Below are 57,402 nucleotides of genomic sequence, written 5' to 3'. Positions count from 1 at the left end.
TTTTCGCCAGGCCGCGTCAAACCCAACGATGTGCGGACCAACGGTCCGCACCCACCTGGTAGCGCCGGGCCATGCCCGGCGGATCGCATCAGGCCCGCTGCGCGCGCTTGAGCAGCCTGGCCTCGCGTCGGCGTGCGCGACGCGCGCGCCAGCGGTCGGCCAGGCAGGAGAAGATCACGTACAACGCCGGGGTGCTGAGCAGGGTCAGGCTCTGCGAGAACAGCAGGCCGCCGATCATCGCGATGCCCAGCGGCCTGCGCAGTTCCGAACCTTCGCCCAGGCCGATCGCCAGCGGCACCGCGGCCAGGATCGCCACCATCGTGGTCATCATGATCGGACGGAAGCGCACGATGCTGGCTTCGCGTGCGGCCTCGCGCGGGGCCAGGCCATGCTCGCGCTGCGCCACCAGCGCGAAGTCGATCATCATGATCGCGTTCTTCTTGACGATGCCGATCAGCAGCACCAGCGCGATCATCGAGATCACCGACAGCTCGGTGCCGGTGCCGAACAGGGCCAGCAACGCGCCCACGCCCGCCGCCGGCAGCGTCGACAGGATGGTCACCGGGTGGATCAGGCTCTCGTACAGCATGCCCAGCACCAGATACACGGTCAGGATCGCCGCGAATACCAGGATCAGCATGTCGCTGGGGTCGGAGTTGAACCCGAAGCCGGCATCATCGGCCAGGCGGATGTCGCCGGGCATGCGCATGCCGGCCACGGTGCTGTCGATGATGGCCTTGGCCTCGCCCATGCTGACCCCGGGGGCGAGGTTGTAGCTCAGGTCCATGGTCGTGTACTGGTTCTCATGAGTGATCTGCGAGGGCGCCAAGCCCGGGACCTGACGCGCCACCGCAGTGATCGGCACCATGTCGCCGTTGCCCGCACGCACGTACACCTCGTCCAGCGCCGCCGGAGTCGCGGTCTGCGATGGCAGGGCGTTGACCACCACGCTGTACTGGTTGATGTCCGAGTAGATGGTGGAGATCTGGCGCTGGCCGAAGGCACCGTACAGCGCGCCGTCGATGGCACCCACCGAGATGCCCAGGCGTGCCGCCTTGGCACGGTCGATCTCGATGTTCTGGCGCAGCCCGGCGTTGTCGACATCGGTGCCGACGTCGCGCAGCTTCGGGTTCTTCTTCAGCGCCGCCTGCAGCTTGGGCAGCCATTCCTGCAGCGCAGCCAGGTCATTGCCCTGCAGCGAGACGCGGTACTGCGCGCCCTGGCTGCTGCCACCGCCATCATTGCTGGGCAGGTCCTGGATCGCGCGCAAGCGCAGCTGCAGATCGGGGTAGCGGTCGGCCTTGGCGCTCAACCGTGCCAGTGCCTGCGCGGTGGTTTCGCGCCGGCCTTCCTTGCGCGACTTCAATTCGACGTTGAACTGCGCGCTGGAGCCCTGGCGGCCGCTGCCCAGGCGCACGCCCACGGTCTTCACCGCCGGATCGGCCATCAGCATGTCGGTGATGCGGCGCTGGCGGCTGACCATGTCCTCGAAGGACACCGTGGCGCTGGAATTGGCGCGGCCCCAGATCAGGCCGGTGTCCTGTGGCGGGAACGCGCCCTTCTTCACCGCACCGAACAGGAAGATGGTGACGCCGATCAGGATCAGCGGGGTGAGCGACAGCAGCAGCGCGTGGCGCAGCGAGAAGTCGAGGAACACGGTGTAGACACGCAGCATGCGCTCGTGCCCGGCATCGAGCCAGCGGCCGAAGCGCGACGGTGCAGCCGCGTGATCATGTGCGCTCAGGAAGCGGCTGCACAGCGCCGGTGTCAGCGTCAGCGAGACGATCATCGAGACCACGATCGCCGCCACCAGGGTGACGGTGAACTCGCGGAAGAACGCACCCATCATGCCGCTGGCGAACAGCAGCGGGATGAACACCGCCACCAGCGAGGCGGTGATCGAGACGATGGTGAAGCCGATCTCGCGCGCGCCGGTGAAGGCCGCCTGCAGGCGGGGCATGCCCTCATCGAGATGGCGCATGATGTTCTCGATGACCACGATCGCATCGTCGACCACGAAGCCGATCGCGATCACCAGTGCCAGCAGGCTCAGGTTGTTCAGGGTGAAGCCCATCACGTACATCACCAGCGCGGCACCGGCCAGCGACAGCGGCACGGTGACCGCGGCGATCAGCGTCGGCGCCAGGCGGCGCAGGAACAGCGCCATGGTCAGCACCACCATCGCCAGGCTGATCAGCAGGGTGATCTGCACTTCGTGCAGCGACGAGCGGATGGTCGGCGTACGGTCGAAGTACGGCGTCATCGTGGTGCCCGGCTGCAGGTAATCGCGCAGCGCCGGAATCTGTGCCTTGACCCGGTCCACCGTCTCCACGATGTTGGCGCCGGCGCGGGTGAACACGTACATCACCACCGCCGGCTTGTGGTCGAACCACGCGGCCTGGTAGGCGTCCTGCTGGCCATCGTAGACGTTGGCGATGTCCTTCAGGCGGATCACCCGGCCATCGCCCTGGGTCTTGACCACCAGGTCGGCGAAGTCGGCCGCGCGGGCCACCGAATCGTTGGCGATGATCGCGGTGGTGGTGTTGCCGTCGCTGAGGAAGCCGGTGGGTGAGGTCACGTTGGCCGCGCGCACGGCGTTGCGCAGGTCGTCGGCGGTCAGCCCGAGTGCGTTCATCAGGCGCAGGTTGACGTCCACGCGTACCGCCGGCGTCGAGGCGCCGGCGATGTCCACCGAGGCGACGCCGCCGATCTGGCGGATACGCTGGGCCAGCAGCGAGTCGGCCACGTTGTACAGCTCGTCGGCGGACTGGGTCTGCGAGGTCAGTGCGATCGCGATCACCGGATCGTCGTTCGGATTGGCCTTCTGGTACATCGGCGACCCCATGCCCGAGGGCAGGTCGGCCTGCGCCGAATTGATCGCGGTCTGCACATCCAGCGCCGCCGAATCGATATCGCGGTCGGTCTGGAAGATCATGAACACCAGCGAGCTGCCTTCCGAGCTCGATGAGCGCATGCGGTCGATGCCCGGCAGCTGGCCGAGGTGGCGCTCCAGCGGCGCGGTCACCGTGGACGCCATGGTGGCGGCATCCGCACCGGACTGGCTGGCGTGGACGAAGATCACCGGGATCTCGATGTTCGGCAGCGCCGATACGCCCAGCCGCAGGTAGCAGATCACCCCGACCATGAACAGTCCGATGGCGAGCAGGGCGGTGCCGATCGGGCGGCGGATGAAGGGGCCGGACAGGTTCATCGTGCGGCCGCCTGCAGCGGGGCAGGGGTCATGCCTGCGGCTCCTGCAATGCGCCGTCGGGCAGCGCCCGCTGCTCGCGGCGGCGAGCCAGCCACTCCGAGAACCGCTCCATGTACAGGTAGATCACCGGCGTGGTGTACAGGGTGACCAGCTGCGACAGCAGCAGGCCGCCGACGATGGCGATGCCCAGCGGGCGGCGCAGTTCCGAGCCGATGCCGGTGCCCAGCGCCAGCGGCAGGGCGCCGAGCATGGCCGCGGCGGTGGTCATCATGATCGGGCGGAAGCGCAGCAGGCAGGCGCGGCGGATCGCTTCGTGCGCATTGGCACCAGCACGACGCGCCTCGATCGCGAAGTCGACCATCATGATGCCGTTCTTCTTGACGATGCCGATCAGCAGCACGATGCCGACGATGCCGTCCACCGACAGGCTCAACCCGCACAGCATCAGCGCCAGCAGCGCGCCGACACCGGCCGGCGGCAGCGTGGAGATGATCGTGATCGGGTGGATGTAGCTCTCGTAGAGCACGCCCAGCACGATGTAGATCACCACCAGCGAGGCCAGCAGCAGCCACACCACGTCGGTCTGGCTGCCGGTGAACTCGGCGGCCTTGCCGATGAACTGCGCATGCACGTGGGCCGGCATGTCCAGGCTGGCCCGGGTCTGCTCGATCGCCTCGACCGCGTCGGACAACGAATAGCCGGCGGCGACGTTGAAGGACACGGTGACCGCCGGCAGCTGCTGCTGGTGGCTGACCAGCAGCGGCGCGCTGGTGACCGTGCCTTCGGCCAGCGCCGACAGCGGGATGATGCTGCCCGCGCCGACGGTGATGCCGGTGTTCTGTGCGCCGATGCCGGTGGCGGTGGACGAGTTGGAGGAGGTCACCTGGCCGAAGCTGGTGGCGTTGGTGCCGGTCAGCGCGCCGGCACCGTTGGAGGCGACCGCCAGCTGCTCCATCAATGCGGTGCTGGTGCGGAACTCGGGCGCCACTTCCAGCACGACCCGGTACTGGTTGAGTTCGGTGAAGATGGTCGAGATCTGGCGCTGGCCGAAGGCATCGTAGAGCGTGTCGTCGATGGTCTGCATCGGCACGCCCAGTACGCTGGCCTTGTCGCGGTCGATGTCCAGCTGCAGCGCCCGGCCCTGGTTGGACAGGTTGTTGTCGACGTCGGCCAGTTCCGGGCGCTGGCGCAGCGCTTCGGTCAGGCGCGTGGCCTGCAGCGCGACTTCCGCGCTGTCCACGTCCGACAGCGAGTACTGGTACTCGGTGGCGGCCACGCGGGTGTCCAGGGTCACGTCCTGCACCGGTTTCAGGTACAGCGCCACACCCGGAATGCCGGCGACGGATTTCTGCAGGCGCGGCAGGATCTCATCAAGCCCATCGCGGTCGCTGCGTTCCTTCAGCACGATGGACAGCTGGCCCTGGTTGAGCGTCGGGTTCATGCTGCCGGCACCGATGAAGGCCGACACGCCGGTCACGTCCGGGTCCTGGCGCAGGGCTTCGGCCACCTGCTGGGTGCGCTGTTCCATCTGCGGGAAGGCGATGTTCTGGTCGGCCTGGACCACGGCGGTGATCAGGCCGGTGTCCTGTTCGGGCAGCAGGCCCTTGGGGATCAGCACGTACAGCAGCACCGTCAGCACGAGGGCCGCGGCCGCCACGGCCAGGGTGATCGGCTGGTGTCGCAGCACCCAGTCCAGGCTGCGCTCGTACAGGCCGACGGTGCGGGTCCACAGGTTCTGCCTGCCGGCCGCCGCCGCGCGCTCGTGCGCGTCCTCGCCCTCGGGCAGCGCGTCGGGCTTGAGCAGGTAGGCGCACATCATCGGCGTCAGCGTCAGCGAGATCAGCATCGACAGCACCACCGCGATGCTCAGCACCCACGCGAACTCGTGGAACAGGCGACCGGTGACACCAGGCATCAGCAGCAGCGGCAGGAACACCGCGACCAGCGAAACGGTCAGCGACAGCACGGTGAAGCCGATCTGGCGCGCACCGATCTCGGCCGCTTCCTTGCCGCTCTTGCCCTGTTCGATGTAGCGCACGATGTTCTCGATCATCACGATCGCATCGTCGACCACGAAACCGGTGGCCACCACCAGCGCCATCAGCGAGAGGTTGTCCAGCGACATGCCGGCAAAGGCCATCACCGCGAAGGTGCCGGCCAGTGACAGCGGTACCGCCACCGAGGGAATGATCGTGGCCCAGAAGCGGCGCAGGAACACGAAGATCACCGCCACCACCAGGCCGATGGTCAGGATCAGGGTGAACTGCACTTCATGCACCGAGGCACGGATGGTCTCGGTGCGATCGGAGAAGATCTCCAGGTGCACATCGGCCGGCAGCACGCCCTGCAGCTGCGGCAGCAGCGCGCGGATGCGCTCGACCGTCTGCACGATGTTGGCGCCGGGCTGGCGGCGGACTTCCAGCAGCACCGCCGGCTTGCCGTCGGCCCAGGCGGCAAGCTGATCGTTCTCCACCCCGTCCACCACCTCGGCCACGTCCGACAGGCGCACCGGGCGGCCGTTCCTGTAGCTGATGATGGTGTCGCGGTACTCGGCGGCGCTGGCCAGCTGGTCGTTGGTGCCGATGCTGTAGGACTGGGTCTTGCCGTTCAGCGAGCCCTTGGGTGCATTGACGTTGGCCTGGGTGAGCGCACTGCGCAGCTCTTCCAGGGTCAGCCCGATGTTCGACAGCTGCGCCGGGTTGACCTGGATGCGCACGGCCGGGCGCACGTTGCCGGCGATCGAGACCAGGCCCACGCCCTGCACCTGCGACAGGCGCTGGGCCAGGATCGAGTCGGCGTAGTTGTTGACGTCGCGCAGCGGGCGCGTGTCCGAGGTCAGCTTCAGGGTGACGATGGCCGCATCGGCCGGGTTCACCCGGTTGTAGACCGGCTGGTACGGCAGCGACGAGGGCAGGGTGGCCTGGCGGATGGCGGCCTGCACGTCCTGCGCGGCGATGTCGATGTCGCGGTCCATCGAGAACTGCAGGATGATCGTCGACAACCCGGCCGAGGAATCGGAGGTCATCAGCTCCAGCCCGGAGATCTGTCCGAACTGGCGCTCCAGCGGGGTGGTCACCAGCGAGGCCATGGTGGTGGCATTGGCGCCCGGGTACTGGGTGGTCACCACCAGGCTGGGCGCATCGATTTCCGGCAGCGCCGACACCGGCAGCTTGCGGTAACCGAGGATGCCCAGCAGCAACAGGCCCGCCATCAGCAGCGAGGTGGCGATGGGGCGGCGGATGAAGATCGTCGAAAAGCCCACGGACTGATCCTTGCTGGCACTTCAATGGCAGCGCCGGCAGGATCGCCGGCGCGGGGAGAGGGGCTGGCCTGCGCTCAGCGCGGGCCACCGCCACGGCGACCACTGCCGCCACTCTTCTGTTCGGCGGCCTTCAGTTCGGCCTCGGTCGGGGCCGCCGGGGTCTCGCCCGGCTTCAACGCGGTCACCTTGCTGCCCGGCTTCAGCCGGAACTGGCCTTCGCTGACCACGCGCTCGCCGCCCTTCAGGCCCTCGGCGATCTGCACCTGGCTGTCGCCCACTTCCACCCCGCTGCGCACGGTCTGCATCTTCACCGTGTTGTCGCCCTGCACGAGGTAGACGTATTCGCCGTCCGGACCGCGCAGCACCGCCTGGGTCGGAATCACAACGCCACCGGCAATCGTGCGCAGCTGCATGCGGACATTGACGAACTGGCCCGGCCACAGCCCGTTGTCGGTGTTGTCGAAGATCGCACGTGCCTTGAAGGTGCCGCTGTCGGCGCTGATCAGGTTGTCGATCACGTCCAGCCTGCCGTCGCCGGACAGCACATGCGAATCGGCGCGGTCCAGCGCGGCCACCGGCACGCTGCCCGCAGCCTGTGCCTGGCGGACATCGCCGAGCTGGCGCTCGGGCAGGTTGAACAGCACGTGGATCGGGTGGATCTGGGTCAGGGTGACCAGCGCGGTGCCGGCGTTGACCACGTTGCCGGCGTCGACCGCGCGGATGCCGGCGATGCCGGAGATCGGCGCGGTGACCTTGGTGTACTGCAGCTGCACCTGTGCCGAGCGCATGCTGGCTTCGTTGGCCGCCACGGCGCTTTCGTACTGTGCCACCTGGTTTCGTTGTGTATCCAGATCGGTTTTGGCGACGAACTGGCGGTACTCCGGTGCATTGGAGCGCTGGTAGTTGGAGCGCGCGGTGGCCAGCAGGGCCTCGTTCTGGCGCTTGGACGCCACCGCCTGGTCGTAGCTGGCCTGGGCGGTACGCGGGTCGATCACCGCCAGCACATCGCCCTGCTTCACTTCCTGGCCTTCGCGGAAATTGAGGCTCATCAGCTGGCCGCCGACCTGCGGGCTGACCGTGACCGTGTTCATCGCCGTCACCGTGCCCAGCGCGCTGGCATAGACCGGAACGTCCTGGCGGACCGCGTCGACCACGGTCACCGGCACCGGCCCGGCAGCGGGATCCTCACCGTCGCGGCCTGCCGCCGCGCCCGCGCCAGCGGCCTTGTCCTTGCCACCCCCGAGTACCCGCAGGCCGACCACGGCCAGCACCAGCACCGCCACGACCAGCAGCACGATCTTCCAAACACGTGACATTCAAGGACTCCAAGAGGGCTGGACGGGGCAGCGCCCCGGGTGGCAATGCGCAAAGCATACCTGTGGCCCACCGGGTTTCCTGCATGACGGATGGGACGGGCGCTAAGACCGGGCGCGCGCCTGGAGGTTCCCGTAACGGCGGCGTTGCCCTACATTCAGGTGCAGGCCCCCCTTGCGTGGAGATCGAGATGCGTCCTTCGTTGCTGCTGTCCGCCCTGCTGCTGGCCCTGCCGGCCCTTGCCCACGCCCAGGACGCGCAGCGCCCGGAGGTCGCCTTCGCCGCGCAGCGCATGCAGGCCAAGGTGGTGGAATGGCGGCGCGATTTCCATCAGCACCCGGAGCTGTCCAACCGCGAGGAGCGCACCGCCGCCGAGGTCGCCAAGCGCCTGCGCGCGATGGGCCTGAAGCCGCGGACCGGCATCGCCCACCATGGCGTGGTGGCGATCATCGAAGGCGGCAGGCCCGGCCCGAAGATCGCCCTGCGCGCCGACATGGACGCGCTGCCGGTGACCGAACAGACCGGCCTGCCGTTCGCCTCCAAGGCCACCGCGCAGTACCGCGGCCAGACCGTAGGCGTCATGCATGCCTGCGGCCATGACGCGCACACCGCCACCCTGCTTGGGGTCGCCGAAGCGCTGGTGTCGATGAAGAAGGACCTGCCGGGCCAGGTGATGCTGATCTTCCAGCCTTCGGAGGAGGGCGCGCCGCCGCCGGAGGAGGGCGGTGCCGCGCTGATGCTGAAGGAAGGCCTGTTCGCCGACTTCAAGCCTGAAGCGGTGTTCGGCCTGCACGTGTTCTCCAGCGTGCAGGCGGGCCAGATCGCGGTGCGCGGTGGCCCGCTGATGGCCGCGTCCGACCGCTTTGGCATCAAGGTGATCGGCCGCCAGACGCACGGATCGGCGCCGTGGAACGGGGTGGACCCGATCGTGGCCACCGCCGACCTGATCGGCACGGCGCAGACCATCGTCAGCCGCCGCGCCAACCTGTCCAAGCAGCCGGCGGTGCTGACTTTCGGCGCCATCAACGGCGGCATCCGCTACAACATCATTCCCGATGAAGTGGAAATGGTCGGCACCATCCGCACCTTCGACGAAGGCATGCGCCAGCAGATCTTTGCCGATCTGCGCAATGTCGCCGAGCACACTGCAGCGGCACATGGCGCCAAGGCGGTGACCGACATCTACGAATCGGAAGGCAATCCGGCCACGGTGAACGATCCGGCCCTGACCGCACGCATGCTGCCGAGCCTGCAGGCGGTGGTGGGCAAGGACAACGTGTACGAGCCGCCGCTGCAGATGGGGGCGGAGGACTTCTCGCTGTACGCGAAGGAAGTGCCGGGCATGTTCTTCTTCGTCGGTTCGACCAGTGTCGGCATCGATCCGGCGACAGCGCCGGCCAACCATTCGCCGAAGTTCCTGCTGGATGAGAAGGCGTTGGATGTCGGCTTCCGTGCGCTGCTGCAGGTGAGCCTGGATTACTTGAACGGTGCTGGTGCTCCTGCGGGGTGAGGGTTTCCGGCAGGGCTTGCAGCCCTGCACCCGCTTGAATCAACGTCAACGTCAACGTCAAAAGCGGTGCTGGATTTCTACTGGTTGGGCGGGGCGGTGTGGGCCTGCAGGACACGCCGTAAACCCATCCATGGGGGCTCGATGGCGCCATCCATGGCGCCAACGGTCCTGCAGGCCCACACCGCCCCACCCCCGACAGGTTCACGCGGCTGTTGGTAGGTGTCGACCTTGGTCGACACGGCGGACGTCATGAACGTCTGAAGGATCGGCTTTTGATTTTGATTCTCCTGATCTTTCCCGTGGTGGCGGCCGCGCGCAGGAAACTGTCAGGGGCCGGGTGGGCAGGCGGGGCGGGGGTGTCCGCGGCATGGATGCCGCGGCCAAGCCCCCAGGGATGGGTTTACGGCGTCCCCCGACCCGCCTGCCCACCCGGCCACGCCGATAGACCGCCTTCTGCGACCAGCCAACCCATCCACCACGGAGGGGCTCCGCCGTTGGCCGCGCAGGCCGAAGGCCCGCCTTCCGCGCGATACAATGAGCAGCATGAACACCCCACAGGATTCCAGCCTCGGTCGCGAGGTCAGTTACCCGTCGCAGTACGATCCCGGCCTGCTGTTTCCCATCCCCCGCAGCGGCGCCCGCGCCGAGATCGGCCTCGATGATGCCGCGCTGCCGTTCGTCGGTCATGACCGCTGGCATGCCTTCGAGCTGAGCTGGCTCGACCCGCGTGGCAAGCCGCAGGTCGCTGTCGCCACCGTGCAGGTGCCGTGCACCTCGCCGCGGCTGATCGAATCGAAGTCGTTCAAGCTGTACCTCAATTCCCTCAACAGCACCCGCATCGACAGCGCCGAGGCCCTGCGTGCGCGCCTCGTCGCCGATCTGTCGGGCTGCGCCGGTGCGCCGGTCCAGGTCGAGTTCGGCCTGCCGGGCCTGCGTGAGTCGCCGCTCGGCGAGTCCATCGACGGCCTGGACCTGGAGATCGACTGCTACGGCCCGCCGCAGGCGGACTTCCTGGTGGCCGATGCGGGCGAGGTGGTGGAGGAGACCCTGGTCTCGGCCCTGCTGAAGTCCAACTGCCCGGTCACCGGCCAGCCGGACTGGGCCACGGTCAGCCTGCGTTACCGCGGCCCGAAGATCGACCGCGCCGGCCTGCTGCGCTATCTGGTCAGCTACCGCGAGCACGCCGAGTTCCACGAGCAGTGCGTTGAGCGGATCTTCAGCGAGGTGTCCGCGCGCTGCCACCCGCAGTGGCTGGAAGTGGAGGCCCGCTATACCCGTCGCGGCGGCCTGGACATCAATCCCTGGCGTGCCAGCCCCGGTATCGCCGCCCCGGCCGCGACCTACCGCGAGCTGCGCCAATAACCGCCGCAGGCGGTTACCGGTAGCGCCGGGCCATGCCCGGCGAGCGCAGCGGCGGCGTTCCGCCCCGATTGTTCAGCCGGCCCCGGTGGCGGCTTCACATCGGCACCATCCCCATTTAACAACCTCTATGACACCGTGCCAGCCATGTAGTCATACAGACGGGAGTGTGTGGATGAGTACCGAGAAGAAGGCCGATTTCTCCGGCGTGAGTGGCAGCGTCGACAGTACCGCCCAGCAGGTCCCCAAGGCGGACTTCTCCGGCGTCAGTGCCTCGGTGGACAGTACCGCCGACGTGGTGGGTGGCGAGACCTACACCGTGCAGAAGGGTGATTCGCTGTCGAAGATCGCCAAGCAGCATCTGGGCGATGCCAACGCCTGGAAGAAGATCTTCGAAGCCAACCGCGATGTACTGGATGACCCGGACAAGATCTTCCCGGGCCAGACCCTGAAGCTGCCGCCGAAGTAATGCCGGCGATCGATTCGCCGTCCGACAATCCCTGGGAGGAACCCCGCATGATCAAGACCACCCCGCTCCAGAATGCCCTGATGGCCGCGCTGCTGGGCAGCGTCGCCCTGGTGGGCTGCAAGAAGAAGGAAGAGTCGACCGACACCAACGCCATGCCGGCCGCCACGGCGCCCGCCGAGCCGGCGCCGGCACCGATGACCGGCGCACCGCCGCCGATGGCTGCCGCCACCGTCGCCGTGTCCGCCGTCACCGTCGGCAAGACCGCCGCCGCAGACAAGTCGGTCGCGCCGACGGCACTGTTCGCGCCGAAGGACGATGTCGTCGTCTCGGTGAAGACCGACGGCGCCGCCAGCAACGTCAATGTCGGCGCCAAGCTGACCTTCCAGGATGGCCAGGTGGCCGGTGAACAGAACGCGACCCTGAACACCAGCGGCGCAGAGACCACCAACATCACCTTCAAGAATGCCAATGGCTGGCCGGCCGGCAAGTACCGCGCCGAAGTCATGGTCGATGGTAAGGCGGCCGGATCGCCGCAGGAGTTCGAGGTCAAGTAAGTCCCGCCGACTCTCTCCCGGTTGGGCTCACGATGGACGCAGCCGCGAGGCTGCGTCTTTTTTATTGGGCGATGCTCGGGTTCCACCCACGCGCGCCGATGTTTCCGCAGATCCACGTGCTCCGCGCATGGATCACAGCGTTGCCGGCGTGCAGTACCGCCGCGTATGGCACGGCTTTGCCCCGCGCGGCTGAAAACGCGACAATGCAGGGGTTTCCCCGCCGCGCGCCCACCCTGACGGCGACGGGGGAAAGCGACACGGTTGCACGTGGCCCGGCGCTGGCGCCGGCCTTCCCCTGAGCACTGCTACAGAGTCCAAGTCCCCCATGTCCAAGATCCTCTATACGCTGACCGACGAAGCCCCGTTCCTGGCCACCCAGTCGCTGCTGCCGATCGTCGATGCCTACACCGCCACCGCTGGCATCGTGGTGGAAACCCGCGACATCTCGCTGTCCGGCCGCATCCTGTCGCAGTTCCCCGAACTGCTGGGCGATGCGCAGAAGGTCAGCGACGACCTAGCCGAGCTGGGCCAGCTGGCGACCACCCCGGACGCCAACATCATCAAGCTGCCGAACATCTCCGCCTCGGTGCCGCAGCTGAAGGCGGCCATCAAGGAACTGCAGGAGCAGGGCTACGCGCTGCCGGATTACCCGGAAACCCCGGCCGACGACCAGCAGCGCGACTACAAGGCGCGCTACGACAAGGTCAAGGGCAGCGCGGTGAACCCGGTGCTGCGCGAAGGCAATTCCGACCGCCGTGCTCCGCTGTCGGTGAAGAACTATGCGCGCAAGCACCCGCACCGCATGGGCGCCTGGGCGGCCGATTCGAAGTCGCACGTCGCGCACATGGCGGCCGGTGATTTCTACGGCAGCGAGAAGTCGGCCACTCTGGCCAACGCCGGTTCGCTGAAGATCACCTTCCACGGCAAGGACGGCAGCGCCGTCGTGCTGAAGGAAAAGACCGCGGTGAAGGCTGGCGAGATCGTCGATGCCGCGGTGATGAGCCGCAAGGCACTGGCTGCGTTCATCGGCGAGCAGATCGCCGACGCCAAGGCCCAGGGCGTGCTGTTCTCGCTGCATCTGAAGGCGACCATGATGAAGGTCTCCGACCCGATCATGTTCGGCGTGGCCGTCAACGAGTTCTACAAGGACGTGCTGGCCAAGCACGCCGACGTGCTGAAGCAGGCCGGTTTCGATGCCAACAACGGCATCGGTGACCTGACCGCGCGCCTGCCGTCGCTGCCCGAAGCCACCCGCGCCGCGATCGAAGCCGACCTGGCTGCCGAGTACGCACAGCGCCCGGGCGTGGCCATGGTCAACTCGGACAAGGGCATCACCAACCTGCACGTGCCGAGCGATGTGATCGTCGATGCTTCGATGCCGGCGATGATCCGCGATTCCGGCAAGATGTGGAACGCCGAGGGCAAGCTGCAGGACACCAAGGCCGTCATTCCGGACCGCTGCTACGCCGGGGTGTACCAGGCCGTCATCGACGACTGCAAGGCGCACGGTGCCTTCGACCCGGCCAGCATGGGTTCGGTGCCGAACGTCGGCCTGATGGCGCAGAAGGCCGAAGAGTACGGCTCGCACGACAAGACCTTCCAGATTGCCGCCGATGGCGTGGTCAAGGTCACCGACGACGCCGGCAACGTGGTGTTCGAGCATGCGGTGGAAGCTGGTGACATCTGGCGCATGTGCCAGACCAAGGACGCGCCGATCCAGGACTGGGTGAAGCTGGCCGTCGAACGCGCGCGCCTGAGCAGCACCCCGGCCGTGTTCTGGCTGGACGCCGCGCGCGCCCACGACGCGCAGGTCATCGCCAAGGTCGAGCAGTACCTGAAGGACCACGACACCACCGGCCTGGACATCCGCATCCTGCCGCCGGTCGAGGCCACCGCGTTCTCGCTGGCCCGCATCCGCAAGGGCGAGGACACCATCTCGGTGACCGGCAACGTGCTGCGCGACTACCTGACCGACCTGTTCCCGATCATGGAGCTGGGCACCAGCGCCAAGATGCTGTCGATCGTGCCGTTGATGGCCGGTGGCGGCCTGTTCGAGACCGGCGCCGGCGGTTCGGCCCCGAAGCACGTGCAGCAGTTCGTGGAAGAGGACTACCTGCGCTGGGATTCGCTGGGTGAGTTCCTGGCCCTGGCCGCGTCGCTGGAACACCTCGGCAACCGCTACGACAACGCCGCGGCCCGCGTGCTGGCCAAGGCGCTGGACGAAGCCAACGGCCAGTTCCTGGACAACGACAAGTCGCCGTCGCGCAAGCTGGGTGGCATCGACAACCGCGGCAGCCACTTCTACATCGCCCTGTACTGGGCGCAGGCGCTGGCGGCGCAGAACGACGATGCCGCCCTGAAGGCGCGCTTTGCACCGCTGGCCAAGGCGCTGACCGACAACGAGCAGAAGATCGTCGAGGAGCTCATCGCAGTGCAGGGCAAGGCCGTGGACATCGGCGGCTATTACCGCCCGGACGTGGCCAAGGCTGCCGCCGCGATGCGTCCGAGCGCGACCTTCAATGCCGCACTGGCGCAACTGCGCGGCTGATCCAACGCGACCCGGTCGCATCAGAAGAACCCGCGCTTCGGCGCGGGTTTTTCTTTGTGCGGGCGCGGGCCCCGGTGCGTCGCAGGCGGGGCCCGCGCCCGACCCGGAAAACGTGAAATCGGTCGGGCCTGGCAACCCCGTCAATGCGGCATGAAACTTGCCCGCGATGGCCGTCTCAGAACCGATCAGCGGGGGTCGGTGGTCGCCCTCAATCTGAGCAGTCGATCACGGCGACGGCTGTCGACGTTGCCCTAGCCTTGGCGCTGCGAGACCGCCGGGGAGGTGGTCGCACGGGGAACACCGATGGCACGCGTGCTGGTAGTGGGAACCGACATCCAGGGCGAGCAGGCCCTGTTGCAGCGGCTGCGCGTGGCCTCGGCACTGCCTGACGGCCAGGTCCGGCGCAGCCAGGACCTGGACGACTGCGACCTGCTGGTGATCCGCGATACGCCGGCGCTGCGCAACGCCGCGGTGCGCATGCGCCAGCAGCGTCCGCGCCTGCAGTGCTGGATCGAAGACATCGGCGGCCAGCTGCGTGAGGGGGATGGTCGCCACGACGTGCTCGACGACGGTGCGATCGGCCGCGCGCTGCGAGGCATGCAGCAGGAGGCCCGCCCTGCGCCCATCCGCCTGGCCGACGGTGCCCATGCCATCACCCGCCTGCTGCGCGAGCGCCTGCCACTGCGGCAGGGGCAGGCGCTGCTGGGCGAAGGCGAGCACCCCCTGCTGCTGCTGGATCTGGAGCAGGACCAGGCGGTGCTGTTGCAGGAGCCGGCCGCTGCGCTGGTGGAGCGCCTGGCGCTGGGCTTCGAACACCTCTATCTGGATGCGCTGCTGCCTGCGCAGCTGCAGGCGCTGGCCGCTGATCGTCCACGCCAGCCGTTGCGTCCGCTGCTGTGGCAGTGGGCGCAGCGCAGCCGCCACTGGCAGGCCCTGGACGAGCGCCTGCGCGGGACCGCGGTGAAGCTGCTGCGCTGGCCGGACTTCCGCGTGCTCGGCCACGATCATGATGGTTTCCGCCTGTGCTCGCTGCTGCTCAAGCGCGCCTGCACCGTGGACGAATGCGCGATGCTGCTGGATCTGCCTGCCGCCGCCGTGCGTGATTTCATCCATGCCGCCTACCTGTGCGGCTATGCGCAGCTGCAGGCCGGCGGCACGCCGCTGGCGAGCGCCCACGTACCGCGCTCGGACAGCGGCCTGCTGGCACGCCTGTGGCGCTCGCTGCGGGGGAGCGATCGCAATGCGTGAGCACAAGGTGGTGGTGCTGGGGGGCATGGGCAGTGGCAAATCGACGCTGGTGCGCAGCATCGCCGCCGGCGCTGTGATCGACACCGACGTGGCCAACAGCGACCGGGTCGGCGCGGACAAGGCGTCGACCACCGTGGCGCTGGATTACGCCGACATCGATCTGCCCAACGGCGAACGCCTGCGCCTGTACGGGACGCCAGGCCAGCAGCGCTTCGACTTCCTGTGGCCGATCCTGCTGCAGGGCGCGCGCGGCGCGGTGCTGCTGCTGGATGCACGTCGTGCCGGCGTGGCCACCGAACTGGAGACCTACCTGCAGGTGCTGCAGCCATTTGCTGCGGAGCTGGCGCTGGTGGTGGCCGTGACCCATCTGGACCAGGCGCCCGCGGCGGCGCTGGAAGACTGGGCGCGGCATGCACAGCTGCAGGGACAGCCGCTGCCGGTGCTGGCGGTGGACGCACGCGACCGCCAACAGGGACTGCTGCTGATGGATGTACTGATGAGCGAAATGGAAGCGCACGCACTGGTGGCCGCGCATGGCTGATGGACAGGCGGCGCCGTTGCCCGACGCACGCCAGCGCGAACGCCTGCAGCCGTTGCTGCAGGACCTCCAGCAACGGGTGGAAGGGGTTCGCACCGTCGTGCTGGCCAGTGTGGATGGGTTCGCCCTGGTCAGCGCCGGTGCCGAGGGGCGCGGCGAACGGCTGGCCGCCATGACCAGCGCGATGCTGGCGCTGGCTGCGGCCGTGGGGCGTGAACTGCTGCTGGGCGATCTTCAGACGCTGATGCTGGAAGCGGCCGGCGGCAAGGTGCTGATGCTGGCCATCCAGGCCGAAGGGCGCGCACCGCTGCTGCTGATGGCGGCCTGCGACCAGCGCAGCGTGATCGGTCAGGTGCTGTGGCAGAGCAGGGAATGTGGCCAGGCGATCCTGGCCGAACTCGGCGGATCGTGAGCCCGGCCGCAGGGGAACGAGGGGCTCGAATCAACTTTGAGAGGGGTGCGACGTGGCTGGACTGACTGATTCGCTGACTGCATTGATGGGGATCGATGGCGCGCAGGCGGTGGCGCTGGTCGACTACGAGAGCGGCATGCTGCTGGGCGAGGCCGGCTCGGGCATGGACATGGAAGTGGCGGCCGCCGGCAACACCGAAGTGATCCGCGCCAAGATGAAGACTGCCGCTTCGCTCAACCTCAATGACAGCATCGAGGACATCCTGATCTCGCTGGGCAAGGCGTACCACATCATGCGACCGGTGGCGAAGAAGAAGGGCCTGTTCTTCTACATCGTGCTGGACCGGACCAAATCCAACCTGGCCCTGGCCCGGCGCAAGGTGCAGGACGTGGAAGCCGACCTGGCGATCTGAGCCGGGCGCCTGCGTAGCGTCGAGCGCTGCTCGGCGCTACCACCAGGCATCGACCGCACCCGGCGATGACTGCCCGGGGCACGCGGTGCGGGCCCTACACAAGCCACCCCACGCCGGCGTATGGTGAAGCCGGTCCTCCCGGGTAAGCCCTGCATGTCCGAGCCTGACATCGCTGCCGAACTGGCGCCGCGTATCGCTGCGGCGATCCGCGATGGCTTCGAGCAGTACCACGCCCGTTTTGCGGCGGTCACTGCCCGTGCGCGGCAGCGCTTCGAGCAGCGCGACTGGGCCGGCGCCCGCCGCGATGCGGTCGAGCGCATCGGGCTGTACGACCTGTGCATCGCCGAGCAGATGGATGCGCTGCGCCGCCTGGCCGGCGAGGCGATCGGCGCGCGCACACTGTGGCTGCAGGTGCATGCGCGATACAGTGAACTGGTACAGGGGCTGATCGACGCCGAGCTGTACAAGACGTACTACAACACCCTGTCGCGGCGCCTGTTCGCCACCCGGGGCGTGGACCCGGCGCTGGAGTTCATCGCCTTCGATGTCGAGCCCTCCGATGCGATCACCCATCCGGTCGCCCGGCATACCTATGCGGTCTCGCCCACGCGACCGGTCGAGGCGTTGCAGCGCGTGCTGGCCGATTACCGGTTCGACGTTCCCTACGCGCACCAGCTGCGCTGCGCGGCGGCGATCGCGGTGCGCCTGCAGGACGATCTGGCGCACTGGGGGGACACGCCGGTACGCAGCATCGAACTGCTGGATACCGTGTTCTACCGCGAGCGCCGCGCCTATCTGGTCGGCCGCGTATTCGGTGAGCACCGGTTCTCGCCCTGCGTGATCGCCCTGGTCAATGACGGGCAGGGCCTGCGTGCCGATGCGGTGCTGACCCGGCGCCGCGATGTCGCCCATCTGTTCGGCGTCTCGCGCAGCTATTTCCAGGCCGACCTCGCTACCGTGGGCGACGCGGTGGTGTTCCTGCGCAGCCTGTTGCCAGGCAAGCCCATCGACGAGATCTACACCGTGCTGGGCCGCGCCAAGCAGGGCAAGACCGAGCGCTACCGCACCTTCTTCCGCCATTTCAACGAGCACCCGCATGAGCGCCTGGTGCATGCCGAAGGCACCCCCGGCATGGTCATGGCGGTGTTCACACTGCCCAGCTATCCGCTGGTGTTCAAGCTGATCCGCGACCGCTTTGCCTGGCCCAAATCGATGTCGCGGCAACAGGTGGAGGAGAAGTACGCACTGGTGTTCAACCTGGACCGTGTCGGTCGCCTGCTCGACGCACAACCCTACCGGCACCTGCGCTTTCCGCGCGAACGCTTCGCCCCGGCACTGCTGGATGAGCTGCTGCAGCACTGCGCGCAGAGCGTGCGGGTGGAGGGCGACGAGGTGGAGATCGCGCTGTGCTACGTACAGCGCCGCTTCCGCCCGCTGAACCTGTACCTGCGCGAGCAGCGTGCCGAAGCGGTGCGATCGGCCGTGCTCGACTACGCGCAGGCCATCACCGACATGGCCCGCAACAACATCTTCCCCGGTGACATGCTGCCGAAGAACTTCGGTGTATCGCGCCACGGCCGTGCCGTGTTCTACGACTACGACGAACTGTGCCTGGTCAGCGACTGCGTGTTCCGGCGCTGGCCGCAGCCGGCCACGCCGGAGGAGGCGATGGCCGACGAACCGTGGTTCCACGTCGGCCCGCGCGATGTGTTTCCCGAGCGCTTCGGTCCGTTCATGGGCCTGCCGGCAGGCGAGCTGGCCGCGGTACGCGAGCACTACCGGCATCTGTTCGACCCGGCGTGGTGGCAGGAACTGCAGGACCGCTTCGCACGCGCGGACTTTCCTGACACGCCGCCGTACGCGGCCGGCCATCGTCTGGCGTGATCGGCTGCACCGGTGCGCCGCGACTGCGGTAGGCTTGGGTTCTCATCACCAAGGATCGGACAATGATGCGTTCCCCCCTGCTTCTCGCCCTGGCACTTGCGGTGGGTACCGCGGCCGGGCTGGCCAGCGCCGGTGCCACGGCACAGACCGCGCGCGCCGTGCGCGCCACGGCGGAGGCCAGCATGGTACTGACCGGCAACATCGACGTTGCCGCCGACGGCACGGTCAGCGGCCTGGTGCTCGACCAGCGCGACGCGATCGCACCTGCCATCGCCACCTTCGTGGACGGCACGATCCGTCGCTGGCAGTTCGAGCCCTTCCTGGTCGACGGCGTGGCGTCGCCAAAGCACGCGCCGATGCGCGTGCGCCTGCTGGGCCGGTCGCGGGACGACGGGGCGCTGGACGTACGCATGGTCAGCGTGGACTTCAGCGAATATGACGGCAACGCCATCGATGCGGTGACGATAGACAGGATGACACCGCCGCGTTATCCGGAGGCGGCGTTCCGCGCCGGCGCCCAGGGCGAGGTGACGCTGCTGGTCAAGGTCGGGCGCACCGGCACGGTTGCCGATGTCGTCGCCGAGCAGGTGAACCTGGGCGTGGTGGCTCGCGAACGGGACATGCAGAAGATGCGCGACCTGCTGGCCAAGGCCAGCACCAGCGAGGCCCGCCGATGGACGTTCAGGCCACCGACCTCGGGTGAGGACAGGGACCGTGCGTTCTGGACCCTGCGCGTCCCGGTCACCTTCGAGTTGAGAGAGCGCCACGACGCGGCACCGGGCCCGTCCTACGGCCGCTGGAAGGCCTACATCCCCGGTCCGCGCCAGACGGCACCCTGGCCCACCGGCGAGGAAGCCGCGCAGGTCGGCAGTGATCTGCTGCCGGCCGGCGGGGTCTACATGGTCGACAGCGCCAACCGTGGCCTGCGCCTGCTGACGCCGCTTTCCAAGGACTGAACGGCCGGCGTTGCCGTTGCGTCTCCAGGGATGCCCGAGTTCATCACCTCGGGTACGCTCAGGTTTCCATGCACAAGGAGTGGCTGTGATGCGTTCTTCCCTTTTCCTCGCCGTGGCACTGGCCGTCGGCAGCGGCGCCCTCCTGGTGGACAGCGCGCAGGCGCAGACCGCGCGGCAGGTGCGCAGACAGGCAGAGGCCAGCATGACGTTGAGTGGCGTCATCGACATCGGACGCGAGGGCCAGGTGGAAGCGTTCCAGCTCGATCATCGCGAGAAGGTGGATGCAGCCCTGGCCGGATTCGTTGACAAGGTCGTGCAGGACTGGCGCTTCGAGCCGGTGCTGGTCGATGGCGCGCCGGTGCAGGCGCGCACCGCCGTGCGCCTGCGGCTGATGGCCGACAACCCGGCCGAGGGCAGCATGCGCGTCCGCCTGGTCGATGCCAACTTCAGCAAGCTCGGCGAAACACGCGACACCGGCACCGACAGGGTGACCAGCAGGGCCCTGCCGGCCCCAGCCTACCCGCCGCAGGCGCTGGCCATGCAGGGCGAGGGTACCGTGCTGCTGCTGGTGAAAGTGGGACGCGACGGCAAGGTGGCCGATGTGGTGGCCGAACAGACCAACCTGACCGTGGTCGGGTCCGAGCGCGAAATGAACCAACTGCGCGAGATCCTGGCCAAGGCCAGCATCAGGAACGCCAAGCGCTGGACCTTCAATACGCCGACCACGGGTGAACGCAGGGACCGCGAATTCTGGACCGTGCGGGTGCCGGTGAACTACTTCTTCCACGACCGCGCGCAGCGTTATGGGCGCTGGGCCGCTTACATTCCGGGCCCGCGCCAGCCCGCGCCCTGGAACACCGGCGAAGATGCCAGCGTCGCGGCATCGGATCTGCTGCCCGAAGGCGGCGTGTACATGGTGGGCAGCACGCAGGAAGGTCCGCGACTGCTGACCCCGCTGGGCTGAAGCCGCGGCGGGTGGCGCCGGTCCGTGCCGGTGCCCCCGTCAGTCCGCGTGCGGGTACACCACCACGCGGTTGCGGCCCTGTTCCTTGGCCAGGTACAGGGCCTTGTCGGCCAGCGGCAGCGCCTGTTCCACATCGGCATGGAAGGTGGGGAAGTGGGCCACGCCCAGTGACACCGTGATCGTGCCCACCGGTGCGAACGGCTGCTCGGCAATGGCCTGGCGCAGCCGCTCGGCGGCCTGCTGTGCCGCGGCGATGCCCACACCCGGCAGCAGCAGCAGGAACTCCTCGCCACCGGCGCGGCACAGCACGTCGGTCTCCCGCGAATGGCGGCGCATCTGTTCGGCGATGTGGACGATGGCACCATCACCCACGTCATGGCCATGGCCATCATTGATGGCCTTGAAGCGGTCGATGTCCAGCGCCACGATCGAGAAGGGCAGGCCCTGCGCCTGCAGCATTTCCAGCGCATTCTGCAGGCCGCGACGGTTCAGCAACCCGGTCATCGGATCGGTGCGGCTGGCCCGGTTGAGGGTGCCGATGCGGTCCTGCAGCGCGTTGAAGCTGTACAGCACCGCCTGCTTCAGCTGCGCCACTTCGAAGTACCACGCGCGGATGCCGTTGACATGGCTGATCGCGTTGCCGGTGTCCTCGCCATCCTGCACGTTGCGCGCCAGCTGCCACAGCGGCAGCGAAATGCGCCGCGCGAACCACCAGGTGATCAGCAGCGACAGTACGCCCAACGGGATCGCGTTCCAGATGACCGAGGTCATCAACCGCGACAGCGGCCGCAGGGTGGATTCGGTGGGGCGCTGGGCGATGATGCCCCAGCCGGTGGCCGGCACCGGCGCATAGCCGGACAGCTGCGCCACGCCATGGTTGTTCACCAGCTGCTGGCTGCCGGACCGCCCGCGCATCACCGCCTTCACCGCCGGGTTGTCCAGCGCGTAGGTGCCCACTTCCTTTGGATTGTTGTGATAGATGATGCGGCCATTGTGGTCCACCACGTACAGGTAGGACCCGTCGCGGTAGTAGTGCTTGCCCAGCAGCGTGTGCAGCGCGCTGCGCTGGCGCAGGTACAGGGTGCCACTCACGTAGCCCAGGTAGGTGCCTTCGCGGTCGAAGACGGGGTGGGACAGCGAGATCAGCAGCTTGCCCGTGGCCGACTGGTAGGGAACGCTGATCAGCGGCTGGCGCCGCGCCAGCGCCTGGTTGTTGCCGAAGCTCTTGAGCACTTCCCCCTGCAGCTGCAGGGTCTGCGGCGAGGTGGCGATCACCCGCCCGTCCACATTCACCACCAGCGAGGAATTGAAGCTGCTGGACTGCAGCTGCAGCCGGCGGGCCTCGTCCTGCGCGTGGTCCCTGTCCAGGCCGCGTTCGCCCAGCCGGGTGGCGGCGTACGCCAACTGCTGCTGGGCCGACAACAGGAAGATCTGCGTCGTCTCGGCCAGCTTGCTGGTGTAGACGCGGTTGGCTTCCAGGGTGTTGCTCACCAGCTGGTCGCGCTGCACGCGGTAGCTGGCCAGCAGGGTGTTGGCCAGCGCCACCAGCGTGGTCAGCAGGGCCAGCGCGAGAATCAGCGTGCCCAGGTTCAGGCGTTTGGAGATGGGAGGCATACGGCAGCAGTGTGCGGCGCAGCGGGAGCGCAGCCGTGCACGGTCGGTGGGGGAAGCGCCATTATGGGCACATTCGCACGCAGCGGGGCAGCCAGGGAGTCAGCGCTGCAGTCGCCGCCGCAGCGTGTCGCGCACGCGTTCTGCAGCTGCCGCGTCCAGCGGTGCCAGCAGGCCACGCGCTGATGCCGGTACATGCGCGGCCGTATGTTCATCGGCATCGAACACGTAGTGGTCAAGCATGGCACGCCAGTGCGCGCGCTGTTCCGCCGGCAGGTCGCGCAGGGCCAGGATGGCCAGCATCAGCGCGTTCATCGGCGAATCCATCCACGCCGGCACCGGCCGCCACCAGCTGTTGACCAGGACATTGAATGCCTCCAGCCCTTCCATGTGGTGCCACCACAGCGAGGGAATGAACACCGCGTCTCCCGGTTCCAGTTCGGCCACCTGTGCGTGCTCCAGCGCCTGCGCGAAGCGCGGGAAGCGCTGCAGGTCGGGCGCATGGAAGTCGACCAGGCTGATCGCCTGCCCGGCGGGAGTGAAGTCCAGTGGCCCGACATACAGATTGGCGATCTGCGCCGGTGGGAACAGGGTGACCCGGCGCCGGCCGGCGGCCACGCAGGCCAGGTTGTCCGGCACGTCCTGGTGGGCGGCGATGCGCGAACGGTTGCCGATCCAGATGCTGGCAAGCGGGTCGGTCACGCCCAGCTGCAGCGGGTTGGCCTGGGCAAAGCCGGGCAGGAAGCTGTCCAGCGTGGTGGAGGCCACGTAGATCGACGGCGGCGTGGGGTCGCTGGCGTACTTCAGCAGGGTGGCCAGCACCACCTTCAAGGGCACCTGTTCGCGGCGGAAATTGAAGCCGCTCATGTCCTCGTTGTAGAACAGCCGGCCGCGTGCTTCGGGCGCGGCGGTGGTCGCGGTCACCGGCATCTGCCCGTGGTCGAACGCGGCCAACTGGGCCACCGCTTCGGCGGCGGAACGGCGCGCAGCCGCTACCAGCGGCCAGTGCGCGACCAGCCCGCGGACCACCTTGGGCGCCGTCCAGGTGGGCAGCTGCGTGTGCAGCAGCGCCGGGTCCAGGCCGTGGATCTCTTCGATGGGGCGGGGCGAAGGCAACATGCGCGGATATCCGGGACAGTGTGTGGAGCCGGGCCTGGGCTCGGCTCCACGGTACCGCAGCAGGTCAGAACTTGTAACGCACGCCGAACATGTAGCGCGGACCGGTCTGGGTGGCGTAGCGCAGCATGTTGGTGTGGCGCGAGTAGGTGCGCATGGTCTCGTCGGTCAGGTTGATCGCTTCCAGGCTCAGCGTCAGCTGCTCGCTCACCGCATAGCTGATGTTCAGATCCAGCTGGCCGTAGGCCGCGGTGTAGTTCGGGTTCGGGCCCTGGCCACCGATGCCGTTGAGGAACTTGTCGCGCCAGTTGTACGCCGCACGGATCTGCCAGGCGTTCCTGTCATAGAAGGCAACCAGGTTGGCCGAATCGCTCAGGCCGATCATCGGGTACTGGTCACCCAGGCTCAGGTTGTTGAAGGTCAGCCCCGACTTCACCTTGGTGTAGTTGGCAGCCACGCCGAAGCCGGACTGGCCGAACAGGTGCTGCACCGCCACTTCCCAGCCATCCAGATGGTCCGAGTGCTGGTTGGCCGGCACCGTCACGTCGAAGCCGGCGATCGGGTCGGTGGGCAGGCCTTCGATGGTGCCGGTCAGCTGGCCGGCCGAGTTGACGCCGGTGAAGTTCACGCCCGGGTCACCGGCATGGTTGGTGAAGATGTAATCGCGGATGCATGGCATGTCGGTGCCGCCACAGGACGCCAGCGCTTCGTTCCAGTACGCGCCCCCCACCGGCGTGTGCAGGTTGCCGGAATTCTCGCGCACCACGGTATCGCTGATGAAGTTCTTGATGTTCTTGCGGAAGAAGCCGACCGAGGCGTAGCTGGCGTCGCCGTAGTACCACTCCAGCGACATGTCGAAGTTGTCCGAGATCAGCGGCTCCAGCCCGGGATTGCCGCGGCTGCCGCTGCCGCCCTGGGTGCGCACGATGTCAGCCAGCGACTGCCCGCTCTGGATCTGCGTCCAGCTGGGACGGCCCAGCGTGCGGCTGTAGCTGCCACGCAGCGCCAGCGCATCGCTCAGGTCCAGCTTCAGGTCCACGTTGGGCAGCACGTAGTCGTACTTGCCGCGCCCGCCCACGAAGCTGCTGTCCGCGGCGTACACGATGTTCAGCTCGTTGGCCGAGCCCCAGCTGATGCCGGTGGGCACGCGCACCATCGCGTTGGATTCCACTTCGGTCTGCTCGTAGCGCACGCCGGCGGCCACGTGCAGCGGCATCGACCAGTCGAAGGTGGTGCGGTACTGCAGGTAGGCGCTGCGGGTCTTCTCGGTGGTGCGGATGTCTTCGGAGTACTCGGTCGGCGCGTAGTAGCAGGTCGGGCAGGCCGGGTCGGAGGCGGTGCCGACCTGCGCGGCGCGGTCGATCAGGCGGTCGAAGTCGAACACCAGGAACTGGCCGGTCAGGCGCGGGTCGCTGTGCCCGGAGAACGACTTGAAGTACCTGGCCATGTTGTCCGCGTACCAGATGTCATCGGCATAGTCGGACGGCGAGCCGAGGCCGCCCCAGCTGTTGCGCTGCATGATGGCCGACGCCGAGCGGTTCTCCACCTGGGTGTGGCCGATGCCGAAGTCCAGGGCCGAGTAGTCGGCGAAGCGGAACGTACCGCGGCCCTGGTACTGCTGCACCTCGGATTTGTTGTAGCTGTTCTGGAACACCGAACCGGTGACCAGCGCGTCGGACGCCTGCACACCACCCGGCGGCAGCGCGATGTTGATGATCGGCAGGTCGCCGCTGTAATCGACCGTGGTCGTGCCACGCACGAAGGCGGCCACGCCCAGCACGCCGGCCGAGCCGTACGGGCTGTCCGGCTGCGATTCGGCGGTGGAACTGTGCGCATCGAACGACAGGTCCAGCGCGTCGTTCACTTCCCAGTCCACGTTGAAGCCCAGCGAGTGCATGTCGGTCTTGGTGGCCAGCCGGGCACCGCCCATCGACACGTCCGAGTTGGTCATGTCTTCGCTGTAGATGATCGGCGCGGACACCGGGCCGTTGGTCCAGATGCTGTCACCCGGGCCGTAGTTGAACCACACCGACAGTTCGCTGCGCTGCTGCTGCACCTTGTTCTCGACATAGGTGTAGTCCAGCGTGGTGGTCACATTGTCGGCCGGCTTCCACTGGAAGGTGGCCTGCGCATTGGTGCGTTGGCGCTGCACGCCGTTGACGTTGTAGGCGGTGTTCTGCGGCCGCGCGTACACGTCGTTCGGGCCCGGGCGGTTGCTGATGCGGTCCGAATAGCCCTGGCCCGGCTGCGGCAGGGCGCGCCAGTCGGTGGTGTTGTTGCCGTAGAAGGTAGCCCAGCCCTCAGCCACGGTGGCCTGGTTGAAGCCGGAGTCGCGCTCCTGGTGGCTGGCACTGAACGCCACGCCGAAGCGGTCATCGGCATAGCGCTGGCTGAAGATGCCCGACAGTTCGCCGGTGACGTTGGAACCCTGCAGCGTGCGTGGCAGGTTGTCATTGGACGAATCGTTGACCGCCTTCAGGCCCAGGCTGATGACCGGTTCCGATTGCAGCGGGCGCAGGGTCTTGATGTTGATGGTGGCGCCGATGCCGCCGGCCGGGTTGTCGGCGCGGCTGGTCTTGTATACCTCCACCGCCGAGATCGATTCGGAGGCGAGGTTGGCGAAGTCGAACGAGCGCGAGCCGTTCAGGCCCGCGCCGCCGTTGCCGAGGTTGGACGCTGGCATCTGCCGCCCGTTCAACAGCACCAGGTTGTAGTCCGGTCCGATGCCACGCACGGTCACCTTGGACCCTTCGCCGCTGGAGGTGCGGTCGATCGAGACGCCGCTGATGCGCTGCAGTGATTCGGCCAGGTTGGTATCCGGGAACTTGCCGATGTCCTCGGCCACGATGCCATCGACCACGCCCTGGCTGTCGCGCTTGAGGTTCATCGATGACTGCAGGCTGCCGCGGATGCCGGTGACCTGCACCGTGTCGAGTGTGGCCGGGTCCGGTGTCCCATCGGCAGGCGCATCCTGCGCCCAGGCCGGTGCAGCGAGCGCTGCCAGCAGCGCGGAAGTGAGCATCGTCTTGCGAGGTACGGCCGTGTACGTCTTCATGGAAGCTCCCTCCCCAGGGAATTCGGTGGCGTCGTTGTGGCGTTGTCTCGATGGCGGGTTACTGCACGTGGCCGGATTGGAGCGACGGTTGACAGCGTTGTCAACAAACTGCCATCAAGCGCGCCTGCTCAACGCCTGCGCAGGCGCTGATGTAACCGTTGCCATGAAAGTGCTCACGCTGATGAATTGCCTTTGCCTGCGGCATCTGCAGCGGTTTTTCAGCGATGACAGCGCTGCCAATCAAGCCATGGAAGGACGTTGTGCGGTGCAGAACAGAACTGCGCGGATGCAGGCGCAGCATGCCGGAGACGGGGAGCTGGAGTGGCTGACAGCGCTGGACAAATGGAATGCCCGGTGGATGTCGTGCATGTCCTTTCGATGGCTTGAATCAATGGCCCGCAGGACAGCTTCTGGACATGGCAACCACGGTGGGCGGACAGGGCATCCAGGTCCGCGTCCGCGCGCGGGCGTGTCATCGCGCGCGGCGAAGCAGCCGTCACCCACGTGCACGCGCATGCGTGGGAACCGGCAACGAACGCGTCGGTCCGTTGCGGCAGGGGGATCAGCGCCGGCGTGGCGCGGCGGTCGATTCGCGATCCAGCACCGCGTGCTCGACGGTGATCATGCGTCCGGCCGTCTCGGCACGAATGTGCTCGATCAGCTGCTCGGTCGCCAGCCGGCCCATGTGCGCGGTGGGCTGCCGCACCGTGGTCAGTGCCGGGTAGATGTGGCCGGCGATGGGCGTGTCATCGAAGCCGCATACCGACAGGTCGCGTGGCACGCGCAGGCCACGTTCGCCCGCTACGCGGTAGATCGCAGCGGCCATGTCGTCGTTGGCGGCGAAGATCGCGGTGGGCGGTTCGTCCAGGTCGAGCAGGACATTGGCCGCGTCCACGCCCGATTCGAAGGAGAACTGGCCGTTGACCACCAGTGCCGGGTCGTAGGCAATGCCGGCATCGCGCAGTGCCTGGCGGTAGCCGGCATGACGCCACTGGCAAGCGCCATGCGCACGCGGGCCCTTGATGTGGGCGATGCGACGGTGGCCCTGCGCGACCAGGTGGCCGATCAGTTCGACCACGGCAGTGGTCTCGTCCATGCGCACGCCGATGCGGCCTTCCGGGTGGCGTGGCGCGATGCACGCAAACGGAATGCCGTGCTCTTCCAGGTAGGACAGCACCACCGCGTCATCGGTCAGCGGCGGGATCAGCACCACGCCATCCGGGCGCGAGTTCTCGAACAGCGCGGCCAGGTCGGGCAGGGTGCGGCGGCCGATGCCGACCGGCCCCAGGATCAGGTTGTAGTGCTGCGCATGGCAGGCGTCCAGCATGCCGCTCTGGATTTCCATCAGGTAGTTGCGTGATGGATTGTTGTAGACCAGCGCCAGCGCATACGAGCGCTGACCGGCCAGGCTGCGCGCCGACGGGTTGGGCTTGTAGCCCAGCCGCGCCACGGCGGCCAACACCCGGTCGCGGGTCTGCTCGCGCACGTTCGGCTCGTGGTTGAGCACGCGGGACACGGTCTTGATCGAAACCCCGGCAACGGCAGCAACATCCTCGATTCGACTGCGCATGGTGCGATGGATCCTCCTGGAAGGCGGCGGGCACGCGGCGATGGTAGTGCGTGGTGGCCCGGTCGGTGTTGCCGAAGCAGGCGGATGTTGCCACGACAGGTGGTGCGCTGGCACGTCCCGATTTCTTGCCGCGATGCAGCACCCGGGCGCCACTGCAACACGCGCGTGATGTGCCCGGGCCCGTGGTTGCGGGACGGCCGCCTCAGCGCGCACGCGCAACGATTGACAGCACGCAGGCCGGCTTATATGACAGCGCTGTCAGGAGCGGTGCGCAAGCGCCCATGCCGGCGTGCGGTCGCAGACGCGCATGCCAGGAACTTCATCCACGGAGGTAGAGCCCAGTGAATCGCCCCACCCAGACCCTTCTCGCCAGCTGCCTGCTGGCTGTCCTGGCCGCGCCCGCCGGTGCCGCACCGGCCAGTGGCGAACCCCTGCAGGACTGGCCGCGCGTGCACAGCGCAATCACTGCCAATGCGGATATCGAACGCCGCGTGCAGCAGATCCTTGCGCAGATGACGCTGGCGCAGAAGATCGGGCAGATGACCCAGGCCGAGATCAAGACCATCACGCCCGCACAGGTGCGGCAGTACTACATCGGCTCGGTCCTCAACGGCGGCGGCTCCTGGCCGGGCATGGACAAGCACGCGAGCGTGCAGGCATGGCTGGCGCTGGCCGATGCCTACCACGCCGCATCGCTGGCTACCGACGCGAAGACGCCGGTGCCGGTGATCTGGGGCACCGATGCGGTGCACGGCCACAACAACGTGCTGGGCGCCACGCTGTTCCCGCACAACATCGGGCTGGGCGCGGCCGGCGACCCCGAACTGATCGAGCGCATCGGCGAGGCGACTGCGCGCTCGGTGCGCGCCACCGGCATCGGCTGGGTGTTCGCGCCGACCCTGGCGGTCGCCCACGATCCACGTTGGGGCCGCACCTATGAAAGCTACTCGTCCGATCCCAAGGTGATCCGTCGCTTCGCCCATGCCTACGTCAAGGGTGCGCAGGGTACATTCAAGGATGACGGCAACGTGGTCACCACCGCCAAGCACTACCTGGGCGACGGTGCCACCGACAGCGGCCGCGACCAGGGCGAAGCGCTGGTCGACAAGGCCACCATGATCAACGTCCACGCGCAGGGCTACTACGGCGCACTGGAAGAAGGCGCGCAGACGGTGATGGCCTCGTTCAACAGCTGGAACGATCGTGCCGCGGGTGTGGACTACGGCAAGATGCACGGCAGCAAGGCGCTGCTGACCGATGCGCTGAAGGACAGGATGGGCTTCGATGGCTTCGTCGTTTCCGACTGGAACGGCATCGCCCAGGTGCCGGGCTGCCGCAACGACAGCTGCGCGCAGGCGATCAACGCCGGCATCGACATGGTGATGGTGCCCGATGACTGGAAAGCCTTCATCGACAACACCACCGCGCAGGTGCAGAAGGGCGAGATCCCGATGGCGCGCATCGATGATGCGGTCACCCGCATCCTGCGGGTGAAGCTGCGTGCCGGCCTGTTCGAACACAAGCCGTCCGACAGCCGCTACGCAGGCGATGCCAGCGCCGTGCAGCACCGCGAGCTGGCCCGCCGTGCGGTACGCGAATCGCTGGTACTGCTGAAGAACGAGGGCCAGGCGCTGCCGCTGCGCCGCGACGCGCGCGTGCTGGTGGTCGGCAAGGGCGCCGACAGCATCGGCGACCAGTCCGGTGGCTGGTCGCTGACCTGGCAGGGCACCGAGAACAGCAACGCCGATTTCCCCAACGCCGATTCGGTGCTGGGCGCGCTGCGCGCCGAACTCGGCGCGGACAAGGTCAGCTTCAGTGCCGATGGCCAGGGCGTCGACCCGAAGGCGTTCGACGTGGTGCTGGCGGTGATCGGCGAGACGCCGTATGCGGAAACCAACGGTGACATCCTCGCTTCGGATACCGTCAGTCACAGCCGTGCCTACCCGCAGGACCTGGCTGCGCTGAAAGCGGCCGCAGCCACCGGCAAGCCGGTGGTGACCGTCTACCTGTCCGGTCGCCCGATGTACACCAACGATCTGCTCAACCTGTCCAGCGCCTTCGTTGCCGCGTGGCTGCCGGGCACCGAAGGCAAGGGCGTGACCGACGTGCTGGTGGCCGGCAAGGGCGGAAAGCCCGCGCACGACTTCCGCGGGCGCCTCAGCTTCCCGTGGCCGGGCGTGCCGTGCCCGGCACCGATCGACCAGCCCGATGCGAAGAAGCCGTCGCTGTTCGCACTTGGCTATGGCCTGAGCTATGCCAAGGGCGGCAAGGTCGCACGGCTGGACGAAGCCACCCCGGACAGCTGCGGCGAAGTGACCGTGCTGCCGATCTTCAACCGTGCCGACACGCCGCCGTTCGCCCTGCACGTGGCCGCGGCCGGTGCCACCCAGCCGCTGGGCAGCGATCTGAATGCCACGCTGCGCTGGCCGACCGCCACGCCGGTGGTGCAGGTACGTACCGTGCAGGTGAACACCCAGCAGGATGCCAAGGAAGTGACTTGGTTGGCCCCCGCGCAGCTGATCGCGCGCAGCACCTCTCGCCGCAACCTGGGCGCGCTGGCGCGCAGCAACGGCGCGCTGCAGTTCGACGTGCAGCTGGTGAAGCGCCCGGTCTCGCCGGTGAAGCTGACCATGCAGTGCGGCAGTGGCTGCGAGGGCGGGGTGGATATCGCCCCGCTGCTGGGCAAGCTCTCGCCGGGGCAGAAGCAGACGGTGACCGTGCCGCTGGCGTGCTTCGCCAGGCAGGGTGTGGCACTGGGTGCGGTGGAGGCTCCGTTCGTGGTGACCGCGGACAAGCCGTTTGCGGCGGCATTCACCCAGGTCAAGTTGACCGCCAACACGGCCAACGCCGAGGGCGCGGTGGCCTGCCCGTAAGCCGCAAGGTAGCGCCGGCCATGACCGGCGAACGAAGCAGATCCACGACATGCGTGGATGGAGCCTTTCCGAAAACAAAAAAAGCCCCGCAGTGCGGGGCTTTTTTCTTATCGCTTCATGGAACCGAAGAACTCGTCGTTGGACTTGGTGTTCTTCATCTTGTCCAGCAGGAATTCCATCGCGGCCATTTCATCCATCGGATGCAGCAGCTTGCGCAGGATCCAGATCTTCTGCAGCAGTTCCGGCTCGATCAGCAGGTCTTCGCGGCGGGTGCCGGAACGGTTGATGTCGATCGCCGGGAACACGCGCTTTTCAGCGATGCGGCGGCTCAGGTGCACTTCGCTGTTGCCGGTGCCCTTGAACTCTTCGTAGATCACCTCGTCCATCTTCGAGCCGGTGTCGACCAGCGCGGTGGCAATGATGGTCAGGCTGCCGCCTTCTTCCACGTTGCGCGCGGCACCGAAGAAACGCTTCGGGCGGTGCAGGGCGTTGGCGTCCACACCACCGGTCAGCACCTTGCCCGAGCTCGGCACCACGTTGTTGTAGGCGCGTGCCAGGCGGGTGATCGAATCCAGCAGGATCACCACGTCCTTTTTGTGTTCGACCAGGCGCTTGGCGCGCTCGATGACCATTTCGGCCACCTGCACGTGGCGTGCGGCCGGTTCGTCGAAGGTCGAGCTGATGACTTCGCCGCGCACGGTGCGCTGCATTTCGGTCACTTCTTCCGGGCGCTCGTCGATCAGCAGCACGATCAGGTGCACGTCCGGGTGGTTGGTGGTGATCGCCGTGGCCACCTGCTGCATCATCATCGTCTTACCGGCCTTCGGCTGGGAGACGATCAGCGAGCGCTGGCCCTTGCCCTGCGGCGCCATCAGATCGAGGATGCGGCCGGTGATGTCTTCCGAGGAGCCGTTGCCGCGCTCCAGGGTGAAGCGGCGTCGCGGGAACAGAGGCGTCAGGTTCTCGAACAGCACCTTGTTCTTCGACGCTTCCAGCGGCTCACCGTTGATGGTGTCCACGATCGACAGCGCGAAGTAGCGTTCGCCGTCCTTCGGGAAGCGGATGCGACCGGACAGGTGGTCGCCGGTGCGCAGGTTGAAGCGGCGGATCTGGCTGGGCGAGATGTAGGTATCGTCCGGGCCGGCCAGGTAGCTGGCCTCGGCCGCGCGCAGGAAGCCGAAGCCGTCCGGCAGGATTTCCAGCACACCGTCGGCGGCCACGCCGTCGCCGTGGCGGGTCAGCACCTTCAGCAGCGCGAAGATCACGTCCTGCTTGCGGGCGCGGGCCACGCCTTCGGAAATCTGCAGCTGCTCGGCGATCTCCAGCAGCTTCTGCGCCGGCATGCGCTTGAGGTCGCTCAGCGAATAGACCGGGAAACCTTCCGGCACGTTGGCGTGCGGGCGCGGCACGAAGGCCTGCTGGTCGCCGTTGTCGTTGGGCATGCCGTCATCGCGGAAGCGGCCGCCACCACCGCCGCCGCTGTTGCGATCACGGTCGCGACGGTTGCGGAACCGGTCACGGCGGTTGCCCTGGCCTTGGCCCTGGCCCTGCTGGTTCTGGTTGTACGGGTTCTGGTTCTGGCCACCGCCCTGGTTGTTCTGCTGCGACTGCCGCGGCTGGCCGGATTCGCGGCCCTCGCCACCGTCGCCGCCGCCACTGCTGGCAGGGGCCTCGGCGGCCGGTGCGCTCGGCGCAGGCGCAGGCGCGGCCGGTGCCGGCGCTTCGGGCGCGGCTGCCAGCGGCAGGGTGGGCTGCGCCGGCGCGGCGCTGGTTTCAGCGGCGGCCGGGGCGGCAGCCTTGGTTACGCGGGCCTTGCGCACGCGCTTTTCGGCGGGCGCTTCAGCGCTGCCGGTTTCGGAAGTGTTATCGGACAAGAGCGTTATTCCTCGCTTGAAGGTGCGAGCGCCCGGCTGGGGCGGCGAACGTTGGGAATGGGTCTGGAAGAAACTGCGTCCAGAAGGTGCGGCACGCGAACGCGGCCGGATATGCCGACACTATCATCGGCCTGCGGCGCCGTGCAAGGGTCGCCGGATACGGTATTCATGCAGGCGCCGGGGCGCCTGCCCGGCAGCCGCGCTCAGCGGCTGCCGGCAGCCCATCGGATCAGGCCAGGGCCTTGTCCAGCAGACCGGCCAGCTGGGCCTTGCCCACGGCACCGATCTGCTCGCCCACCTTCTCGCCGTCCTTGAACACGACCAGGTAGGGAATCGAGCGCACGTGGTACTTGGCGGCCAGCGCACGGTTGTTGTCGACGTTGACCTTGGCGATCTTGGCGCGGCCCTGGTAGGCGTCGGCCAGTTCATCCAGCGCGGGGGCGATCATCTTGCACGGGCCACACCACTCGGCCCAGAAATCGACCAGCACCGGTTCCTTGGAATTCAGTACGGCGCTATCAAAGTCGGCATCGCCGACGTGTACAACCTTGTCGCTCATCTTGGTTTCTCGTCTTGGATTGCACCCGGCCAGGCCGGAGGTGGGTGAACTGGGCCATGCCCGGTGGCGCGACCCTCGTCGTTGCCTCGCGGCGGTCTGCCGCGGTGCGTTCGGCGGGATGCCTGGACGCTCACGGCCGGCAGTGTACCCCTATCGCAGGGCGGGGACAGAGGCTGGCTGGAACCCAGCGTATCGTGATCGCATCGGAGCACGGTATGTGTCGGATTTCACTGTCCGCTGCTGAAATGGGGGTGCCGGCGCCCCAGGCCAGGGCCGGGGCGGGCAGGCGTTCAAGCGCCATGTGGCTGGGTGAAGACGGCTTGATGCGCTGTCTCATGCCGCCGCGAGACCCCCGTCTTCCGGTTTGCCGGCCCGAGTGCGTTAAACTGGGGCATTGTGCGGCGCGCGGACCCGAGGGTCCCGGCCAGCCCGACCCGCCGCAGGGGCCGCAATTTGCGACGGAGCCCCAGACAGATTGCAGTGCCGCCGCCCGCAGGCGCGTGGCCATACCAAGACGGACACATGAGCGACAAACCGCTGACCGATTTGACCTTCTCCTCCTTCGAGCTGCACCCGGCCCTGCAGGCCGGCCTTGAAGGAGCCGGATTCACCCGTTGCACGCCCATCCAGGCGCTGACCCTGCCGGTCGCACTGCCTGGCGGTGACGTCGCCGGCCAGGCCCAGACCGGCACCGGCAAGACGCTGGCCTTCCTGGTCGCTGTCGTGAACCGCCTGCTGACGCGCCCGGCGCTGGCCGATCGCAAGCCGGAGGACCCGCGTGCGCTGATCCTTGCCCCGACCCGCGAACTGGCCATCCAGATCCACAAGGACGCAGTGAAGTTCGGTTCCGAACTGGGCCTGCGTTTCGCCCTGGTCTACGGCGGCGTGGATTACGACAAGCAGCGTGAGCTGCTGCAGCAGGGCGTGGACGTGATCATCGCCACCCCCGGCCGCCTGATCGACTACGTCAAGCAGCACAAGGTGGTCTCGCTGCACGCCTGCGAGATCTGCGTGCTGGACGAAGCCGACCGCATGTTCGACCTCGGCTTCATCAAGGACATCCGCTTCCTGCTGCGCCGCATGCCCGAGCGCACCACCCGCCAGACCCTGCTGTTCAGCGCCACCCTGAGCCACCGCGTGCTCGAGCTGGCCTATGAGCACATGAACGAGCCGCAGAAGCTGGTGGTGGAAGCTGAAACCATCACCGCCGCCCGCGTCCGCCAGCGCATCTATTTCCCGGCCGACGAAGAGAAGATCCCGCTGCTGCTGGGCCTGCTGTCGCGCAGCGAAGGCGCGCGCACCATGGTGTTCGTCAACACCAAGGTGTTCGTCGAGCGCGTGGCCCGATCGCTGGAACGTGCCGGCTACCGCGTCGGCGTGCTGTCCGGCGACGTGCCGCAGAAGAAGCGCGAGAGCCTGCTCAACCGCTTCCAGAAGGGCCAGCTGGAGATTCTGGTCGCCACCGACGTGGCCGCCCGCGGCCTGCACATCGACGGCATCAAGTACGTCTACAACTACGATCTGCCGTTCGACGCCGAAGACTACGTGCACCGCATCGGCCGTACCGCCCGCCTCGGCGAGGAGGGCGATGCGATCAGCTTCGCCTGTGAGCGCTACGCGATGGGTCTGCCGGACATCGAGGCCTACATCGAGCAGAAGATCCCGGTCGAGGCGGTCACCAGCGAGATCCTGACCGCGCTGCCGCGTCCGGAGCGTGCTGCCCCGGCCCCGGGCGAGGAAGGCGAAGAGAACGAGAGCGTCGGCCAGATCTTCCGAGAGGCCCGCGAAGCCCGCGCGGCCGAGGAAGAGCGTCGGGGTGGCGGCCGCAGTGGCGGTCGCTCCGGCAGTGGCGGTGGCCGCGGTGGGCGTGACGGCGAGCGCAGCGGTGAGCGCCGTCCGCGTGGCCCGCGCAAGCCGCGCGTGGAAGGCGAGCCGGGTGCTGCGGTGGCAGCCGAAGCCACCGTGACCGCCGACGCCGGCGTGGTCCAGGCGCCGCGTCCGCCGCGCGCCGACGGTGCACCGGAAGCCGCGGGCGAGGGTGAGCGCAAGCCGCGCAAGCGCCGTCGTCGTCGCCATGGCCGGCCGGTCGAAGGCGCCGAGGGGGTGGCCAGCAGCGCGGGCCAGGGTGCCCACCCGGTCACCCCGGTGCAGGTGGTGGCCAAGCCGGTGCGCACCAGTGCCGATGCCGGCGATTCGTTCCTGACCCGCATTGGCCGCAAGATCCGCCGGATGCTGTCGGGCAGCTGATCGGCGCCGCCGATCAGCGGGTAGCGCCGGGCCACGCCCGGCGAGCGCAGCGGCCTCCCTCAGGCACCGCGATCCCGGACGGTGTGCGCCAGGCATGGCCAGGCGCTACCAAAGCGCCACATCCGCGGGTAGCGCCGGGCCATGCCCGGCGAGCGCAGCGGCCTCCCTCAGGCACCGCGATCCCGGACGGTGTGCGCCAGGCATGGCCAGGCGCTACCACAGCGCGACCGATCAGCGGGTAGCGCCGGGCCACGCCCGGCGAGCGCAGCGGTCTCCCTCAGGCACCGCGATCCCGGACGGTGTGCGCCAGGCATGGCCAGGCGCTACCAAAGCGCCACATCCGCAGGTAGCGCCGAGCCATGCCCGGCGAGCGCAGCGGCCTCCCTCAGGCGCCGCGATCCCGGACGGTGTGCGCCAGGCATGGCCAGGCGCTATCGATCCGTCGCGCCGGTCCTGCATAATCGGGGCATGAGTGTCCTGCGCTTCGACAATGTCAGCAAACAGTACGCCGGTGGCCACGAAGCGCTGATCGATGTCAGCTTCGAGGTCGCGCCGGGCGAAATGTTGTTCGTGACCGGCCACTCCGGTGCGGGCAAGAGCACCCTGCTCAAGTTGATCCACCTGGACGAGCGGCCCAGCCGCGGTGCGGTGGTATTCGACGAGCGCAACCTGCTGAAGGTGCGTGGCGGCGATGTCCCGCGCCATCGCCGCGCGGTGGGCGCGGTCTACCAGGACCATCGCCTGCTGATGGACCGCTCGATCGCCGAGAACGTGGCGTTGCCGCTGATCCTGCGCGGCACCCGCCGCGGCGATATCAGCAAGCGCGTGCGCTCGGTGCTGGAGCGCATGGGCCTGGGCCATCGCGAGAAGGCGTTGCCCTCGCAGCTGTCGGCCGGCGAGCAGCAGCGCGTCGGCATCGCCCGCGCGATTGTCGGCGAACCCAAGCTGCTGGTGGCCGACGAACCGACCGGCAATCTCGACCCGACCCTGGCGGCGGAGATCATGGCGCTGTTTGCCGAACTGCCGGCGCGTGGCACCGGGGTGCTGGTGGTCAGCCATGACCTGCCGCTGCTGCGGCGCATGCGCAAGCGCGTGCTGATCCTCGACCACGGCCGGCTGGTGGACGACATCTCGCCGCAGGATCTGGCGGAGTAACCATGGCCAAGAACGAAAACACCGAAGCCGCCGCGCCGTCGCGCCTGGGCGTGTGGTTCCAGCATCACGTGCACAGCGTGGTGTTCAGCCTGGGCCGTGCCTGCCGCAAGCCCTGGGCCACGCTGTTGACCGTGGTGGTCATGGCGCTGGCGCTGGCCTTGCCGCTGGGCCTGTCGATCGCGCTGGACAACCTCAAGCAGTTTGCCGGCAGCGTGCAGCAGTCGCGCGACATCAATGTGTTCCTGAAGGCGGATGTCGATGGCCCGGCCGCGCTGCGCCTGGCCGGCGAGCTGCGCGACCGTGACGATGTCGCCAGCGTCACCGTGCGCACGCCCGAGCAGGGCCTGGAAGAACTGCGCCAGGCCGGGCTGGGCGAGGCGATCGATGCCCTCAATGACAATCCTCTGCCCTCGCTGCTGGTGATCACCCCGGGGCAGGGCAAGGACGATGCGCGGTTGGCGCGCTCGCTGGAAAGCCTGCCGGGCGCTGATCTGGTCCAGCACGATGCGCTGTGGCGCCAGCGCCTGGATGCCTGGCTGGCATTCGGTGCGCGGCTGGTCCAGGTGCTGTCGGTGCTGCTGGGCGCCGGCGCGGCGCTGGTGGTGGGCAACACCGTGCGCCTGGACATCCAGGCCCGGCGCGAGGAAATCGGCGTGCTGCAGCTGCTGGGTGCCAGCGATGGCTTCATCCGCCGCCCGTTCCTGTACCTGGGGGCCTGGTATGGCGTGGGCGCCGGCGCGGTCGCGCTGGGCCTGATCGGCATCGCCGGCGCGGCCCTGCGCGCGCCGCTGGCCGAACTGTCGCGCAGCTATGGCAGCCCGTTCATCCTCCACGGCCTGGACCTGCTGCACGGCAGCCTGGTCCTGCTCGGTACCCTGCTGCTGGGCTGGCTGGGTGCCTGGCTGGTGACCGGCCACTTCCTCCGCCAGACCCGACCGACCGACACCTGAGACCGGCATGCAACCGCAAGCGCTGAAGCACCTGCAAGGACCCGCAACGCGGGTGATGGTGGTCGATGGGTCGAAGCTGGTCCGCAAGCTGATTGCCGATCTGCTGCAGCGCGACCTGCCGGGTGTGGAGGTGATCGGCTGCGACAGCATCGAGGACGCGCAGCACGCGCTGGCGCAGGGCCCCGTCGACCTGGTCACCACGTCGCTGACGCTGCGCGATGGCGACGGCCTGGCGCTGGCGCGGATGGTCCGCGAAGCCGCCGGCCAGGCCTACGTCCCGGTGATCGTGGTGTCCGGCGATGCGCAGCAGCATCTGGAGCAGCGCCGCTTCACCGAGTACGTCACCGACTACTTCGACAAGGCGCTGGGCCACGAGGCACTGGCGACCTTCATCCGTGGCTACGTGCAGCCGCAGACCATACCCGGCGCGACCATCCTCTATATCGAGGACAGTCGCGTGGTGGCCGAGGCCACCAAGCGCATGCTGGAACGCCAGCAGTTGAACGTGCTGCACGTGGTCAGCGCCGAAGAAGCGTTCACCCTGCTCACCGCCGAATCGCTGGGCCGCAGCCGCCACCGCATCGACCTGGTGCTGACCGACGTCACCCTGAAGGGCGAATTGAGCGGCCGCGACGTGGTGCAGCGCGTGCGCGTGGACTTCGGCTACGGCAAGCGTCGCCTGCCGGTGCTGGTGATGACCGGCGATGGCAATCCGCACAACCAGACCGGGCTGCTGCAGGCCGGTGCCAACGACCTGGTGCTCAAGCCCATCGAAGAACGGCTGCTGGTCACCAAGGTGCTGTTCCAGCTGCGGCTGGCCCGATTGAATGATGGACCGGTGTTGAGATGACGTGGTGCGATGATCGATGAAGTGACCGAGACCCCGGCGATCCAGCTGGAACCGAGCTGGAAGCAGCGTGTGGGCGAGTACCTGCTGCAGCCGCAGATGCGTGAACTGTCGGCGTTCCTGCGCCAGCGCAAGGCCGCTGGTGCGGCGGTGTTCCCGCCCGGCCCGCAGATCTTTGCCGCCTTCGATGCCACGCCGTTCGAGCAGGTGAAGGTGGTGATCCTCGGCCAGGACCCGTACCACGGCCGCGGCCAGGCCCATGGCCTGAGTTTCTCGGTGCAGCCGGGCGTGCCGGTGCCGCCGTCGCTGTTGAACATCTACAAGGAGATCGAAGGCGATCTCGGCCTGCCGCGTCCGGACCACGGCTGCCTGATGCCCTGGGCGCAGCGCGGCGTGCTGCTGCTCAATGCAGTGCTGACGGTGGAGGAGGGCAAGGCCGGCGCCCATCAGGGGCGTGGCTGGGAGGGCTTCACCGACCACGTGGTGGATGTGCTCAACCGCGAACGCGAAGGCCTGGTGTTCATGCTCTGGGGGGCCTACGCGCAGCAGAAGGGCAAGGTCATCGATACCGGCCGCCACCGCGTGCTGAAGTCGCCCCATCCGTCGCCGCTGTCGGCCCATCGGGGCTTTCTCGGCTGCCGTCATTTCTCCATGGCCAACGAGTATCTGCAGCGCCGCGGCCAGGCGCCGATCGACTGGTCGCTGCCGCCGCGCTCGGCGCTCTGATCCGGCCGGCCGAAGGCCGCCGCCGTCAGTGAGGGATCAGCGGTCCGCGGGCGGGCTGGCGTCGGTGCGTCGATAGTAGGCACGCGCGCCATCGGCGATCACGCTCAGCGCCTGCACCGTGCCGTCGCCACCACGGTGGAACAGCAGTTCCGCGCCCGCGTTGACCGCCAGGAAGCGGACCGGCGTCAAGGGCTGCAACGCTATCGGCCGGTCACGCCCGGGCAGACGCAGCTGCAGCCCGCCCTCGGCGGTCTCCACGTCGAGCGTGTCCGCGTCGAACCAGTCGGCCAGGCCACTACGGACCTCCATGGGCAGGGCGTCGTCGAGCAGGAAGCGGCCATTGAAGCGCGGGTAGCTGTCGGCCAGCAGCGCCGGATCCAGCGTGCGGATGACCGGCTTGGCGTTGTGCCCGAGCGCGTCGGACAGCGCATTGCGGATCTCTCCGCGCAGTGCCGGGCCGTTGTCACCGTTGGTCAGGATGACGAACCCATCGCCACTCTCCGGATAGCCTTCGATGCCGGCGTGATAGCTGTCATTGCTGCCATTGTGGAAGAAGCGGCGAGCGGCACCGGAACCGGCCAGCTCCGGGCCCAGGCCGCGACCGGCCGGTGCCACTTCGCTGACCATCTGCAGGGCCAGCGGCTGCGGCAGCCATCCATCGCTGCTGCGGATGCTGCGCAGAAGCGCGGCCACGAACAGGCCCATATCGTGGGCGCTGGTCCACAGGCCGGACGCCGCCTGTTCGGGAAAGCTCTGCCAGCCGCGCGGCAGCGCCTGTGGCTGGCCCTTGTTGTCGTGCGCATGGGCAACGTTGCCATAGTCGGCGGGCAGCGGGTTCCGGTAGGTACTGCGGGACATGCCCAGTGGAGCGAACACCTCGCGCTGTGCGACGTCGGCAAACGAACTGCCGGTCAGGTCTTCGATCGCCAGCTGCACCACCGTATAGCCGCCGCCGGAATAGTCGACCTGCTGGCCTGGGGCGTGGATCAGTCGTACCGGTTCGTTCTTCGCCGGTGGCCGCCCTTCGAGTGTCTGCAGCAAGGTCGGCAGGCGCTCGTCCGGCAGGTAGTCCTGGAAACCATGCACGTTGAAGCCGGCGGTGTGCGAGAGCAGCGTGCGCAGATTGACCGTGGGCCGCCTTCCCTGTGCATCGACAGGCACGTGCCAGCGACGCAGGCGGCGGTCGATGTCTTCTTCAAGCGTGACCTGGCCGGTGGCGACCAGCTTCAGGGCGGTCGCTGCGGCGCCCATCTTGCTGACCGAGCCTACCGAGAACACGGTATCGGCATCCACCGCATCGCCGGTTCCGGCCTGGCGGCGCCCGTACCCGGCGGCGTACACCACCTCGCCATTGCGGATTACCGCAACGGCGGCGCCCGGCACCTTGTAGTGGGCGAGGCGTTCCTGGATCGACCACTGCGGCACCGCTGCACCCAGCGCTGCGGTGCTGGGGCGCAGGCCATGGGCCATTGCGCGGGCGAACCGCGCACTGTCTTCGCCCCCGGCATCCATGGCCATTGCGTGGAAGGGGGCCAGGGTGGCCAGCAATGAACACAGCACCAGGCGTTTCATGATCGACATCCTTGCAGGAGAGAAAAGGAGAACGGCATTGATGCAGGCGTTGCCGCGCACGCAGGCGCGTCCGGTCGTTGTCGGTGGAACGGAATGTTCGCCGCGAAGGACGCGGCGCGGTGCAGGCTCAGCGTCGTTCGCGGCGGGCGCCCTGCGCCAGCAGGTAATCGCGGACGGCAGCGTTGCCAGCCTGGTTCAGCGGCGTTCGCCAGCGGCCCAGCCAGCCATCGGCTTCCACCCCCAGGTTGATCTCGGCACCGTGCGCGAGCAGGTAGCGCACGGTGGCCAGATGGCCTGCGCGTGACGCGTTGATCAACGGTGTCTCGTCGTAGGTCACGACCCGATTGACGTCGGCACCGGCCTGTACCAGTCGCTCGACAATGGGTTGCAGGCCCAGCGCGGACGCCACGATCAGCGGATTGCCTTCGCCCAGTGCAGCGCGGTCAGGATCGGCGCCCAGCTGCAGCAGGGTGTCGACCATCGCCGGATCGCGTGCACGGATGGCCTGGATCAGCGCGGTGCCCTCGCCGAGCGCGCGTGCATCGAGATCGACGCCGGCCGCCGCCAGCGCCCGCACCTGCGCGACGTCATGCGTGCTGGCAGCCCGCAGCAACTGGCTGACCCGCGCATCGGAGGAGAAGGCGGCCGGTGCAGGGGGCAGTCGTGGTGCGATGGCAACTGCAGTGCTGGTACAGGCCAGCAGGAGCAGCAGGCCGAGCAGCAGCCGGCTGCGCCGCCGCGGTACGGGAGGCGTGGCGTCCACCAGCTGGTCGATGCGTTGCGCGAGCTGGCTGCGCGCACTGAACATGCCCAATGCCAGGGTCGGCGGTGCCTCGCGAAGGGCCTGCAGCTGCTCGATGCTGGCCAGCAGCGAGCTGGCATAGTCCAGCGGTTCGCGCGACTGCCTTGCCGCCCGCGCATCACAGGCCATCTCGCGCAGCACCGCCAGGCGCGCCTGGGCGAGGTGCAGCAGCGGATTCCACCAGAACAGCGCCAGCCCTGCCCGCAGTACCGTGCTTGCCCACAGGTCGCGACGCTGCAGGTGGGCCAGCTCATGGCGGACGATGTCGCGCAGCACGCGGTCATCCAGTCGTGCCAGCAGGGGCCGCGGCAGCACGATCTGCGGGCGCAGCAGGCCGACGACCATCGGTCCATCGATGGCGCAGGTGGCGATCGGCACATGGTCGGGCACGACGCCGGCCAGCGCGGCGCGCAGCTCGGCCGATGCCGGTTGTGCCAACCGCAGCAGCCGGCGGGCCTGCAGCACCGCATCGAGCAGGCGCATGCCCAGCCACAGGGTGCCCAGCAGCCACAGCGCCGCCAGCAGCGTCGGCAGCGCCTTCGGCAGTTCCAGGTAATAGATGTCCGGTTGCCGTCCTGCCTCGTAGATGGCCTCCGCCGCGGTGGCCCCTTCGCCGGGCATCGGGTGCAGTGCGGGAGCGGACGGTGCCGGGGTCGGCAGCGTGGTGGGCCAGCCGGGCAGGAACGCACTGAGCGGCAGCAGCAGGGCGACCGCGATCGCAGCGGTCAACAGCCACGAGCGTTGTTCGGTGCTGAGCGCCCGCCGTCGTGACAGCCACAGCGCCGGCAGCAGGACCGCTGCAGACAACAGCAACTGGCGAGCGCCCAGCGCCATTGCCAGGTCGATGATGTTCATTGCTTCCTCCCGGCCCTGGCGTCGCTGATGCGCTGCTGCAGCGCCTGCAGTTCGTTGCGGTCGATTTCCTGCTCGTCCACCAGGTGCTGTGCCAGCACGTTCGGCGAACCATCGAAGAACTGATGCAGCAGATGCTCCAGCGCCTGCCGGCGGGCCTGCTCGCGGCTGAGCGTGGCGTGGTAGATGTAGGCGCGCCCCTCCTGCCGGTGGCTGACGAAGCCTTTCCGGGTCAGCACGTTGAACATGGTTAGCACGGTGGTGTACGCGACCGGCTTGTGTTCGCCGAGCATGTCGGCCACGTCGCGTACGGAGGCCTCGCCCTTGTCCCAGAGGATGTCCAGGATTGCCTGCTCGGCCGGTGTGGGGGTCTGGGAGACGGGACGGGCCATGGGCATCTACGAATGAATTAGTTGATGCATCGGAGCATGGCCATGGCGCAGTGTCAACGGGTTCTTTAGTAGTGGCAGGCGGGCCAGCAGGGCGCTGCGACTGAACGTCCGGCAACCCCCGGCACCCTGAACAGGCAGCTTCACCGGCCCATTCAGCTCCGCTTGACCGGATCCGGCTGTATCTGCGTGGGTAATTGATTGAATTCCAAGGGATTGTGAATCCCGAAATGGGTGCTCGCCACTGTCATCAAATCGCGCTACGGTAGGGCACTGTTTGGGACCAGTGTTGCACCAATAGGACGCTGGAACTTTTTCCTCCTTTAGCAGTCCAAATCCCGGACTGCTAAGATGGGTGCCTATGAGCCAGAACACCTCTACTGCCCTTGTGGCAAACAATCTCCCGATTCCCAGTGCGCTCGGTTCGCTGGACGCCTACATCGGTGCCGTGCACCAGATCCCGGTGCTGTCGGTCGATGACGAACAGGACCTGGCCCGTCGCTTCCGCGACGGCAACGATCTGGACGCCGCCCGCGAGCTGGTGCATTCGCACCTGCGCTTCGTGGTGCACGTGGCCCGCGGCTACAACGGCTACGGGCTTGCGCTGGGCGACCTGATCCAGGAAGGCAACATCGGCCTGATGAAGGCGGTCAAGCGCTTCGACCCGGACATGGGCGTGCGCCTGGTTTCCTTCGCCGTGCACTGGATCCGTGCCGAGATGCACGAGTTCATCCTGAAGAACTGGCGCATCGTGAAGGTCGCCACCACCAAGGCGCAGCGCAAGCTGTTCTTCAACCTGCGCAAGTCGAAGACGCGCCTGGGCTGGATGAACGCGGCCGAAGTCAGCGCGGTGGCCAAGGACCTGAACGTGTCCGAGCGCGAGGTCATGGAAATGGAGTCGCGCCTGTCCGGTCGCGATATCGGTTTCGATGCGCCGACCGACGAGGACAACGACCATGCACCGCCGTCGCCGGCCGCGTACCTGGTCGCCAACGACGAAGACCCGTCGATGGCGTACGAGCGCGAGGACAGCGAAGACAACCAGATGCAGCTGCTGCGTGAAGGCCTGGCGGAACTGGATGCGCGTTCGCGCGACATCATCCGCCGGCGTTGGCTGGATGCGGACAGCAAGGTGACGCTGCAGGAACTGGCTGACGAGTACGGCGTGTCGGCCGAGCGCATCCGCCAGGTTGAAGCCAATGCACTGAAGAAGATGAAGGCGCTGTTCACCGCATAAGCGGGAAGGCGTTGGAATGAAGAAAGGCCCGGCAATGCCGGGCCTTTCTTGTTTGCGGTGTTCATCCATGCATGGCGTGGATCTACTTATCCCTCGCGTGCGATCGCGCGCCAGCCGATGTCGTTGCGGTGGAACGCGTTGGCCCAGGTGACCCCGGCCACGCCGGCGTAGGCGTTGGCCTGCGCGTCGCGCACGCTGTCGCCCAGCGCAGCCACGCACAGCACGCGGCCGCCGGCGCTGACCACCTGGCCCTGCGCGTCCAGCGCGGTGCCGGCATGGAACACCTTGGCACTGGCCGGCACGTCGTCCAGGCCGGAAATCACCTCACCGGTGATCGGTGCCTCCGGGTAGGGCCTGGCGGCCAGCACCACGCCCAGCGACGGGCGCGGGTCCCACTGTGCCTGCACCTGGTCCAGGCGGCCGTCGATGGCCGCTTCCACCAGTTCGACCAGGTCCGACTGCAGGCGCAGCATCACCGGCTGGGTTTCCGGGTCGCCGAAGCGCACGTTGAACTCGATCACCTTCGGCGCGCCGCTGGCATCGATCATCAAGCCGGCGTAGAGGAAGCCGGTGAACGGGATGCCGTCGGCGATCATGCCCTGCACGGTCGGATTCACCACCTCGCGCATCACGCGCGCGTGCACCTCCGGGGTGACCACCGGGGCGGGCGAGTACGCACCCATGCCGCCGGTGTTCGGGCCGGTGTCGCCGTCGCCGACGCGCTTGTGGTCCTGCGAGGTGGCCATCGGCAGTGCGTGCACGCCGTCCACCATCGAGATGAAGCTGGCTTCCTCGCCATCGAGGAATTCCTCGATGACCACGCGCGCACCGGCATCACCGAAGGCGTTGCCCGAAAGCATGTCACGCACCGCGTCTTCGGCCTCGGCCCGGGTCATCGCCACGATCACGCCCTTGCCGGCAGCCAGGCCATCGGCCTTGACCACGATCGGCGCGCCCTTCTCGTTGATGTAGGCCAGCGCCGCGTCCACCTCGGTATGCACGGCGTAGAACGCGGTGGGGATGTTGTGGCGGGCCAGGAAGTCCTTGGCGTAGGCCTTGCTGCCTTCCAGCTGCGCAGCGGCGGCGGTCGGTCCGAAGATGCGCAGGCCGGCAGCGCGGAAGCGGTCGACCACCCCGGCCACCAGCGGCACTTCCGGGCCGACCACGGTCAGCGCCGCGCCTTCGGCCTGGGCCAGTGCCAGCAGGCCGTCGATGTCGGTGACCTTGACCGCCACGTTGCGGCACTTGTCCTCGTTGGCGGTACCGGCATTGCCGGGCGCGACGATCACTTCGGTGACACGGGAGGACTGGGCCAGCTTCCAGGCCAGGGCATGTTCGCGGCCGCCGGAGCCGATGACGAGGATCTTCATGGGGCAGGGTTCTCGGATGCAGAAAAGAAAAGCCGGGCAGGGCCCGGCTTGGTGGTGCGGATCAGTGGCGGAAGTGGCGCACGCCGGTGAACACCATGGCCAGGCCATGTTCGTCGGCGGCGGCGATCACTTCGGCATCGCGCATCGAACCGCCCGGCTGGATGACCGCCTTGATGCCGGCGGCAGCGGCGGCATCGATGCCGTCGCGGAACGGGAAGAACGCATCGGAGGCCATCACCGAACCTTCCACCACCAGGTTGGCGTCGGCGGCCTTGATGCCGGCGATGCGGGCCGAGTACACGCGGCTCATCTGCCCGGCGCCCACGCCGATCGTGCGGTTGTCCTTCGCATAGACGATCGCATTGGACTTCACGAACTTGGCCACCTTCCAGGCGAACAGCAGGTCGGTGAACTGCTTGTCGGTCGGTGCCAGCTTGCTGACCACCGTCAGTTCGTCGCGGGTCATGCCGCGGTTGTCCGACGACTGCAGCAGCAGGCCTGAGCCGACGCGCTTGGTGTCGACGTTGTTCAGTCCGTCGCCGAGCGGAATGCGCAGCACGCGCACGTTGGCCTTCTTCTGCGCGTACTCCAGCGCGGCCGGCTCGTAGTCCGGGGCGATCAGCACTTCGACGAACTGGCGGTCCAGGATCACCTGTGCGGTGGCGGCGTCCAGCGGCGTGTTGAAGGCGATGATGCCGCCGAAGGCGCTGGTCGGGTCGGTGGCGTAGGCCAGTTCGTAGGCATCGCCATTGCCGGCACCGACGGCCACGCCGCAGGGGTTGGCGTGCTTGACGATGACACACGCCGGCGCGTCGAACTGGCGCACGCATTCCCACGCGGCATCGGCATCGGCCAGGTTGTTGTAGCTCAGTTCCTTGCCCTGCAGCTGCTGGAAGGTGGCCAGGGTGCCCGGCACCGGGTACAGGTCGCGGTAGAACGCGCCGCTCTGGTGCGGGTTCTCGCCGTAGCGCAGGTCCATCACCTTCACGAAGCTGGAATTCATCTGCGCCGGGTACTCGGCGCGCACCGGCACCGCCGCGTCGGTGGCGGTGACCGCCGACAGGTAGTTGCTGATGGCGGCGTCGTACTGGGCGACGCGGTTGAACGCAGCCACCGAGAAGGCGAAGCGGGTGCTGGCCGACAGCTGGCCGTTGTTGGCCTCCAGCGAGGCCAGCAGCTCGGCGTACTGCGACGGGTCGGTGGCCACCGCCACGCGGGCGAAGTTCTTGGCCGCCGAACGCAGCATGGCCGGACCGCCGATGTCGATGTTCTCCACCGCGTCGGCCAGGGTGCAGTCGGCCCTGGCGGTGACCGATTCGAACGGATACAGGTTCAGCACCAGCAGGTCGATGGCACCGATGCCGTGCTCGGCCATCACCGCGTCATCCAGCCCCGAACGGCCGAGCAGGCCGCCGTGCACCATCGGGTGCAGGGTCTTGACCCGGCCATCCATCATTTCCGGGAAACCGGTGACGTCGGCCACGTCCTTCACGGCCAGGCCGGCATCGCGGATCGCCTTGGCGGTGCCGCCGGTGGACAGCAGCTCCACGCCACGTGCGGCCAGCGCAGTGGCCAGCTCGACCAGGCCGGTCTTGTCGGAAACGGAGAGGAGGGCCCGACGGACGGGCAACAGATCAGCAGTCATGGGGACAGGGCAATCGGCAGCGGAGCGGGGCCGATATTGTAGTTCGTGGGGGCCGGTGGCGGGCGCTGCCGGGGCCAATCGCCGCCAGCGGCACGCCGGGCTGGGCACGCCATGGGGTAGGCTATGCCGGAACTGCCAGGGAGCTGCGGGTTCAGATCGTGTCGATCTATGCATTGAAAGGACGTTTCCAGGACCTGTTGCGTCCGGCCGTACGCGGGCTTTACCGCATGGGCATCACCGCCAACACGGTGACTGTGGTTGCTGCGGCGGTCTCGCTGCTGGTGGCCGCGGCCGTGTGGTGCTGCGCGCCGGCACACCCCCTGCTGTACCTGCTGCTGCCGCTGTGGATGCTGCTGCGCATGGCGCTCAACGCGGTCGACGGCATGCTGGCCCGTGAGTTCGGCCAGCAATCACGGCTGGGCGCCTATCTGAACGAGCTGTGCGATGTGGTTGCCGATGCGGCGCTGTACCTGAGCCTGCTCAGCGTGCCGGGCGTGCGCCCGGAGGCGCTGTGGCTGCTGGCCTGGACGGCGGCGCTGAGCGAGTACGCCGGCGTACTGGGGCTGATGGTCGGTGCCAGCCGCCGCTATGACGGCCCGATGGGCAAGAGTGACCGTGCCTTCGTGATCGGCGTGCTGGGCCTGCTGCTGGCCTTCGGCTGGGTGGGGGCCCTCACGGTGACGTGGGTGGCAGGCGTGGCCGCGCTGCTGTGCGCGGTGACGCTGTTCAACCGGGTGCGCCGGGGCCTTCAGGAATCGGCGGTTTCACCGCAGTAAACACCACGACAATACGGAGATTGCATGCGTCAGGCGCAGGAACGGGAATTCCACAGCTTCGACCAGGTACCGCTGTTCTACCGGTACTGGGCGAGCACGACGGGCAGCACGGCCAGCAAGGCCATCGTGCTGCTGCATCGCGGCCACGAACATTCCGGCCGGGTCACCCACCTGGTCGATGAGCTGGACCTGCCCGATACCGCCTTCTTCGCGTGGGACGCGCGTGGCAATGGCCGCTCGCCCGGTGCGCGCGGCGATGCTCCCGGTTTCCCGGCGCTGGTGCGTGACCTCGACAGTTTCATCGCCCATATCGGCGCCGAGCACGGCATCGCGGTGGAAGACATCGTGGTCATCGCGCAGAGCGTGGGCGCGGTGGTTGCCGCCATCTGGGTGCACGACTATGCGCCGCGCCTGCGCGCGCTGGTGATGGCCTCGCCGGCGTTCAAGGTGAAGCTGTACGTGCCGTTCGCGCGCGCTGGCCTGGCCCTGATGCAGAAGCTGCGCGGCAATTTCTTCGTCAACAGCTACGTCAAGCCGCAGTGGTTGACCCATGATCCGGCGCGGGTGCAGAGCTACCGCACCGATCCGCTGATCACCCGGCCGATTTCGGTGCGCGTGCTGCTGGGCCTGTACGAGGCGGCCGACCGCGTCGTGGCCGATGCGCAGGCGATCAGCGTGCCGGTGCAGCTGCTGGTGTCCGGTTCGGATTTCGTCGTGCACCGCGGCCCGCAGGACCGCTTCTACGAACGCCTGTCCAGCCCGATCAAGGAGCGTGTGCACCTGCCGGGCTTTTTCCACGACACCCTGGGCGAGCGTGACCGCGCGCCGGCACTGGCGCGCATCCGCAGCTTTATCCAGGCACGTTTCGCCGAACCACTGCGCGAACTGTCGCGCCGCGATGCGCACCGCCACGGGCCGACCTTCGAAGAATCGGAGATTCTGTCGTGGCCGCCCGAACGCAACAGCCTGGCCGACCTGCGCTGGCGCTTCGTGCGCGGCGGCCTGCGTTTCGGTGGCACGCTGTCCGAGGGCATCGCGCTGGGCCTGCAGACCGGTTTCGATTCGGGCAGCACGCTGGATTACATCTACCGCGATGAGGCGCGTGGCAAGGGCCCGCTCGGCCGGATGGTGGACCGCAACTACCTGGATGCGATCGGCTGGCGCGGCATCCGCGTGCGTGGTCAGCACCTGCAGGAGCTGCTGCGCGATGCCGCCCAGCGCCTGCGCGGGCAGGGCACGCCGGTGCGTGTGCTGGACGTCGCCGCCGGCCATGGCCGCTACGTGCTGGAAGCACTGGGCCAGGGCGCGCAGCGTGCCGACCACATCGTGCTGCGCGACTTCAGCGATCTCAACGTCACCCAGGGCCGGGCCCTGATCGAGCGCCTGGGTGCGGCCGATATCGCGCGTTTCGAGCAGGGCGATGCGTTTGATCCGGCGCAGCTGGCACAGGTGGACCCGGCGCCGACGCTGGCGGTGGTATCGGGCCTGTACGAACTGTTCCCGGACAACGATGCCGTGCTGCGCTCGCTGCAGGGCATCGCCGCCACCGTGCCGGAGGGCGGCTACCTGGCCTACACCGGGCAGCCCTGGCACCCGCAGCTGGAGTTCATCGCGCGCGCATTGACCAGCCATCGTGGCGGTGCGGCATGGGTGATGCGTCGCCGCACCCAGCAGGAAATGGATGAGCTGGTGCGCCTGGCCGGGTTCGAGAAGGTGGCCCAGCGCATCGATGCGTTCGGCATCTTCACGGTGTCGCTGGCCCGCCGGATCGCGTGATGGCGACGCTGCTGGCCACTGCGGCACCCAGCGAGGCGCGCCCCTGGCGGCGTGCCCTGCTGTGGCTGGCCCTGCTCGGGCCGTTCTTCTTCGCCAGCTACGGCTTTGCCAACTGGATGGCCGGCCGCCAGGCCGAGCTGCCGGTGATGGCCTTCGGCTGGGAAACGCACATTCCCTTCGTGGCGTGGACGATCGTGCCGTACTGGTCGATCGATCTGTTCTATGCGATCTCGTTCTTCCTGTGCCGGCGTCAGCGGGAGCTGGACCGGCATGCGTTGCGCCTGCTCAGTGCGCAGCTGATCTCGGTGGCCTGCTTCCTGCTGTGGCCGCTGCGTTTCAGTTTCCAGCGGCCGCAGATCGAAGGCGTGTTCGGCTGGCTGTTCGACGTGCTGCTGGGCTTCGACAAACCGTTCAACCAGGCGCCCTCGCTGCACATCGTGCTGCTGATCGTGCTGTGGGTGAAGTTCGCGCAGTACGTGCACGGCGGCTGGCGCGTCGTGCTGCATGCATGGGCGGCACTGATCGGCATTTCGGTGCTGACCACCTTCCAGCATCACTTCATCGACATTCCGACCGGGCTGCTGGTCGGGTGGCTGTGCGTCTGGCTGTGGCCGGAGCAGGGCACGCCGCCGCTGCGCGCCTGGCGCCGCGTGCGCGACCTGAAGCGCTGGCGGCTGGCCGCCTTATACCTGCTGGGGGCCGGTCTGTTGCTGATGCCGGCGGTGCTGGTGGGCGGGGCGGCCCTGTGGCTGCTGTGGCCGGTGCTGTCACTGCTGCTGGTGGCGCTGGCCTATGCCGGGCTGGGCATGGCGGTATTCCAGAAGCGCGCCGATGGGCGACTGACCATGGCCGCGCGCTGGCTGCTGGCACCGTACCTGGCCGCGGCCTGGATCAATTCGCGGCTGTGGACGCGCAGTGCGCCGCAGCCGGTGGAAGTGGCCGGCGGCGTGTGGCTGGGCCGCATTACCTGCGGCGCGCTGCCCGCTCCGTTGCGTGGCGTGGTCGATGCCTGCGCCGAGCTGTCCTGCCACGCGCCGGGCGCGGCCTATGCCAGCGTACCGATGCTGGACCTGGTGGTGCCTGCACCGGCGCAGCTGGCCGAGGCCGCCGATGCCATCGAAGCCCTGAGTGCGCAGGGCCCGCTGCTGGTGTGTTGCGCGCTGGGCTATTCGCGCAGTGCGGCCAGTGTCGCCACCTGGCTGCTGCGCACCGGCCGGGCATGCAGCGCCGCCGAGGCGGTGGCGCGGGTGCGTGCCGCACGGCCGTCCATCGTCCTGCATGACGTTCATCTACAGGCCATCGCGGCCGCCGCCGCACGGGAGCGCACTGCATGAGCACCACTGCCGATCTGCCGATGATGCACCTGCTGCTGCGCCAGGGCCGGCTCCCCGCCGCGCTGTCACTGGGCCTGCTGCTGGTGGCGTTGTTGCTGCTGGGCATCGAGCCCGGCCTGGCGATGTTCGCCGCCGGCCTGCTGCTGCTGAGCGTGGCAGTGGGCGTGGTGCAGGCGTACTACGCGGTTCGTGTGCAGCTGGATGCCAGCCTGCTGCAGCTGCTGCTGCGGGAAGACCTTCAGGGCGAAGCCGCGGCCGAGCGGGTCGACACCGCCCTGCACACTGCCGGCCTGCGCCGCCGTGATGCGCAGGCGCCGGTGCGCGGTTGGGACGTACGCTGGATCGGCATGCGCCGCCTGCTGGTGCGCCAGTACGTCGCCACCCTGCTGCAGTTTGCTGCGCTGCTGCTGGCTGTGCTGTGGCCGCAGACCTGACCGGAGGTGCCGATGCTGGCTGAACTGATCGCCCGCGCCTGCAGTGGCGCGATCCATGTGGTGACCGGTGCGCGCGCGCTGTGGATCGGCTGTGCGCCGTCCAGCGAGCACCGCGTGTACTACGGCAACCACGCCAGCCATGGCGATTTCGTGCTGATCTGGTCGTCGATGCCGCCGGCGCTGCGTCGCCAGGTGCGGCCCGTCGCCGCCGCCGAATACTGGCAGGGCGATGCGCTGCGCCGTTATCTGATCGATGCGGTGTTCAACGGCGTGCTGGTCGAGCGCGACGCTGCGCGGCGCCAGCAGGATCCGCTGCAGGGGCTGCGCGATGCGGTGGACGAGGGATGCTCGTTGATCCTGTTCCCGGAAGGCACGCGCAATATCGGCGAGGAACCGCTGCTGCCGTTCAAGAGTGGCATCTACCACCTGGCGCGGCAGCGTCCGGAACTGGAGTTCGTACCGGTGTGGATCGACAACCTGAAGCGGGTAATGCCCAAGGGGCGTTTCCTGCCACTGCCGCTGCTGTGCACGGCGACCTTCGGCACGCCGCTGCGCCTGCAGGCCGATGAGGACAAGGCCGCGTTCCTCGCGCGCAGCCGCCAGGCGCTGCTGGACCTGGCACCGAACGGAGGCCGGGCATGAGCTTCGTGCTGGATGTATCCGGCGACCTGGCCACGCAGAGCGTGGGCCAGCAGACCGGCCTGCTGTTTGCCGGCGTCGGCGCGGTGCTGGTGCTGGCCACGCTGGTATCGGAGACGCTGCGCTGGCGCCAGCGCGACAACCCCAGCGCGGTCATCGCCAACCTGGTCTCGCGCATCCGCGCGTGGTGGGTGATGGCCATCGTAGTGGGCGGTGCGCTCCTGTTCGGCCGTGTTGGCGTGATCGTGCTGTTCGCGATCATCTCGCTGTTCGCCCTGCGCGAATTCATCACCCTGGCGCCCACGCGCTCGGGCGATTACTACGCACTGCTGGCCGCGTTCTACATCGTGCTGCCGTGGCAGTACTACCTGGTGTGGATCGACTGGTATGGCATGTACACGCTGCTGATTCCCGTCTACGCCTTCCTGTTCCTGCCCATCCTGGCCACCATCGGCGGTGACACCACGCACTATCTGGAGCGCACGGCGAAGGTGCAGTGGGGCCTGATGATCTGCGTGTTCTGCATCTCGCATGTGCCGTTGCTGCTGAACCTGCGCGTGCCGGGCTACGACCCTGCACGCAACGTGCTGTTGTTTGCGTTCCTGGTGATCGTGGTGCAGTCCTCGGACGTGCTGCAGTACATCTGGGGCAAGCTGCTGGGCCGGCGCCTGATCGCACCGAAGCTGTCACCATCGAAGACGGTGGAAGGCTTTGTCGGTGGGGTGCTCTGCGCCAGCGCGCTGGGCGCGGCGCTGTGGTGGATCACCCCGTTCACGCCGTTGCAGGCGTTCGGGCTGTCGCTGCTGATCAACCTGATGGGCTTCTGGGGCGGCCTGGTGATGTCGGCGATCAAGCGCGACCGCGGCATCAAGGACTGGGGCCACATGATCGAGGGCCACGGCGGCATGCTCGACCGGCTGGATTCGGTGTGTTTCGCGGCACCGGTGTTCTTCCATGTGGTGCGCTATTACTGGAAGGCGGGCGGCGGGTAACGGACCGATGCGCTGGTAGCGCCGGGCCATGCCCGGCGGCACCGGATGGCGTGTTCCACGGCAGCGGCAGGCGCTTACGCGCTGATGCCGTATTCCTTCAGCTTCTTGCGCAGCGTGGCGCGGTGAATGCCGAGCATCGCCGCGGCGCGGCTCTGGTTGCCTTCGCAGTGGTTGAGCACTTCCACGAACAGCGGAATCTCCATCTCGCGCAGCACGATCTCGTAGACATCATCCGCATCGCAGCCGTCGAGGTCGCGCAGGTAACGGCGCACGGACTGGGCCACGTGTTCGCGCAGCGGTGGCCGGGCGGCGCCACGACTGGTGTCAGGACGAGAAAGGACAGCGTTCAAGGGGGATCCCGATCTGGTTGGCCCGTGCACGCGGGGGTGCAGGACCGGATGAGGTGGTGGTCAGTCTAGCGCGAGCGTGCCCGGCCCGCCACGGCCCGACGCTCAGCCGACGGTCACAGGAACTCGAAGGTGAATGCGACGGTGGACGATGCCGGCTCCTGGACCCGGAACGCGATGCGCGCGCTTTGGCCCGGATCCAGCGCGGCTGCCCCCGGGTTCTCGCCCAGGTACTGCGCCGGTGCGAACACGCCGGTGCCGATCACCCGTCCATCGGCATCGGACAGCGACAAGCGCAGGTCCGGCCACGCCTGTGCCCAGCGTGCGTCGTTGCGGATGCTGGCCTGGACCTGCAGCACGCCGGCCTGGCCCGGCAGCGGACGGATCTCGCGGCTGGTCATGGTGAACGCGGCGGGCTCGCGCCAGGCCGGCACGCTGCAGCGCAGGACGCCGCACAGCGCGCTGATCCAGGGCCGGTGAGCGGCATCGGCCGCCAGCCGCGCGCGGTCGGCAAGCACGCTCTGCAGCAGCAGCAGCAGGGCCAGCCCGGCCACCAGCAGCCACTGCCAGCGGGGTGCCGGCGAGGTGCGCGGGCGCGTGCCGAGGAAGCTCGGCGCATCGGCGCTGGCGGTCACCGGCACCGGCGTGTCATCGCGTGGCGCTTCGCTGGTCACGTCGGTATCGGCAGCGACGTCCCCGGCGGCGAGCGGCGCATCACGCCGTGCATCGGCGTGAGCATCCGTCGCAGCAGGCACCGGCTCTGCGTCGGTGGATGCCACGTCCCCTCCCGGCGCGGTGCGCAGGAAGGTGGCGAGCGGGCGGCGGGGTGGGTTCGGCTCGGACATGCTCAGGGCGCGGGCTCGGATCCAGCGGTCATTCAACCACGATCAGGCGCGGCGCACGCCGGTGATGCGCATCCAGTCGCCGTCCCGGGTGGCCTGCAGGTCGTCGAACCAGGCGGCGTAGCGCTGCAGCAGTTCGCCTTCCTGGCCATGCAGGATGCCCGAGAGCGCGATGCGTCCGCCGGCGGCCACGCGCGCGGCGAGCAGTTCGGCCAGCGCATCCAGCGCCGAGGCCAGGATGTTGGCGACCACGATCGGGTAGGTCGCCACCGGTTCGTCCTGCGGCAGGTACACCTGCATGCGCGCCTGCTCGCCATTGCGTTCGGCGTTGTCGGCGGTGGCGATCAGGGCCTGCGGGTCGTTGTCCACGCCGATGGCCTGGGCGGCACCCAGCTTCAGCGCGGCCAGCGCCAGGATGCCCGAGCCGCAGCCGAAATCGAGCACGCGCTGTCCCTGCAGCTGGCCGTCGGCAGCCAGCTGGTCCAGCCAGCGCAGGCACAGCGCGGTGGTCGGATGGGTTCCCGAACCGAACGCCAGGCCCGGATCGAGGCGCACGATGGCGGCGTTGGCGGCCTGCGCGGCGTCCGGCAGTTCATGGTTCCACGGCACGATCCAGGTGCGGCTGCCGAAGTCCATCGGCTGGAACTGGTCCAGCCAGGCGCGCTCCCAGTCCTCGTCTTCGACGGCGCGGAAACTGCCCTGGCTCCAGTCCAGCTCCGGGTCGAACGCCTCCAGCGCGGCCAGCAGCAGCAGGGCGTTGCTGTCGGCCGGGAACAGCGCGCTGAGCACCAGCGTGTCCCACAGCGGGGTTTCACCTACGCCGGGTTCGAGGATGGCCTGTTCGTTGCTGGTATCGGCTTCGGCATCGAGCAGGGTCACGGCCAGCGCGCCCACGTCCTCCAGCGCATTCTCATAGCGGGGCTGGGTGGCTTCGGTGCAGCGCAGGGTCAGTTCCAGGAACGGCATGGCAGTGGGGGCAATCGCGGAAAAGAGGGCCATGCTAGACCATCAGGCCGTCTCCGTATCCCCTGAGATGCCGCTCGGGGATGAACGGGGGCGATTCAGACAGGCCGGACGGGCCTTGCTAAACTCGGCGCTTTCCTGTGCACCGCCGCTGCCCTTCCGCCGATGGCTTTCGCCCCGACCCTGAAAACCTGGTTGCTCGTGCTGCCGGCCGTGGCCGTGCTGGGCGTGGCCGGTTACCGGGCCAACGGCCATGGCCGGGACGTGGACGCACGCGTGGACACCCTGCTGTCGGCGGCGCCGGCCCGTGATGCCCAGCCGGCACTGGAACCGGTGATACCCGAGGCGCTGGCACGCCGCCTGGAGGCCTTCGAGCGCGGCAGCGCGCTGCCGTCGGGGCTGCCGCTGGACATCCGCGCCGACATTGAAGGCCAGACCGATCTGTATGCCTATGCGCAGCGCCTGCGCGTGCAGGCCGACCAGGGCAACCACGAGGCGCGCTGGATGCTCAGCCGTGTCTACGACTACTGCGCGCAGTATGCCGTCGATCCCGGTGGCTACCGCCTGGACAACAACGTGCTGGCCGGCCTGGGCCTGAGCGCGGCGCCGGTGATGGTGGACGCGCGCGAGCGGGTGGCACAGCGCTGTGGCGGATTCGTGCCGGGCGACAAGCTGGGGCCGGCACTGGTGCTGAGCGAACGCCGGCGTGCCGCGCAGCAGGGCAACCTGGCCGCCGAGGCCTCCCTGTTCGCCGAAGGCGAGCCGCTGCACGACAGCGAGCAGTACCGCCGTGACCTGGTGGAACGCGTGCGCGACTCGCGCGATCCGGAGGCCTACATGGCGATCGCGCCGGGCATGGGCCTGCGTGCGGCGGGGGACAAGGCGCTCACCGATATGGTGGCTGGCGAACAGCTGAGCGAACTGGCATGGCGGGTTGCGGCCTGCGAACTCGGTCTCCCCTGTGGCGCCGACAGTGTGCTGGTCAACAGTTTTTGCGCGAATGGAGGGATCTGTTCGCCGGATGGAACGCAGGACTTCCGTGATTTTGTGTATGACGCTGCGGTTTCGCGGCAAGGTGCGGGGAAAATGAACGAATGGATCAAGCGATTGATTGGAAAGAGGAACGGGCGATGAATTACCGTCGATTCCTGCATGGCGCCAAGTTCTGGTTCTGGGTCGTGCTGTTCGTGGCCTACTCGGCAGGCGCCGTCGGTCTGTTGATGATCGACACCTACGAGGATCGTTACCGGCACCTGTCCAAGGTCGAGCTGACCACGGTGAAGGCGCAGGAAGATACGCGCCGTGCCGGTGCCAGCCAGGTTGCGGCGGTGTACCGCGCGCAGAGCGGCGTGCCGTTCTCTTCCCTGCCCGCCGGCAGCACCTTCCAGGTGGTCTGGCCGGACGGCTCCAGCGAGACCATGGTGATCGTCGACCCGACCTCGCCCAATGGCGTGCGTCCGCTGGCGAACTCGCAGATTCCGGCGACGGCGGCCGACGCGCGCTGAAGGTAGCGCCGGGCCATGCCCGGCGGCCTCGCGCTTCGTTGCCATTTCGCCGGGCATGGCCCGGCGCTACCGGAAGAAAAACAGAAAAGGGCGGGGATATCCCCGCCCTTTTCGTGTCCGCACTGGCAAGCCTGGATCAGGTCAACGCGATCGGCTTGTTCTTGCGCTCGGCCAGGCGCTTTTCCAGATAGTGGATGTTCTGGCCACCGGCCTGGAAACCCTTGTCGCGCATGATCCGCTGCTGCAGCGCGATGTTGGTCTTGATGCCATCCACCACCATCTCGCTCAGTGCCACGCGCATGCGCGCGATGGCGGTCTCGCGGTCCGGCCCGTGCACGATCAGCTTGCCGATCATCGAGTCGTAGTTGGACGGCACGCGGTAGCCACTGTAGATGTGGGTATCCACGCGCACGCCGGGGCCGCCCGGCGGATGGAAGCCGGTGATGGTGCCCGGGCTCGGCACGAAGGTCTCGGCATCTTCGGCATTGATGCGGCATTCGATGGCATGGCCGGTGAGGACCACGTCGCTCTGCTTGATCGACAGCTTCTGGCCCGCGGCGATCTTCAGCTGCTCGGCGACCAGGTCGATGCCGGTGACCATTTCGGTGACCGGATGCTCCACCTGGATGCGGGTGTTCATTTCGATGAAGTAGAAGCGGCCGTCCTCGTACAGGAACTCGAACGTGCCGGCGCCGCGGTAGCC

The 57,402-nt window shown here is 68.0% G+C and carries 46 protein-coding genes (1 of these 46 cut by a window edge); 27 read left to right on the top strand and 19 right to left on the bottom strand.

What is annotated here, in order from left to right:
- Positions 1-88: 88 nt before the first annotated feature.
- The 3 genes from Q5Z10_RS19495 to Q5Z10_RS19485 form a co-directional block, all read right to left on the bottom strand.
- Positions 89-3,211 (bottom strand): efflux RND transporter permease subunit, encoded by a 3,123-nt coding sequence (locus Q5Z10_RS19495; RefSeq protein ID WP_303636998.1) that lies wholly within the window; start codon positions 3,209-3,211, stop codon positions 89-91.
- 28 nt (positions 3,212-3,239) lie between these two features.
- Positions 3,240-6,473, bottom strand: coding sequence for an efflux RND transporter permease subunit (locus tag Q5Z10_RS19490; protein ID WP_303636997.1), 3,234 nt, complete (start codon positions 6,471-6,473; stop codon positions 3,240-3,242).
- A gap of 74 nt (positions 6,474-6,547) precedes the next feature.
- Positions 6,548-7,789 (bottom strand): efflux RND transporter periplasmic adaptor subunit, encoded by a 1,242-nt coding sequence (locus Q5Z10_RS19485; RefSeq protein ID WP_303636996.1) that lies wholly within the window; start codon positions 7,787-7,789, stop codon positions 6,548-6,550.
- Positions 7,790-7,977: 188 nt separating this feature from the next.
- Between Q5Z10_RS19485 and Q5Z10_RS19480 the strand changes: the two genes are divergently transcribed.
- The 12 genes from Q5Z10_RS19480 (at position 7,978) to Q5Z10_RS19425 (ending at position 20,641) form a co-directional block, all read left to right on the top strand.
- On the top strand, positions 7,978-9,297 hold the full coding sequence (locus Q5Z10_RS19480; RefSeq protein WP_303636995.1) for a M20 family metallopeptidase: 1,320 nt from the start codon (positions 7,978-7,980) through the stop codon (positions 9,295-9,297).
- 543 nt (positions 9,298-9,840) lie between these two features.
- Complete coding sequence (gene queF, locus Q5Z10_RS19475; protein ID WP_303636994.1) at positions 9,841-10,659, top strand: NADPH-dependent 7-cyano-7-deazaguanine reductase QueF; 819 nt, start codon at positions 9,841-9,843, stop codon at positions 10,657-10,659.
- A gap of 172 nt (positions 10,660-10,831) precedes the next feature.
- A complete protein-coding gene (locus Q5Z10_RS19470; RefSeq protein ID WP_303636993.1) occupies positions 10,832-11,125 on the top strand; it encodes a LysM peptidoglycan-binding domain-containing protein in 294 nt (97 codons plus the stop codon).
- A gap of 47 nt (positions 11,126-11,172) precedes the next feature.
- A complete protein-coding gene (locus Q5Z10_RS19465; RefSeq protein WP_303636992.1) occupies positions 11,173-11,679 on the top strand; it encodes a hypothetical protein in 507 nt (168 codons plus the stop codon).
- 325 nt (positions 11,680-12,004) lie between these two features.
- Positions 12,005-14,227, top strand: coding sequence for an NADP-dependent isocitrate dehydrogenase (locus Q5Z10_RS19460; RefSeq protein ID WP_303636991.1), 2,223 nt, complete (start codon positions 12,005-12,007; stop codon positions 14,225-14,227).
- 303 nt (positions 14,228-14,530) lie between these two features.
- Positions 14,531-15,475, top strand: coding sequence for a hypothetical protein (locus Q5Z10_RS19455; protein ID WP_303636990.1), 945 nt, complete (start codon positions 14,531-14,533; stop codon positions 15,473-15,475).
- Positions 15,468-16,016 carry a GTP-binding protein gene (locus Q5Z10_RS19450; RefSeq protein ID WP_303636989.1) on the top strand — a complete coding sequence of 183 codons (549 nt, stop codon included), beginning with the start codon at positions 15,468-15,470 and terminating at the stop codon, positions 16,014-16,016. The genes Q5Z10_RS19455 and Q5Z10_RS19450 overlap by 8 nt, the downstream gene beginning before the upstream one ends.
- Entirely contained in the window at positions 16,009-16,425 is a 417-nt protein-coding gene (locus Q5Z10_RS19445) for a roadblock/LC7 domain-containing protein (protein WP_303636988.1), read from the top strand. The genes Q5Z10_RS19450 and Q5Z10_RS19445 overlap by 8 nt, the downstream gene beginning before the upstream one ends.
- Before the next feature lie 52 nt (positions 16,426-16,477).
- Positions 16,478-16,837, top strand: coding sequence for a hypothetical protein (locus Q5Z10_RS19440; RefSeq protein ID WP_303636987.1), 360 nt, complete (start codon positions 16,478-16,480; stop codon positions 16,835-16,837).
- Positions 16,838-16,990: 153 nt separating this feature from the next.
- Positions 16,991-18,721, top strand: coding sequence for a bifunctional isocitrate dehydrogenase kinase/phosphatase (gene aceK / locus Q5Z10_RS19435; protein ID WP_303636986.1), 1,731 nt, complete (start codon positions 16,991-16,993; stop codon positions 18,719-18,721).
- A gap of 62 nt (positions 18,722-18,783) precedes the next feature.
- Positions 18,784-19,677 carry an energy transducer TonB gene (locus Q5Z10_RS19430; RefSeq protein WP_303636985.1) on the top strand — a complete coding sequence of 298 codons (894 nt, stop codon included), beginning with the start codon at positions 18,784-18,786 and terminating at the stop codon, positions 19,675-19,677.
- An 88-nt stretch (positions 19,678-19,765) separates the two neighbouring features.
- A complete protein-coding gene (locus Q5Z10_RS19425) occupies positions 19,766-20,641 on the top strand; it encodes an energy transducer TonB (RefSeq protein ID WP_345783972.1) in 876 nt (291 codons plus the stop codon).
- Positions 20,642-20,680: 39 nt separating this feature from the next.
- Here the strand turns inward: Q5Z10_RS19425 and Q5Z10_RS19420 are convergent, their stop codons facing one another.
- From Q5Z10_RS19420 to Q5Z10_RS19400, 5 genes are all read right to left on the bottom strand, one after another.
- The gene (locus tag Q5Z10_RS19420) at positions 20,681-22,255 is read right to left on the bottom strand and encodes a sensor domain-containing diguanylate cyclase (protein ID WP_303636983.1); all 1,575 of its coding nucleotides are present in this window, start codon (positions 22,253-22,255) and stop codon (positions 20,681-20,683) included.
- Between the two features lie 99 nt (positions 22,256-22,354).
- Positions 22,355-23,371: a cupin-like domain-containing protein gene (locus Q5Z10_RS19415; RefSeq protein WP_303636982.1), complete on the bottom strand. Its 1,017-nt coding sequence runs from the start codon at positions 23,369-23,371 to the stop codon at positions 22,355-22,357.
- Positions 23,372-23,435: 64 nt separating this feature from the next.
- The gene (locus Q5Z10_RS19410) at positions 23,436-26,423 is read right to left on the bottom strand and encodes a TonB-dependent receptor (RefSeq protein WP_303636981.1); all 2,988 of its coding nucleotides are present in this window, start codon (positions 26,421-26,423) and stop codon (positions 23,436-23,438) included.
- Positions 26,424-26,523: 100 nt separating this feature from the next.
- Positions 26,524-26,724, bottom strand: coding sequence for a hypothetical protein (locus Q5Z10_RS19405; protein ID WP_303636980.1), 201 nt, complete (start codon positions 26,722-26,724; stop codon positions 26,524-26,526).
- A 261-nt stretch (positions 26,725-26,985) separates the two neighbouring features.
- Positions 26,986-27,993 carry a LacI family DNA-binding transcriptional regulator gene (locus Q5Z10_RS19400; RefSeq protein WP_303636979.1) on the bottom strand — a complete coding sequence of 336 codons (1,008 nt, stop codon included), beginning with the start codon at positions 27,991-27,993 and terminating at the stop codon, positions 26,986-26,988.
- Positions 27,994-28,334: 341 nt separating this feature from the next.
- Between Q5Z10_RS19400 and Q5Z10_RS19395 the strand changes: the two genes are divergently transcribed.
- Entirely contained in the window at positions 28,335-30,866 is a 2,532-nt protein-coding gene (locus tag Q5Z10_RS19395; protein WP_303636978.1) for a glycoside hydrolase family 3 protein, read from the top strand.
- Positions 30,867-30,973: 107 nt separating this feature from the next.
- Here the strand turns inward: Q5Z10_RS19395 and rho are convergent, their stop codons facing one another.
- Complete coding sequence (gene rho, locus Q5Z10_RS19390) at positions 30,974-32,740, bottom strand: transcription termination factor Rho (RefSeq protein ID WP_303636977.1); 1,767 nt, start codon at positions 32,738-32,740, stop codon at positions 30,974-30,976.
- A gap of 229 nt (positions 32,741-32,969) precedes the next feature.
- Positions 32,970-33,299, bottom strand: coding sequence for a thioredoxin (gene trxA, locus Q5Z10_RS19385; RefSeq protein ID WP_025878607.1), 330 nt, complete (start codon positions 33,297-33,299; stop codon positions 32,970-32,972).
- 522 nt (positions 33,300-33,821) lie between these two features.
- Here trxA and rhlB point away from each other — a divergent pair.
- From rhlB to ung, 5 genes are all read left to right on the top strand, one after another.
- Entirely contained in the window at positions 33,822-35,546 is a 1,725-nt protein-coding gene (gene rhlB / locus Q5Z10_RS19380; RefSeq protein WP_303636976.1) for an ATP-dependent RNA helicase RhlB, read from the top strand.
- A 468-nt stretch (positions 35,547-36,014) separates the two neighbouring features.
- Entirely contained in the window at positions 36,015-36,701 is a 687-nt protein-coding gene (gene ftsE, locus Q5Z10_RS19375; protein WP_303636975.1) for a cell division ATP-binding protein FtsE, read from the top strand.
- Between the two features lie 2 nt (positions 36,702-36,703).
- Positions 36,704-37,651 (top strand): permease-like cell division protein FtsX, encoded by a 948-nt coding sequence (gene ftsX / locus Q5Z10_RS19370; protein WP_303636974.1) that lies wholly within the window; start codon positions 36,704-36,706, stop codon positions 37,649-37,651.
- 7 nt (positions 37,652-37,658) lie between these two features.
- On the top strand, positions 37,659-38,501 hold the full coding sequence (locus tag Q5Z10_RS19365) for a response regulator (protein WP_303636973.1): 843 nt from the start codon (positions 37,659-37,661) through the stop codon (positions 38,499-38,501).
- A gap of 9 nt (positions 38,502-38,510) precedes the next feature.
- Positions 38,511-39,224 carry a uracil-DNA glycosylase gene (gene ung / locus Q5Z10_RS19360; RefSeq protein ID WP_303636972.1) on the top strand — a complete coding sequence of 238 codons (714 nt, stop codon included), beginning with the start codon at positions 38,511-38,513 and terminating at the stop codon, positions 39,222-39,224.
- A gap of 36 nt (positions 39,225-39,260) precedes the next feature.
- Here ung and Q5Z10_RS19355 read toward each other — a convergent pair whose 3' ends face one another.
- The 3 genes from Q5Z10_RS19355 to Q5Z10_RS19345 form a co-directional block, all read right to left on the bottom strand.
- Positions 39,261-40,796, bottom strand: coding sequence for a serine hydrolase domain-containing protein (locus tag Q5Z10_RS19355; RefSeq protein WP_303636971.1), 1,536 nt, complete (start codon positions 40,794-40,796; stop codon positions 39,261-39,263).
- A gap of 127 nt (positions 40,797-40,923) precedes the next feature.
- Complete coding sequence (locus Q5Z10_RS19350; RefSeq protein ID WP_303636970.1) at positions 40,924-42,453, bottom strand: M56 family metallopeptidase; 1,530 nt, start codon at positions 42,451-42,453, stop codon at positions 40,924-40,926.
- A complete protein-coding gene (locus Q5Z10_RS19345; protein ID WP_303636969.1) occupies positions 42,450-42,842 on the bottom strand; it encodes a BlaI/MecI/CopY family transcriptional regulator in 393 nt (130 codons plus the stop codon). Before Q5Z10_RS19345 ends, Q5Z10_RS19350 begins: the two co-directional genes overlap by 4 nt.
- A 358-nt stretch (positions 42,843-43,200) precedes the next feature.
- Between Q5Z10_RS19345 and rpoH the strand changes: the two genes are divergently transcribed.
- A complete protein-coding gene (gene rpoH, locus Q5Z10_RS19340) occupies positions 43,201-44,076 on the top strand; it encodes an RNA polymerase sigma factor RpoH (protein ID WP_303636968.1) in 876 nt (291 codons plus the stop codon).
- Positions 44,077-44,162: 86 nt separating this feature from the next.
- Here the strand turns inward: rpoH and purD are convergent, their stop codons facing one another.
- On the bottom strand, positions 44,163-45,446 hold the full coding sequence (purD, locus tag Q5Z10_RS19335; protein WP_303636967.1) for a phosphoribosylamine--glycine ligase: 1,284 nt from the start codon (positions 45,444-45,446) through the stop codon (positions 44,163-44,165).
- Between the two features lie 61 nt (positions 45,447-45,507).
- Entirely contained in the window at positions 45,508-47,091 is a 1,584-nt protein-coding gene (gene purH / locus Q5Z10_RS19330; RefSeq protein WP_303636966.1) for a bifunctional phosphoribosylaminoimidazolecarboxamide formyltransferase/IMP cyclohydrolase, read from the bottom strand.
- 158 nt (positions 47,092-47,249) lie between these two features.
- Here purH and Q5Z10_RS19325 point away from each other — a divergent pair, with 158 nt between their 5' ends.
- The 6 genes from Q5Z10_RS19325 to Q5Z10_RS19300 are packed head-to-tail and all read left to right on the top strand — an operon-like array spanning position 47,250 to position 53,042.
- A complete protein-coding gene (locus tag Q5Z10_RS19325) occupies positions 47,250-47,867 on the top strand; it encodes a CDP-alcohol phosphatidyltransferase family protein (RefSeq protein ID WP_303636965.1) in 618 nt (205 codons plus the stop codon).
- Between the two features lie 24 nt (positions 47,868-47,891).
- Positions 47,892-49,643, top strand: coding sequence for a bifunctional alpha/beta hydrolase/class I SAM-dependent methyltransferase (locus Q5Z10_RS19320; RefSeq protein WP_303636964.1), 1,752 nt, complete (start codon positions 47,892-47,894; stop codon positions 49,641-49,643).
- Positions 49,643-50,977: a phosphatase PAP2/dual specificity phosphatase family protein gene (locus Q5Z10_RS19315; RefSeq protein WP_303636963.1), complete on the top strand. Its 1,335-nt coding sequence runs from the start codon at positions 49,643-49,645 to the stop codon at positions 50,975-50,977. Before Q5Z10_RS19320 ends, Q5Z10_RS19315 begins: the two co-directional genes overlap by 1 nt.
- Positions 50,974-51,411, top strand: a complete 438-nt coding sequence (locus tag Q5Z10_RS19310; protein ID WP_303636962.1) for a hypothetical protein — start codon at positions 50,974-50,976, stop codon at positions 51,409-51,411. Before Q5Z10_RS19315 ends, Q5Z10_RS19310 begins: the two co-directional genes overlap by 4 nt.
- A gap of 12 nt (positions 51,412-51,423) precedes the next feature.
- Entirely contained in the window at positions 51,424-52,053 is a 630-nt protein-coding gene (locus Q5Z10_RS19305) for a lysophospholipid acyltransferase family protein (RefSeq protein WP_303636961.1), read from the top strand.
- Positions 52,050-53,042: a phosphatidate cytidylyltransferase gene (locus tag Q5Z10_RS19300; protein WP_303636960.1), complete on the top strand. Its 993-nt coding sequence runs from the start codon at positions 52,050-52,052 to the stop codon at positions 53,040-53,042. The genes Q5Z10_RS19305 and Q5Z10_RS19300 overlap by 4 nt, the downstream gene beginning before the upstream one ends.
- 74 nt (positions 53,043-53,116) lie before the next feature.
- On the opposite strand, the gene fis is transcribed toward Q5Z10_RS19300, so the two are convergent.
- From fis to prmA, 3 genes are all read right to left on the bottom strand, one after another.
- Positions 53,117-53,392, bottom strand: a complete 276-nt coding sequence (fis, locus tag Q5Z10_RS19295) for a DNA-binding transcriptional regulator Fis (protein ID WP_057507416.1) — start codon at positions 53,390-53,392, stop codon at positions 53,117-53,119.
- Between the two features lie 113 nt (positions 53,393-53,505).
- Positions 53,506-54,234 carry a DUF3426 domain-containing protein gene (locus Q5Z10_RS19290; protein ID WP_303636959.1) on the bottom strand — a complete coding sequence of 243 codons (729 nt, stop codon included), beginning with the start codon at positions 54,232-54,234 and terminating at the stop codon, positions 53,506-53,508.
- 42 nt (positions 54,235-54,276) lie between these two features.
- Positions 54,277-55,197, bottom strand: coding sequence for a 50S ribosomal protein L11 methyltransferase (prmA, locus tag Q5Z10_RS19285; protein WP_303639230.1), 921 nt, complete (start codon positions 55,195-55,197; stop codon positions 54,277-54,279).
- Positions 55,198-55,359: 162 nt separating this feature from the next.
- On the opposite strand from prmA, the gene Q5Z10_RS19280 reads away from it, so the two are divergent.
- On the top strand, positions 55,360-56,328 hold the full coding sequence (locus Q5Z10_RS19280) for a hypothetical protein (RefSeq protein WP_303636958.1): 969 nt from the start codon (positions 55,360-55,362) through the stop codon (positions 56,326-56,328).
- Positions 56,325-56,699 (top strand): hypothetical protein, encoded by a 375-nt coding sequence (locus Q5Z10_RS19275; protein ID WP_303636957.1) that lies wholly within the window; start codon positions 56,325-56,327, stop codon positions 56,697-56,699. The genes Q5Z10_RS19280 and Q5Z10_RS19275 overlap by 4 nt, the downstream gene beginning before the upstream one ends.
- 136 nt (positions 56,700-56,835) lie before the next feature.
- On the opposite strand, the gene accC is transcribed toward Q5Z10_RS19275, so the two are convergent.
- Positions 56,836-57,402: the final stretch of an acetyl-CoA carboxylase biotin carboxylase subunit gene (gene accC, locus Q5Z10_RS19270; protein ID WP_286070117.1), read on the bottom strand. Its footprint extends 801 nt past the window's final position; the window shows 567 of its 1,368 coding nt (coding positions 802-1,368); its start codon lies beyond the right edge, outside the window; the stop codon is at positions 56,836-56,838.

The organism is Stenotrophomonas sp. 704A1 (genome assembly GCF_030549525.1).
In the GTDB taxonomy this organism is placed as follows: Bacteria; Pseudomonadota; Gammaproteobacteria; order Xanthomonadales; family Xanthomonadaceae; genus Stenotrophomonas; species Stenotrophomonas tuberculopleuritidis.
This window is presented reverse-complemented; position numbering and strand designations above follow the sequence as displayed.

Excerpts from the sequence above, each read along its gene's own strand:
- Q5Z10_RS19310 (WP_303636962.1), top strand. The coding sequence starts at position 50,974 with ATGAGCACCACTGCCGATCTGCCGATGATGCACCTGCTGCTGCGCCAG.
- Q5Z10_RS19465 (WP_303636992.1), top strand. The coding sequence starts at position 11,173 with ATGATCAAGACCACCCCGCTCCAGAATGCCCTGATGGCCGCGCTGCTG.
- rpoH (WP_303636968.1), top strand. The coding sequence starts at position 43,201 with ATGAGCCAGAACACCTCTACTGCCCTTGTGGCAAACAATCTCCCGATT.
- Q5Z10_RS19445 (WP_303636988.1), top strand. The coding sequence starts at position 16,009 with ATGGCTGATGGACAGGCGGCGCCGTTGCCCGACGCACGCCAGCGCGAA.
- Q5Z10_RS19480 (WP_303636995.1), top strand. The coding sequence starts at position 7,978 with ATGCGTCCTTCGTTGCTGCTGTCCGCCCTGCTGCTGGCCCTGCCGGCC.
- Q5Z10_RS19410 (WP_303636981.1), bottom strand. The coding sequence starts at position 26,423 with ATGAAGACGTACACGGCCGTACCTCGCAAGACGATGCTCACTTCCGCG.
- Q5Z10_RS19460 (WP_303636991.1), top strand. The coding sequence starts at position 12,005 with ATGTCCAAGATCCTCTATACGCTGACCGACGAAGCCCCGTTCCTGGCC.
- Q5Z10_RS19495 (WP_303636998.1), bottom strand. The coding sequence starts at position 3,211 with ATGAACCTGTCCGGCCCCTTCATCCGCCGCCCGATCGGCACCGCCCTG.
- Q5Z10_RS19290 (WP_303636959.1), bottom strand. The coding sequence starts at position 54,234 with ATGTCCGAGCCGAACCCACCCCGCCGCCCGCTCGCCACCTTCCTGCGC.
- Q5Z10_RS19425 (WP_345783972.1), top strand. The coding sequence starts at position 19,766 with ATGCGTTCTTCCCTTTTCCTCGCCGTGGCACTGGCCGTCGGCAGCGGC.
- Q5Z10_RS19450 (WP_303636989.1), top strand. The coding sequence starts at position 15,468 with ATGCGTGAGCACAAGGTGGTGGTGCTGGGGGGCATGGGCAGTGGCAAA.
- Q5Z10_RS19415 (WP_303636982.1), bottom strand. The coding sequence starts at position 23,371 with ATGTTGCCTTCGCCCCGCCCCATCGAAGAGATCCACGGCCTGGACCCG.
- Q5Z10_RS19455 (WP_303636990.1), top strand. The coding sequence starts at position 14,531 with ATGGCACGCGTGCTGGTAGTGGGAACCGACATCCAGGGCGAGCAGGCC.
- Q5Z10_RS19280 (WP_303636958.1), top strand. The coding sequence starts at position 55,360 with ATGGCTTTCGCCCCGACCCTGAAAACCTGGTTGCTCGTGCTGCCGGCC.
- Q5Z10_RS19485 (WP_303636996.1), bottom strand. The coding sequence starts at position 7,789 with ATGTCACGTGTTTGGAAGATCGTGCTGCTGGTCGTGGCGGTGCTGGTG.
- Q5Z10_RS19470 (WP_303636993.1), top strand. The coding sequence starts at position 10,832 with ATGAGTACCGAGAAGAAGGCCGATTTCTCCGGCGTGAGTGGCAGCGTC.
- Q5Z10_RS19305 (WP_303636961.1), top strand. The coding sequence starts at position 51,424 with ATGCTGGCTGAACTGATCGCCCGCGCCTGCAGTGGCGCGATCCATGTG.
- Q5Z10_RS19400 (WP_303636979.1), bottom strand. The coding sequence starts at position 27,993 with ATGCGCAGTCGAATCGAGGATGTTGCTGCCGTTGCCGGGGTTTCGATC.
- prmA (WP_303639230.1), bottom strand. The coding sequence starts at position 55,197 with ATGCCGTTCCTGGAACTGACCCTGCGCTGCACCGAAGCCACCCAGCCC.
- ftsE (WP_303636975.1), top strand. The coding sequence starts at position 36,015 with ATGAGTGTCCTGCGCTTCGACAATGTCAGCAAACAGTACGCCGGTGGC.
- Q5Z10_RS19300 (WP_303636960.1), top strand. The coding sequence starts at position 52,050 with ATGAGCTTCGTGCTGGATGTATCCGGCGACCTGGCCACGCAGAGCGTG.
- Q5Z10_RS19420 (WP_303636983.1), bottom strand. The coding sequence starts at position 22,255 with ATGCCTCCCATCTCCAAACGCCTGAACCTGGGCACGCTGATTCTCGCG.
- Q5Z10_RS19275 (WP_303636957.1), top strand. The coding sequence starts at position 56,325 with ATGAATTACCGTCGATTCCTGCATGGCGCCAAGTTCTGGTTCTGGGTC.
- Q5Z10_RS19405 (WP_303636980.1), bottom strand. The coding sequence starts at position 26,724 with ATGCTGCGCCTGCATCCGCGCAGTTCTGTTCTGCACCGCACAACGTCC.
- Q5Z10_RS19315 (WP_303636963.1), top strand. The coding sequence starts at position 49,643 with ATGGCGACGCTGCTGGCCACTGCGGCACCCAGCGAGGCGCGCCCCTGG.
- trxA (WP_025878607.1), bottom strand. The coding sequence starts at position 33,299 with ATGAGCGACAAGGTTGTACACGTCGGCGATGCCGACTTTGATAGCGCC.
- ung (WP_303636972.1), top strand. The coding sequence starts at position 38,511 with ATGATCGATGAAGTGACCGAGACCCCGGCGATCCAGCTGGAACCGAGC.
- purD (WP_303636967.1), bottom strand. The coding sequence starts at position 45,446 with ATGAAGATCCTCGTCATCGGCTCCGGCGGCCGCGAACATGCCCTGGCC.
- ftsX (WP_303636974.1), top strand. The coding sequence starts at position 36,704 with ATGGCCAAGAACGAAAACACCGAAGCCGCCGCGCCGTCGCGCCTGGGC.
- Q5Z10_RS19350 (WP_303636970.1), bottom strand. The coding sequence starts at position 42,453 with ATGAACATCATCGACCTGGCAATGGCGCTGGGCGCTCGCCAGTTGCTG.
- rhlB (WP_303636976.1), top strand. The coding sequence starts at position 33,822 with ATGAGCGACAAACCGCTGACCGATTTGACCTTCTCCTCCTTCGAGCTG.
- Q5Z10_RS19320 (WP_303636964.1), top strand. The coding sequence starts at position 47,892 with ATGCGTCAGGCGCAGGAACGGGAATTCCACAGCTTCGACCAGGTACCG.
- purH (WP_303636966.1), bottom strand. The coding sequence starts at position 47,091 with ATGACTGCTGATCTGTTGCCCGTCCGTCGGGCCCTCCTCTCCGTTTCC.
- Q5Z10_RS19365 (WP_303636973.1), top strand. The coding sequence starts at position 37,659 with ATGCAACCGCAAGCGCTGAAGCACCTGCAAGGACCCGCAACGCGGGTG.
- queF (WP_303636994.1), top strand. The coding sequence starts at position 9,841 with ATGAACACCCCACAGGATTCCAGCCTCGGTCGCGAGGTCAGTTACCCG.
- Q5Z10_RS19355 (WP_303636971.1), bottom strand. The coding sequence starts at position 40,796 with ATGAAACGCCTGGTGCTGTGTTCATTGCTGGCCACCCTGGCCCCCTTC.
- Q5Z10_RS19430 (WP_303636985.1), top strand. The coding sequence starts at position 18,784 with ATGATGCGTTCCCCCCTGCTTCTCGCCCTGGCACTTGCGGTGGGTACC.
- aceK (WP_303636986.1), top strand. The coding sequence starts at position 16,991 with ATGTCCGAGCCTGACATCGCTGCCGAACTGGCGCCGCGTATCGCTGCG.
- Q5Z10_RS19345 (WP_303636969.1), bottom strand. The coding sequence starts at position 42,842 with ATGGCCCGTCCCGTCTCCCAGACCCCCACACCGGCCGAGCAGGCAATC.